The 56,462-nt window shown below is 67.2% G+C and carries 55 protein-coding genes (1 of these 55 running past the window's edge); 42 read left to right on the top strand and 13 right to left on the bottom strand.

The window, feature by feature from the left end; genetic code table 11:
• Positions 1-168 precede the first annotated feature (168 nt).
• Positions 169-3,180, top strand: coding sequence for an isoleucine--tRNA ligase (gene ileS, locus CYR75_RS01640; RefSeq protein WP_101498549.1), 3,012 nt, complete (start codon positions 169-171; stop codon positions 3,178-3,180).
• A 42-nt stretch (positions 3,181-3,222) separates the two neighbouring features.
• Here the strand turns inward: ileS and CYR75_RS01645 are convergent, their stop codons facing one another.
• Both CYR75_RS01645 and CYR75_RS01650 read right to left on the bottom strand, forming a co-directional pair.
• Positions 3,223-4,371 (bottom strand): hypothetical protein, encoded by a 1,149-nt coding sequence (locus tag CYR75_RS01645; protein ID WP_225972795.1) that lies wholly within the window; start codon positions 4,369-4,371, stop codon positions 3,223-3,225.
• Positions 4,368-4,655 carry a DUF6522 family protein gene (locus CYR75_RS01650; protein ID WP_101498550.1) on the bottom strand — a complete coding sequence of 96 codons (288 nt, stop codon included), beginning with the start codon at positions 4,653-4,655 and terminating at the stop codon, positions 4,368-4,370. Before CYR75_RS01650 ends, CYR75_RS01645 begins: the two co-directional genes overlap by 4 nt.
• A 90-nt stretch (positions 4,656-4,745) precedes the next feature.
• On the opposite strand from CYR75_RS01650, the gene CYR75_RS01655 reads away from it, so the two are divergent.
• A complete protein-coding gene (locus CYR75_RS01655; protein WP_101498551.1) occupies positions 4,746-5,360 on the top strand; it encodes a 5-formyltetrahydrofolate cyclo-ligase in 615 nt (204 codons plus the stop codon).
• A 51-nt stretch (positions 5,361-5,411) separates the two neighbouring features.
• On the opposite strand, the gene CYR75_RS01660 is transcribed toward CYR75_RS01655, so the two are convergent.
• From CYR75_RS01660 to tldD, 5 genes are all read right to left on the bottom strand, one after another.
• On the bottom strand, positions 5,412-6,050 hold the full coding sequence (locus tag CYR75_RS01660; RefSeq protein WP_101500808.1) for a CoA transferase subunit B: 639 nt from the start codon (positions 6,048-6,050) through the stop codon (positions 5,412-5,414).
• On the bottom strand, positions 6,050-6,754 hold the full coding sequence (locus tag CYR75_RS01665) for a CoA transferase subunit A (protein ID WP_101498552.1): 705 nt from the start codon (positions 6,752-6,754) through the stop codon (positions 6,050-6,052). The genes CYR75_RS01660 and CYR75_RS01665 overlap by 1 nt, the downstream gene beginning before the upstream one ends.
• A 106-nt stretch (positions 6,755-6,860) precedes the next feature.
• Positions 6,861-9,617: a type I DNA topoisomerase gene (gene topA / locus CYR75_RS01670; RefSeq protein WP_101498553.1), complete on the bottom strand. Its 2,757-nt coding sequence runs from the start codon at positions 9,615-9,617 to the stop codon at positions 6,861-6,863.
• A 304-nt stretch (positions 9,618-9,921) separates the two neighbouring features.
• Positions 9,922-11,175, bottom strand: coding sequence for a DNA-processing protein DprA (gene dprA / locus CYR75_RS01675; RefSeq protein ID WP_101498554.1), 1,254 nt, complete (start codon positions 11,173-11,175; stop codon positions 9,922-9,924).
• A gap of 89 nt (positions 11,176-11,264) precedes the next feature.
• Complete coding sequence (tldD, locus tag CYR75_RS01680) at positions 11,265-12,686, bottom strand: metalloprotease TldD (RefSeq protein WP_101498555.1); 1,422 nt, start codon at positions 12,684-12,686, stop codon at positions 11,265-11,267.
• A 214-nt stretch (positions 12,687-12,900) separates the two neighbouring features.
• Between tldD and coxB the strand changes: the two genes are divergently transcribed.
• The 15 genes from coxB (at position 12,901) to CYR75_RS01755 (ending at position 28,415) form a co-directional block, all read left to right on the top strand.
• A complete protein-coding gene (coxB, locus tag CYR75_RS01685; protein ID WP_225972796.1) occupies positions 12,901-13,755 on the top strand; it encodes a cytochrome c oxidase subunit II in 855 nt (284 codons plus the stop codon).
• A gap of 3 nt (positions 13,756-13,758) precedes the next feature.
• Positions 13,759-14,673 (top strand): heme o synthase, encoded by a 915-nt coding sequence (gene cyoE / locus CYR75_RS01690; protein WP_101498557.1) that lies wholly within the window; start codon positions 13,759-13,761, stop codon positions 14,671-14,673.
• Entirely contained in the window at positions 14,670-14,945 is a 276-nt protein-coding gene (locus CYR75_RS01695) for a hypothetical protein (RefSeq protein WP_225972797.1), read from the top strand. The genes cyoE and CYR75_RS01695 overlap by 4 nt, the downstream gene beginning before the upstream one ends.
• Positions 14,942-15,547 carry a cytochrome c oxidase assembly protein gene (locus CYR75_RS01700; RefSeq protein ID WP_101498558.1) on the top strand — a complete coding sequence of 202 codons (606 nt, stop codon included), beginning with the start codon at positions 14,942-14,944 and terminating at the stop codon, positions 15,545-15,547. Before CYR75_RS01695 ends, CYR75_RS01700 begins: the two co-directional genes overlap by 4 nt.
• A 20-nt stretch (positions 15,548-15,567) precedes the next feature.
• Positions 15,568-16,368, top strand: coding sequence for a cytochrome c oxidase subunit 3 (locus CYR75_RS01705; protein ID WP_101498559.1), 801 nt, complete (start codon positions 15,568-15,570; stop codon positions 16,366-16,368).
• 142 nt (positions 16,369-16,510) lie between these two features.
• Complete coding sequence (locus tag CYR75_RS01710; RefSeq protein ID WP_101498560.1) at positions 16,511-17,191, top strand: SURF1 family protein; 681 nt, start codon at positions 16,511-16,513, stop codon at positions 17,189-17,191.
• 9 nt (positions 17,192-17,200) lie between these two features.
• Positions 17,201-18,583 carry a threonine synthase gene (gene thrC, locus CYR75_RS01715; RefSeq protein ID WP_101498561.1) on the top strand — a complete coding sequence of 461 codons (1,383 nt, stop codon included), beginning with the start codon at positions 17,201-17,203 and terminating at the stop codon, positions 18,581-18,583.
• 53 nt (positions 18,584-18,636) lie between these two features.
• Positions 18,637-19,842 carry a M16 family metallopeptidase gene (locus tag CYR75_RS01720; RefSeq protein ID WP_264080915.1) on the top strand — a complete coding sequence of 402 codons (1,206 nt, stop codon included), beginning with the start codon at positions 18,637-18,639 and terminating at the stop codon, positions 19,840-19,842.
• Positions 19,842-20,426, top strand: a complete 585-nt coding sequence (locus tag CYR75_RS01725) for a GNAT family N-acetyltransferase (RefSeq protein WP_101498563.1) — start codon at positions 19,842-19,844, stop codon at positions 20,424-20,426. The genes CYR75_RS01720 and CYR75_RS01725 overlap by 1 nt, the downstream gene beginning before the upstream one ends.
• Positions 20,423-21,847, top strand: a complete 1,425-nt coding sequence (locus CYR75_RS01730) for an FAD-binding oxidoreductase (RefSeq protein WP_101498564.1) — start codon at positions 20,423-20,425, stop codon at positions 21,845-21,847. Before CYR75_RS01725 ends, CYR75_RS01730 begins: the two co-directional genes overlap by 4 nt.
• 54 nt (positions 21,848-21,901) lie before the next feature.
• Positions 21,902-22,843, top strand: coding sequence for an ABC transporter permease (locus CYR75_RS01735; protein ID WP_101498565.1), 942 nt, complete (start codon positions 21,902-21,904; stop codon positions 22,841-22,843).
• Complete coding sequence (locus CYR75_RS01740) at positions 22,840-23,655, top strand: ABC transporter permease (RefSeq protein ID WP_101498566.1); 816 nt, start codon at positions 22,840-22,842, stop codon at positions 23,653-23,655. The genes CYR75_RS01735 and CYR75_RS01740 overlap by 4 nt, the downstream gene beginning before the upstream one ends.
• Positions 23,652-25,235 (top strand): ABC transporter ATP-binding protein, encoded by a 1,584-nt coding sequence (locus CYR75_RS01745; protein ID WP_101498567.1) that lies wholly within the window; start codon positions 23,652-23,654, stop codon positions 25,233-25,235. Before CYR75_RS01740 ends, CYR75_RS01745 begins: the two co-directional genes overlap by 4 nt.
• The gene (locus CYR75_RS01750; RefSeq protein ID WP_101498568.1) at positions 25,220-26,671 is read left to right on the top strand and encodes an aldehyde dehydrogenase family protein; all 1,452 of its coding nucleotides are present in this window, start codon (positions 25,220-25,222) and stop codon (positions 26,669-26,671) included. The genes CYR75_RS01745 and CYR75_RS01750 overlap by 16 nt, the downstream gene beginning before the upstream one ends.
• A gap of 220 nt (positions 26,672-26,891) precedes the next feature.
• Entirely contained in the window at positions 26,892-28,415 is a 1,524-nt protein-coding gene (locus tag CYR75_RS01755; RefSeq protein ID WP_101498569.1) for an ATP-dependent DNA helicase, read from the top strand.
• Here CYR75_RS01755 and CYR75_RS01760 read toward each other — a convergent pair.
• Positions 28,412-29,227 carry an EcsC family protein gene (locus CYR75_RS01760; protein WP_101498570.1) on the bottom strand — a complete coding sequence of 272 codons (816 nt, stop codon included), beginning with the start codon at positions 29,225-29,227 and terminating at the stop codon, positions 28,412-28,414. The two genes, CYR75_RS01755 and CYR75_RS01760, sit on opposite strands and share 4 nt — an antisense overlap.
• Positions 29,214-29,795: a GNAT family N-acetyltransferase gene (locus tag CYR75_RS01765; protein WP_101498571.1), complete on the bottom strand. Its 582-nt coding sequence runs from the start codon at positions 29,793-29,795 to the stop codon at positions 29,214-29,216. The genes CYR75_RS01760 and CYR75_RS01765 overlap by 14 nt, the downstream gene beginning before the upstream one ends.
• A 124-nt stretch (positions 29,796-29,919) precedes the next feature.
• On the opposite strand from CYR75_RS01765, the gene CYR75_RS01770 reads away from it, so the two are divergent.
• Entirely contained in the window at positions 29,920-30,519 is a 600-nt protein-coding gene (locus tag CYR75_RS01770) for a flavin reductase family protein (protein WP_101498572.1), read from the top strand.
• On the top strand, positions 30,516-31,052 hold the full coding sequence (locus CYR75_RS01775) for an adenine phosphoribosyltransferase (protein WP_101498573.1): 537 nt from the start codon (positions 30,516-30,518) through the stop codon (positions 31,050-31,052). The genes CYR75_RS01770 and CYR75_RS01775 overlap by 4 nt, the downstream gene beginning before the upstream one ends.
• A gap of 113 nt (positions 31,053-31,165) precedes the next feature.
• Here the strand turns inward: CYR75_RS01775 and CYR75_RS01780 are convergent, their stop codons facing one another.
• The 3 genes from CYR75_RS01780 to CYR75_RS01790 all read right to left on the bottom strand — a co-directional run bounded on the left by CYR75_RS01780 (position 31,166) and on the right by CYR75_RS01790 (position 33,842).
• Positions 31,166-31,474, bottom strand: a complete 309-nt coding sequence (locus tag CYR75_RS01780) for an HNH endonuclease family protein (RefSeq protein WP_101500810.1) — start codon at positions 31,472-31,474, stop codon at positions 31,166-31,168.
• Positions 31,475-31,787: 313 nt separating this feature from the next.
• Entirely contained in the window at positions 31,788-33,458 is a 1,671-nt protein-coding gene (locus CYR75_RS01785) for an MFS transporter (RefSeq protein ID WP_101500811.1), read from the bottom strand.
• Positions 33,459-33,587: 129 nt separating this feature from the next.
• Positions 33,588-33,842 carry a GlsB/YeaQ/YmgE family stress response membrane protein gene (locus CYR75_RS01790; RefSeq protein ID WP_101498574.1) on the bottom strand — a complete coding sequence of 85 codons (255 nt, stop codon included), beginning with the start codon at positions 33,840-33,842 and terminating at the stop codon, positions 33,588-33,590.
• A 373-nt stretch (positions 33,843-34,215) separates the two neighbouring features.
• Between CYR75_RS01790 and ndhC the strand changes: the two genes are divergently transcribed.
• The 23 genes from ndhC to CYR75_RS01900 all read left to right on the top strand — a co-directional run bounded on the left by ndhC (position 34,216) and on the right by CYR75_RS01900 (position 55,497).
• On the top strand, positions 34,216-34,533 hold the full coding sequence (gene ndhC, locus CYR75_RS01795; RefSeq protein ID WP_376780380.1) for an NADH-quinone oxidoreductase subunit A: 318 nt from the start codon (positions 34,216-34,218) through the stop codon (positions 34,531-34,533).
• Positions 34,524-35,108: a NuoB/complex I 20 kDa subunit family protein gene (locus CYR75_RS01800; RefSeq protein ID WP_225972798.1), complete on the top strand. Its 585-nt coding sequence runs from the start codon at positions 34,524-34,526 to the stop codon at positions 35,106-35,108. Before ndhC ends, CYR75_RS01800 begins: the two co-directional genes overlap by 10 nt.
• A gap of 3 nt (positions 35,109-35,111) precedes the next feature.
• Entirely contained in the window at positions 35,112-35,738 is a 627-nt protein-coding gene (locus CYR75_RS01805; RefSeq protein WP_101498576.1) for an NADH-quinone oxidoreductase subunit C, read from the top strand.
• Between the two features lie 81 nt (positions 35,739-35,819).
• Entirely contained in the window at positions 35,820-37,055 is a 1,236-nt protein-coding gene (locus CYR75_RS01810; protein WP_101498577.1) for an NADH-quinone oxidoreductase subunit D, read from the top strand.
• A 76-nt stretch (positions 37,056-37,131) separates the two neighbouring features.
• Positions 37,132-38,190 (top strand): NADH-quinone oxidoreductase subunit NuoE, encoded by a 1,059-nt coding sequence (nuoE, locus tag CYR75_RS01815; RefSeq protein WP_101498578.1) that lies wholly within the window; start codon positions 37,132-37,134, stop codon positions 38,188-38,190.
• 30 nt (positions 38,191-38,220) lie between these two features.
• The gene (locus CYR75_RS01820; RefSeq protein WP_158644553.1) at positions 38,221-38,922 is read left to right on the top strand and encodes a hypothetical protein; all 702 of its coding nucleotides are present in this window, start codon (positions 38,221-38,223) and stop codon (positions 38,920-38,922) included.
• Positions 38,919-39,149: a DUF5337 domain-containing protein gene (locus CYR75_RS01825; protein ID WP_101498580.1), complete on the top strand. Its 231-nt coding sequence runs from the start codon at positions 38,919-38,921 to the stop codon at positions 39,147-39,149. Before CYR75_RS01820 ends, CYR75_RS01825 begins: the two co-directional genes overlap by 4 nt.
• Positions 39,150-39,159: 10 nt before the next feature.
• Positions 39,160-40,455, top strand: coding sequence for an NADH-quinone oxidoreductase subunit NuoF (gene nuoF / locus CYR75_RS01830; protein WP_101500813.1), 1,296 nt, complete (start codon positions 39,160-39,162; stop codon positions 40,453-40,455).
• 240 nt (positions 40,456-40,695) lie between these two features.
• On the top strand, positions 40,696-41,100 hold the full coding sequence (locus CYR75_RS01835) for a DUF5333 domain-containing protein (protein ID WP_101500814.1): 405 nt from the start codon (positions 40,696-40,698) through the stop codon (positions 41,098-41,100).
• Between the two features lie 11 nt (positions 41,101-41,111).
• Positions 41,112-43,136, top strand: coding sequence for an NADH-quinone oxidoreductase subunit NuoG (gene nuoG, locus CYR75_RS01840; protein ID WP_101498581.1), 2,025 nt, complete (start codon positions 41,112-41,114; stop codon positions 43,134-43,136).
• Positions 43,137-43,160: 24 nt separating this feature from the next.
• Complete coding sequence (locus CYR75_RS01845) at positions 43,161-43,988, top strand: hypothetical protein (protein ID WP_101498582.1); 828 nt, start codon at positions 43,161-43,163, stop codon at positions 43,986-43,988.
• Entirely contained in the window at positions 43,981-45,042 is a 1,062-nt protein-coding gene (gene nuoH, locus CYR75_RS01850) for an NADH-quinone oxidoreductase subunit NuoH (RefSeq protein WP_101498583.1), read from the top strand. Before CYR75_RS01845 ends, nuoH begins: the two co-directional genes overlap by 8 nt.
• A gap of 4 nt (positions 45,043-45,046) precedes the next feature.
• Positions 45,047-45,217, top strand: a complete 171-nt coding sequence (locus CYR75_RS16195) for a hypothetical protein (RefSeq protein WP_192876672.1) — start codon at positions 45,047-45,049, stop codon at positions 45,215-45,217.
• A gap of 2 nt (positions 45,218-45,219) precedes the next feature.
• The gene (gene nuoI / locus CYR75_RS01855; RefSeq protein ID WP_101498584.1) at positions 45,220-45,711 is read left to right on the top strand and encodes an NADH-quinone oxidoreductase subunit NuoI; all 492 of its coding nucleotides are present in this window, start codon (positions 45,220-45,222) and stop codon (positions 45,709-45,711) included.
• Complete coding sequence (locus CYR75_RS01860; RefSeq protein ID WP_101498585.1) at positions 45,708-46,112, top strand: carboxymuconolactone decarboxylase family protein; 405 nt, start codon at positions 45,708-45,710, stop codon at positions 46,110-46,112. The genes nuoI and CYR75_RS01860 overlap by 4 nt, the downstream gene beginning before the upstream one ends.
• Entirely contained in the window at positions 46,109-46,714 is a 606-nt protein-coding gene (locus tag CYR75_RS01865) for an NADH-quinone oxidoreductase subunit J (protein WP_101498586.1), read from the top strand. Before CYR75_RS01860 ends, CYR75_RS01865 begins: the two co-directional genes overlap by 4 nt.
• An 82-nt stretch (positions 46,715-46,796) precedes the next feature.
• Positions 46,797-47,102, top strand: a complete 306-nt coding sequence (gene nuoK / locus CYR75_RS01870) for an NADH-quinone oxidoreductase subunit NuoK (RefSeq protein ID WP_101498587.1) — start codon at positions 46,797-46,799, stop codon at positions 47,100-47,102.
• A 7-nt stretch (positions 47,103-47,109) separates the two neighbouring features.
• On the top strand, positions 47,110-49,161 hold the full coding sequence (gene nuoL / locus CYR75_RS01875; RefSeq protein ID WP_101498588.1) for an NADH-quinone oxidoreductase subunit L: 2,052 nt from the start codon (positions 47,110-47,112) through the stop codon (positions 49,159-49,161).
• Between the two features lies 1 nt (position 49,162).
• Positions 49,163-50,746 (top strand): NADH-quinone oxidoreductase subunit M, encoded by a 1,584-nt coding sequence (locus CYR75_RS01880; protein ID WP_101498589.1) that lies wholly within the window; start codon positions 49,163-49,165, stop codon positions 50,744-50,746.
• A gap of 10 nt (positions 50,747-50,756) precedes the next feature.
• On the top strand, positions 50,757-52,307 hold the full coding sequence (gene nuoN, locus CYR75_RS01885) for an NADH-quinone oxidoreductase subunit NuoN (RefSeq protein ID WP_101498590.1): 1,551 nt from the start codon (positions 50,757-50,759) through the stop codon (positions 52,305-52,307).
• Positions 52,300-53,052 (top strand): biotin--[acetyl-CoA-carboxylase] ligase, encoded by a 753-nt coding sequence (locus tag CYR75_RS01890; protein WP_101498591.1) that lies wholly within the window; start codon positions 52,300-52,302, stop codon positions 53,050-53,052. The genes nuoN and CYR75_RS01890 overlap by 8 nt, the downstream gene beginning before the upstream one ends.
• A complete protein-coding gene (locus CYR75_RS01895) occupies positions 53,052-53,831 on the top strand; it encodes a type III pantothenate kinase (RefSeq protein ID WP_101498592.1) in 780 nt (259 codons plus the stop codon). The genes CYR75_RS01890 and CYR75_RS01895 overlap by 1 nt, the downstream gene beginning before the upstream one ends.
• Positions 53,824-55,497, top strand: coding sequence for a ribonuclease J (locus CYR75_RS01900; RefSeq protein ID WP_101498593.1), 1,674 nt, complete (start codon positions 53,824-53,826; stop codon positions 55,495-55,497). Before CYR75_RS01895 ends, CYR75_RS01900 begins: the two co-directional genes overlap by 8 nt.
• A 45-nt stretch (positions 55,498-55,542) precedes the next feature.
• On the opposite strand, the gene CYR75_RS01905 is transcribed toward CYR75_RS01900, so the two are convergent.
• Positions 55,543-56,462 carry the 3' portion of an SLC13 family permease gene (locus CYR75_RS01905; RefSeq protein ID WP_318778992.1) on the bottom strand. Its footprint extends 889 nt past the window's final position, so only the last 920 of its 1,809 coding nucleotides appear in the window; its start codon lies beyond the right edge, outside the window; it ends in the stop codon at positions 55,543-55,545.

Genomic DNA, 56,462 nt, shown 5'->3' on the forward strand with positions numbered 1-56,462 from the left:
CGCCCCCGCCAAGCCCCGGATGCCGGCTTGCCCCCGGACGCCGCGCCTTTTAAACAGCGGGCACGATGTTCAGACCCGGCGGGATCATACGAATTATCCGCCCGGTGGCGCAGGGTTTGCGCCGCCGGGATTTCGCATGCCTGACCTGACCCTGAAGGAGTCCCGCCGATGACCGACGCGCCCACCAAGACCCAGACCGACACCCAGACCGCCCCCGACTACCGCGACACCGTCTTTCTGCCCAAGACCGATTTCCCCATGCGCGCCGGCCTGCCCGCGCGCGAACCGGAATGGCTGGACCGATGGGCGCGGCTGCGCGTCTATGACCGCCTGCGCGAAACCTCGGCCGGGCGCGAGCCCTTCATCCTGCATGATGGCCCGCCCTATGCGAACGGGCATCTGCATATCGGCCACGCGCTGAACAAGGTGCTCAAGGACTTCATCACCCGCAGCCAGCAGATGATGGGCAAGGATGCGCGCTATGTGCCGGGCTGGGACTGCCACGGCCTGCCAATCGAGTGGAAGATCGAAGAGCAGTATCGCCAGCAGGGGCTGGACAAGGACGCCGTCGACACCATCGAGTTCCGGCAGGAATGTCGCCGCTTTGCCGAGCACTGGGTCGATATCCAGCGCGACGAGTTCAAGCGCCTCGGCATCACCGGCAAATGGGACGACCCCTATCTGACGATGGATTTCCACGCCGAGTCGGTGATCGCGGCCGAGTTCATGAAGCTGCTGATGAATGGCAGCCTGTATCAGGGCTCGAAACCCGTGATGTGGTCGCCGGTCGAAAAGACCGCCCTGGCCGAGGCCGAGGTTGAATATCACGACCACACCAGCCACACGATCTGGGTGCGGTTTCCAGTCATTTGGGCGCCGTCTGGCAAGGCTACTTGGGTTTCAGACACATCTGCCGAAACTCTATCAGCCTTGAGTCAAGAACAACTGGAACGTAGAGCCGAAGTTACAGGTGCGTCAGTCGTTATCTGGACGACGACGCCCTGGACGATTCCCCAGAATCGGGCAGTCGCTTTCAACCCATCGATTTCCTACGGTCTGTACGAGGTGACTTCCGTCGCCGAAGGCTCCACCGCGCAAGTTGGTGAGCGATTGATGCTCGCAGACGCATTGGTAGAGGAAACATTTAATGCAGCAAAGGTTACCGGCTTTGAGCGGAGGTCAGAGCTGACTGCCAGCGAATTGGAGCAGATGACCCTCGCCCACCCCCTGCGCGGGGTCGAGGGGGCGAATGGCGAATGGGATTACGACGTCCCGATGCTGCCCGGCGATCACGTCACCGACGACGCCGGCACCGGTTTCGTCCACACCGCGCCCAGCCACGGCGATGACGACTATCAGCTCGGCCTGAAATACAAGCTGCCGATGACCTATAATGTCGAGCCGGACGGCAGCTATCGCGCCGATCTGCCGATCTTTGGCGGGCAGGCGATCATCCAGCCCGACGGCAAGGATGGACCGGCCAATGTCAGCGTCATCAAGAACCTCGCATGGGCCGGAAAGCTGCTGGCCAAGGGCAAGGTCAAGCACTCTTACCCGCATAGCTGGCGGTCCAAGGCGCCGCTGATCTATCGCAACACCCCGCAATGGTTTGCGGCCATCGACCGCGAGCTGGATGACGGGATGAACGAATATGGCCGCACGATCCGCTCGCGCGCGCTGACCAGCATCGACAAGCTGGTGAAATGGTGGCCGCAATCGGGGCGCAACCGCATCTTTTCCATGGTCGAAAGCCGCCCCGACTGGGTGCTGTCGCGGCAGCGCGCCTGGGGCGTGCCGCTGACCTGCTTTGTCCGCAAGGGTGGCCGCCCGACCGATCCGGATTTCCTGCTGCGCGACGAGCGTGTGAACGCCCGCATCGCCGAGGCGTTCGAGGCCGAAGGCGCCGATATCTGGTATCGCGACGGCTTCAAGGCGCAGATGCTGGACGGGATCGTCCCGCCCGAGGATTACGAGCAGGTGATGGACGTGCTCGACGTGTGGTTCGACAGCGGCTCGACCCATGCTTTCGTGCTGCGCGACCGGCCCGACGGATCGCCGGACGGCATCGCGGATCTGTATCTGGAAGGCACCGACCAGCATCGCGGCTGGTTCCATTCCTCGCTGCTGCAGGCGTCGGCCACGATGGGCCGCGCGCCCTATCGCGGGGTGCTGACCCATGGCTTCACGCTGGACGAAAAGGGCATGAAAATGTCCAAATCGCTGGGCAATACCATCGTCCCGGCCGAGGTGATCCAGCAATACGGCGCCGATATCCTGCGGCTCTGGGTGGCGCAGGTGGATTATACCGCCGATCAGCGCATCGGGCCCGAGATCCTCAAGGGCACCGCCGACAGCTATCGCCGCCTGCGCAACACGCTGCGCTTCATGCTGGGTTCGCTGGCCGGCTTTACCGAGGCCGAGCGGGTCGACCCGGCCCTGATGCCAGAGCTGGAGCAATGGGTGCTGCACCGCCTTGCCGCGCTGGATCATCAGGTGCGGCAGGCTTACGCCAGCTATGACTTCCAGGGCGTGTTCCAGGCGCTGTTCCAGTTCGCGACGGTGGACCTGTCGGCCTTCTATTTCGACATCCGCAAGGACGCGCTGTATTGCGATGCCCCGGACAGCCTGCGCCGCCGCGCCGCGCGCAGCGTGCTCGACCTGCTGTTCCACCGGCTGGTCACATGGCTGGCGCCGATCCTGCCCTTCACGATGGAGGATGTCTGGCTGTCGCGCTTCGATTCCGACGACGACAGCGTGCATCTGCACGACTTCCCCGCCACGCCGGCGGACTGGCTGAACGAGCCGCTGGCGCTGAAATGGGACGGCATCCGCAAGGCCCGCCGGGTGGTGACAGCCGCGCTTGAGGTCAAGCGCAGCGACAAGACCATCGGCGCCAGCCTCGAGGCCGCGCCGGTCGTCCATATCCGGGACGAGGACACGCTGAAGGCGCTGAAATCGGTGGATTTCGCGGATATCTGCATCACCTCGGACCTGTCGCTGACCGCCGATCCGATCCCGGCCGAAGCGTTCCGCCTGCCCGACATCGCCGGCATCGGCGTGGTGTTCGAGACTGCGGACGGGCAGAAATGCCAGCGCTGCTGGAAGATCCTGCCCGATGTCGGCAGCCATTCGCACCCCGCGACCTGCGCGCGCTGCGACGCGGTGCTGGACCGGCTGTGACCCTTGCGGCCCCGCTGACCGGCGGGGCCGGTTGCGCGGGCGTCAGACCAGCCACCACCCGGCGCGCTTGATCTGCTGGCGCAGCGGCTGCTCGCGCAGCGGCAGGTTCTTGCGGTCGATGCGCGGCCGCAACTCGCGCCGGCCGTTCTGGTCATAGATCAACGCCTGCGCGGGCTTCCAGCCCTCCAGGATCGGGCGCAGATCGGGTTCTGCCGCGGCCTGTTCGACGGCCCGAATGGCGGCCTCGGATTCGCGCGCATAAAGCAGCGGCAGCTTGCGCCAATGGCAGGTCAGCTTGCCGTCCAGCCCCGACAGCTCCGGCCCCGGCCGTCCGCCGCCCAGGCTGTGGATGACCAGCGGCAGCACGATCTGGTCGAGCCAGGGGAACAGCTCCTGCGTCGCCAGCGCCTCGCCCGGATCGTCCCGCAAGGCCCGCGCCCAGTCCAGATAGCGCGCGGCAAAGGGCTGCGGATCGGCGCCCAGAAACCAGCCGGCGTTGAAATAGACGTAACGCTCCCAATGATTTACCGGCTGTTCCTGATCCAGCGAACTGTCGAAATCGAGGCCGAAGCGATTATAGAGCGCGTGCCAGATCTCCCCCACCTCGGGCCCATAAAGCGGCGGCTTCGGCCATGTCCCCTCGCGCTGCATCGAGGCCGAGGGGCGCGTGAAATCCGCCGCCAGCCGGTCGAGGGGACCGGTCACGACGGTATCGCTGTCGAAAAAGATGAAGGGCTCGCCGGCAGGCAGCAGCGACAGCGCCTCGATCTTGTTGCCATTTGGCCAGTCGGCGCCGAAATGGCGGGCGGTAAAGGGCGCGATCTCGGCTCCGCGCGCGATCAGCGCCGCACGCCCGGCATCCGAAAGCGCCGTCGCGTGGCCCCTCCACGCCCCGTCCGAGCGCGGCTCGGCCACGATCAGCCGACCCCGCCAGTCGGGCGCGTTGCGGCGCAGGCTGTCGGCAAAGATCAGCGCCTCGTATTCAAGTCGCCCAGCCTGCGCGACGATCAGGATGTTGAAGCGGGTCGCAGCGCTGGTGTGCGGCACCGTTCCCGCCGCGCGTTCGGCCGCGCGCGCCTCGCGTCTGGCGCGGTTGGCGGCGTTGCGGGCGCGACGGGCGGCGCGTTCGACCTCCTTGGCCGCGTCCTGTTGCTTGCCCTTGCCCCGGGCCGGGTCGTCGGGCGGCGTCATTCCGGGGCCGCGCCGAAGCGGGCCTGGCTGATGATGCGCCCCTCGCCATCCACGGTCAGCCGAAAGGTGCGCCCGCGATAGAGGAAGTTCAGGCGGAACCGCCCCTCATCCTCGCCCTCGCCGCGTTCGTGCCGGGTGGTGATGGCGCCCGTCGACATGGCGCGCGCGATGGCGTGCAGCGGCAGGTCGAGCCCCTGCGCGATCAGCGTGGCATCGACGGTAAAGCCGCTTTCGTCGCGGGTCACCAGCGGCGCGGGGTCGTCGGGCGGGTTCTGGTCGGTCATGCGAATGGCCTTGCAAAGACGGGTGGCGGGTCGGCAACCAGCATGGCAACCTGTCGCCCGGGATACAACCATTTGCGATGAAAGCGAAACATGTCCAGCCAGAAGGCCGCAGCCGACCCCACCGATGACGACGCCCTCTGGCGCAAGACCACGCGCGCCGCGCTGCTGGCGGCGCGGGCGGCGATGCCGGATCAGGCGCGCGCGCAGGCCGAGGCGCGGATTGCGGCGCATCTGGACGCGCTGCTGCCGGCGCTGCTGGCCGGCGTGCAGGGCCGGGTGCTGGCCGGCTATTGGCCGATCCGGGCCGAGCCCGACCTGCGCGACTGGATGCACCGCGCCGCTGCCGCCTTCGGGTTGGAGCTTGCTTTGCCTGTGGTGGCCGCGCCCGATCAGCCGCTGATCTTTCGGCCCTACCGCGCGGGAGACCCCATGATCGCCGGCCGCTGGAACATCGCCGAGCCGGCGGGAGAGGCGGTGGTGACGCCCGACATCATCCTCGCACCCGTGGTCGGCTTCGATGGCCACGGCTACCGGATGGGCTATGGCGGGGGGTTCTATGACCGCACGCTGGAGGCGATGTCGCCGCCACCGCAGACCATCGGCGTCGGCTTCGAATCAGCGCGACTGGAGACGATCCACCCCCAGCCCCACGACCTGAGGCTGGACGTGATCGTGACCGAGCGCGGGCTGCACCACAGCCGCTGACGAAAAAAGGGGCCAAGCGGCCCCTTTTCCGTAATCAGACTGGCCGAAGCATCAGACGATGCGGGCCTCGGTCGCGGCACGCAGCTCGTCCTCGGTCACGCCATCGGCCAGTTCGACGATCTTCAGCCCGCCCTCGACCACGTCGAGCACGCCCAGATTGGTGATGATCCGGTGCACCACGCCCTTGCCGGTCAGCGGCAGGGTGCATTCCTTCAGCACCTTCGATTCGCCGTGCTTGTTGGTGTGGTCCATTACCACGATGACGCGGCCGACCCCGGCCACCAGATCCATCGCCCCGCCCATGCCCTTGACCAGCTTGCCGGGGATCATCCAGTTGGCGAGATCGCCATTCTCGGCCACCTCCATCGCGCCCAGGATCGCGGCGGCGATCTTGCCGCCCCGGATCATGCCGAAGCTGGTCGCGCTGTCGAAATACGAGGTGCGCGACAGTTCGGTGATGGTCTGCTTGCCGGCGTTGATCAGGTCGGGGTCTTCCTCGCCCTCATAGGGGAAGGGGCCCATGCCGAGCATGCCGTTTTCGGATTGCAGGGTGATGTCCTTGTCGCCGACATAATTGGCGACAAGCGTCGGGATGCCGATGCCGAGGTTGACATACATCCCGTCCTCGAGCTCTTGCGCGGCGCGCTCGGCCATCTGGTTGCGGTCCCAGCCCTTGGTTTCGGCGGCCATCATGCGGTCTCCTTCTTGCGGGTGGTCAGCTGCTCGATGCGCTTCTCATGCTCGCCCTGAATGACGCGATGCACATAGATGCCGGGCAGGTGGATCATGTCGGGGTCGAGGCTGCCGCGCGGGACGATCTCCTCGACCTCGGCCACGCAGACCTTGCCGCACATGGCGGCGGGCGGGTTGAAGTTGCGCGCGGTCTTGCGGAACACCAGATTGCCGGTGTCGTCGGCCTTCCACGCCTTGACGATGGACAGGTCGGCCACGATCCCGCGTTCCAGGATGTATTCCTGCCCGTCGAAGACCTTGACCTCCTTGCCCTCGGCGATCACGGTCCCGACGCCGGTGCGGGTGTAGAAGCCGGGGATGCCCGAGCCGCCGGCCCGCATCCGTTCGGCCAGCGTGCCTTGCGGGTTGAATTCCAGCTCGAGCTCGCCCGAGAGATATTGCCGCATGAATTCAGCATTTTCGCCGACATAGGACGACTGCATCTTGCGGATCTGGCGGGTGTCGAGCAGCTTGCCCAGACCAAACCCATCGACGCCGCAATTGTTGCTGGCGATGGTCAGATCCTTGACGCCGCTTCTGACCAGCCCGTCGATCAGCAGTTCCGGGATGCCGCAAAGGCCAAAGCCGCCGGCGGCAATATGCATGCCGTCGAACAGCAGCCCGTCAAGGGCGGCATCGGCGTCGGGATAGACTTTTTTCATATCTTCCTCCGAATACGTTGCGGAACTTGTCGCAAGGGGGCCGCGCGCTGTCAACGTGGCGGCGTGATGCGGCGCGCTTTCCACGGGGTCGCGGGACGCGGCAGGATCACTCTGCCGCGCCCCCATCCTCGGTATCCGAGGCTTTCTTGGCCTTGGCGGCAGGCTTCTTCGCCGCCGTCTTCTTGGCCGCCGTCTTCTTGGCGGCAGGTTCCTTGGCAGCGGGCTTCTTCGCCGCCGGCTTCTTCTCGGCCGTGGCCTTCTTGGCGGCAGGCTTTTTCGCCGCCTTCTTGGCCGGCGATTTCGCCCGCTTCGCGGCGATCAGCTCCAATGCCCGTTCGAGCGTGATGTCAGCCGGGTCGAGATCGCGCGGCAGCGTCGCATTGACCTTTTCCCATTTGACATAAGGCCCATAGCGGCCATTCATCACCGAAATCGCGCCGCCCTCGGGATGCTCGCCCAGCTCTTTCAGGGGCGCGGCGGCAGCGGCGCGGCCACGCATCTGCTTCTGCGCCAGCACCTCGACGGCGCGGTTCATGCCGATGGTAAAGACCTCGTCCACATCGGGCAGGTTGGCGTATTTCGAGCCATGCTTGACATAGGGGCCATAGCGCCCGATCGAAGCCTCGACCATCTCGCCATCCTCGGGGTGCGGGCCGATGGGGCGGGGCAGGGCCAGCAATTGCAGCGCCCGGTCCAGATCCAGCGAACCCGCGTCCCAGCCCTTGGGGATCGAGGCGCGGGGCGGTTTCGGCACCTCCTCCGTCGCCTCGCCGCGCTGCACATAGGGGCCGAAGCGGCCGACCTTCAGGCTGATATCGTCGCCGCCATCCTGTCCCAGCACCCGGTCGCCCACGGCCTCCTCGCCATCGGGGGCCGACAGCGGGCGGGTAAACCGACATTCCGGATAGTTCCCGCAGCCGATGAAGGCGCCGCCGGAACGCGCCGTCTTCAGATGCAGCCGCCCCTTGCCGCAAAGCGGACATTCGCGCGGATCGCCGCCATCCTCGCGCGGCGGATAAAGATGCGGGGCCAGCGCCTCGTCGATGGCGGTCAGCACCTCGGAGATGCGCAGTTCCGACGTGCCGTCGAGCGCGGCCGAGAAGTCGCGCCAGAACCGCCGCAGCACTTCGCGATAGGCGCGGTTGCCCGAGCTGATATCGTCCAGCTCGGATTCCAGATTCGCGGTGAAATCATACGAGACGTAGCGTGGGAAATAGCGGGTCAGGAAGGCGGTCACCAGCCGGCCCTTATCCTCGGGCAGCAGGCGGTTCTTGTCCTTGCGGACATATTCGCGGTCCTGGATCGTGGTCACGATCGAGGCATAGGTCGAGGGCCGGCCGATGCCGAGCTCTTCCATCTTCTTGACCAGCGTCGCCTCGGTATAACGGGGCGGCGGCTGGGTGTGGTGCTGGCGCGCGGCGGCGGCGAAATCGGCCGCACTCAGCAGGCTGTCGGTTTCCTTGGGCAGGTCGGCGGGGGCGCCGTCGGCATCGCTTGCCACGGTCTTTTCCATCTCGGCCCGGAAGGCGCCGGGGACCAGCCGCGCCGCCTCGCCCTGCGCGATCTGCGGCAGGCGGGCGCTGTCCTCGGCGTCGTCATCGTCGCGGCCCTGGTCATAGATCGCGAGGAAGCCGTCGAACAGCATCACCTGCCCCGTCGCGCGCAGCCCGACCTGCCCGTCCGGGCTTTCGATCTCGACCGCGGTGCGTTCCAGCCGCGCGGCCTCCATCTGGCTGGCGAGGGTGCGCTTCCAGATCAGCCCATACAGCGCCCGCTGATCCTTTTCCGAGATCTTCAGCTGGTCCGGCGACAGCGACATCTCGGTCGGTCGGATACATTCATGCGCTTCCTGCGCGTTCTTGGCCTTGTTCTTGTACATGCGCGGCGATTTCGGGACGTAATTCGCGCCGAAACGGTCGCGGATCGCGTCGCGGGCGGCCATCACCGCCTCGGGCGCCATGTCGATGCCGTCGGTCCGCATATAGGTGATCAGCCCGGCCTCATACAGGCGCTGCGCGGTGGACATGCAGGCCTTGGCGCCCATGCCCAGCTTGCGGCTGGCCTCTTGCTGCAGGGTCGAGGTCATGAAGGGCGGCCAGGGGTTTCGCGTCGCGGGCTTGGCGGTGACGCTGGCGACCGACAGATCGCGGCTGGCGATCGCCGACAGCGCGAGCCGGGCCTTTTCGGCGTCGGCCAGATCGAAGCGGTCCAGCTTGCTGCCGGCGAGGCTGACCAGCGTCGCGTCATATTCATCGCCCGCAGGCGTCGCCAGCCGGGCGTGGACCGACCAGTATTCGCGGGCCCGGAAGGCCTCGATCTCCATCTCGCGCTCGACGATGAGGCGCAGCGTCACCGACTGCACCCGGCCGGCGGATTTCGCGCCGGGCAGCTTGCGCCACAGCACCGGCGAGAGGTTGAAGCCGACCAGATAATCCAGCGCCCGGCGGGCGAGATAGGCGTCGACCAGGTCGCGGTCGATCTCGCGCGGGTGGGCCATGGCCTCGGTCACGGCGGCCTTGGTGATGGCGTTGAAGGTCACCCGGCTGACCGATTTGCCCTTTTTCAGCGCCGGGGCCAGGGCCTCGAGCAGATGCCAGGAAATCGCCTCGCCCTCGCGGTCGGGGTCCGTGGCGAGGATCAGCGCGTCATCGGTGGCCAGCGCGTCGCGGATCGCCTTGAGGTGCTTCTTGCTGTCCGAAGCGACCTCCCAGCGCATGTCGAAATCGGCGTCGGGATCGACCGAGCCGTCCTTGGGCGGCAGGTCGCGGACATGACCGAAGGATGCGAGAACGGTGAAGTCGTCGCCCAGATATTTGTTGATCGTCTTGGCTTTGGCCGGCGATTCGACGACGACGACGGGCATGGCGGACCTCATGGCGGATTCGGGCCGGCAAGATGGGGCTGCGGACCCTGGGTGTCAACGGCTGACGGCGGGAGGGGCTGATGGGGCAGGCAGCGGCGGCGTGGTGGCAGGGCAGTCGTGGCCGGGGCGGGGGTGGCGGAGCAGCATCGGCGGGAGTGACGCCGGAAACCGTCAAGATGACGATATGCAATCTCTCCTTCGCCGCCTTTGATCCCTCAACCGCACCTTCGCGTCCTACAGGCCTGCATCAACGGAAACTCACGCTTGCTGAACGGCCCCACCTCTGAACCTCATGCGCTCCGCCTCATCCGCTCAACGCCACGCGCCCCCCTGCCATGCGGGCAATCTTGCCTGACAGTTCCAGCCGCAGCAGCACCGGGGCGAGGGCGGCCGCGCCGAGGCCGCAGTCGCGGATCAGCACGTCCTCATCCAGCGGTGCGGGCGAGAGGCGGTCGAGGACTGTGGCCTCGATCTGCGCCGGGGTGGCTCGCAAAGGGGCGCCGGTTCGGTCCGGTGGAGTTGCAGGGCCGTCGCGATCAATTGCCGCGGGTGCCGAGGTTTCGGGGTTGGTCCGCGACTGCGTTACGCCCGCCTCGGGCGTCGCATCTGACCCAGAAGTCAGCCCCTGCGGCGGATCACCGGCGCCTGTCACGCGCGCCAGCGACTGTTGCAGATCGGGGAGGGCGGCGATGACGTCCTCGGCGCTGCGGACCAGCACTGCGCCGTCGCGGATCAGCTGATTGCAGCCGCCGGCGCGGCCGTCGACGGGGTGGCCGGGGACGGCCATCACCTCTCGCCCCTGATCGAGCGCGTCGCGGGCGGTGATGAGGCTGCCGGATTTCAGCGCCGCCTCGACCACCACCACGCCATGGGCGAGACCCGAGATGATGCGGTTGCGGGCGGGGAAATGCCGCGCCACGGGCACGGTGCCGGGCGGTTGTTCGGTAATCAGGCAGCCCCGGTCGCAGATCATGCTGGCCAGAACGCGGTTCTCTTGCGGATAGATGACGTCGATGCCGCCGGCCATGACCGCGACGGTGCCCGACCGAAGGCTGGCCTCGTGTGCGGCGGTGTCGATGCCGCGGGCCAGACCCGCGATGACGGTGATTCCCTCCGCGGCCAGCGCCCCCGCCATGCCCCGCGCCATCCGCAGCCCCAGCGATGAGGCATTCCGCGCCCCGATCACCGCGAGGCCGGGCCGGCGCAAGGCGTCCGCGCAGCCCTTGAGCCAGATCACCGGCGGCGCGTCGGGGATGTCGCGCAGGAGCGCCGGATAGTCGGGCGAATCGCAGCGGATCAGTCGGGCGCCGGCCTTGTGGCCGGCCTTCAGTTCGGCCACGGCCACCGCTTCGGGGCAGGGCGCATAGTCCTGAACCCCTGCCTGACGGGCGATGTCGGGCAGGGCCTGCAGGGCGGCGCGGGCGCTGCCATGTTCGGCCACAAGCCGGTGGAACGTCGCCGGCCCGACCCGGCGCGAGCGGATCAGGCGCAGCACGCTGAGGTCGTCATCGCCCGCATCCGGCGCCGCCGGGCTGGTCTTGAAGGAAAACAACCGCATCGCCCCTCTGCCTGTCCTGAGTCGGGACGGTTATGGCCGGAAGGGGGTTAAGATTCGGTTAGCGTCCGTGGCCGGCCCCTCCGCCAGCCTCAGGCGGCCGAGCCACCGACCGTCAGCCCGCCGATCATCAGCGTCGGCAGCCCGACCCCGACCGGCACCCATTGCCCCTGCTTGCCGCAGGTCCCCATGCCGGGATCAAGGCCCATGTCGTCGCCGATGGCGCGGATCTGCTGCAGCGCCGTCGCGCCATCGCCGATCAGGGTTGCGCCGCGGATGGGCGCGCCGACGACGCCGTTGCGGACGCGGTAGGCCTCGGTGCAGGAAAACACGAACTTGCCATTGGTGATGTCGACCTGACCGCCGCCGAAGCCCACGGCATAGATCCCGTCCTTCAGATCCGACAGGATCGCGTCGGGGGCGGTGTCGCCGCCCAGCATGAAGGTGTTGGTCATGCGCGGCATCGGCGCGTGGGCATAGCTTTCGCGCCGGCCGTTGCCGGTGGGCGCGACGCCCATCAGGCGGGCGTTCTGGCGGTCCTGCAGATAGCCGGTCAGGATGCCGTCCTCGATCAGCACGTTGCGGGCGGGGGGCGTGCCTTCGTCATCAACGCTGATCGAGCCGCGGCGGTCGGGAATGGTGCCGTCGTCGATGACGGTGACGCCGGGGGCCGCGACCCGCTGACCCAGAAGCCCGGCGAAGGCCGAGTGGCCCTTGCGGTTGAAATCGCCCTCGAGCCCGTGGCCCACCGCCTCGTGCAGCAGGATGCCGGGCCAGCCGGGGCCGAGCACCACGTCCATGACCCCGGCCGGGGCGGGTTCGGCGCGCAGGTTCACCAGCGCGATGCGCAGCGCCTCGCGGACCTGCGCCTGCCAATGCGCGGGCTGGACCAGCCCGGCCAGCGACACGCGCCCGCCGCCGCCGGTGCCGCCGCTTTCGCGCCGGGCGTTATCCTCGACAATGACTGCGACATTAAGTCGCGCCATGGGCCGGGTGTCGGTCACCAGCCCGCCCTCGGGGCGCAGGATCGCCACCTGTTGCAGGCTGGTCTGGATCGAGACCGTCGCCTGCACCACCCGCGGATCGAGGCTGCGGGCAAAGGCGTCGATCTGGCGCAGAAGCTCGATCCGCGTGGCGATATCCAGCCCCTCGGCCGGGTCGATCGGCTGATAAAGCGGCCCCGGCCCGGCAGCCGGCGGCAAGGCGAGGCTGCCGCCGCCATTGCCGACCGCGAGCCGCACGGTTTCGGCCGCGCGGGTCAGCGCGGGCAGCGTCAGTTCGGTCGAATGGGCATAGCCCGTCACCTCGCCCGAAACCGCGCGCAGGCCAAAGCCCTGGCTGGCCGTATAGCTGGAGCCGCGCAGCCGGCCATCGTCGAAGACCAGCGATTCCGAGTGGGCGCGTTCGACGAACAACTCGCCATCCTCGGCACCGTCGGTCGCCGCGCGCAGCACCTTCAGCGCGTCCTCGCGGTCGAATCCTTCCTTGAAGGGGGTGAAATCGGCTATGCTCATCGCTAAGGTCCCGGATCAGAGGTCAGGTCGCGCCGCGCCGCGTCTTTGCCGGCATGTGCTGACTTGTCGCAGGGCGGGTTTTGTGGTTGTAAACGGAAAAGGTTTGACTCGGAAGGGCGGCGGACCAGCGGCGGCCGCCTGACGCGACAGGAACATGGCAAGGGATACTCGGATGGCAGCTCCAGCGACGATGCGCCGCGTTATGGCGGCAGGAATGGGTGCAACGGCAATGCTGTGGGCAGGCTTGGCCCGCGCGCAGGATGCCGCGGCCGATGTGCTGGGCGATCTGCCGCTGATCGGCGTGCCCCATAATGGCGGCATGGGCTTCCAGCCCGCCTCCAGCCCCGAGGCCATCGACCAGCAGTGGCTGGATTACTACGTCCTGGTCATCATCGCCGCCGTGACCCTGTTCGTCTGCGCGCTGCTGCTGTGGTGCATTGTGCGCTATAACCGCCGCATGAACCCGGTGCCGGCGCGGTTCAGCCACAACACGCCCATCGAGATCACGTGGACGCTGGTGCCGATCCTGCTGCTGATCTCGATCGGGGTGTTCTCGCTGCCGATCCTGTTCCGCCAGTTGTCCATCCCGGAAAACCCCGAGGTGGTGATCAAGGCCACCGGCCACCAGTGGTACTGGTCCTATGAATATGTCGAGGACGGGGTCGAGTTCGACTCGCTGATGCTCGCGCGTGAGGATCTGGAGGCCAACGGCTATAGCCAGAACGAATATCTGCTGGCCACCGACACCGCCGTCGTCGTCCCGGTGGGTCAGGAGGTGCTGATGCAGTTCACCGCCACCGACGTCATCCATTCCTGGACGATCCCCGCTTTCGCGGTCAAGCAGGACGCCGTCCCCGGCCGCATCGCGCAGCTGTCCTTCACCGCGCTGGAAGAGGGCGTCTATTTCGGCCAGTGCTCGGAGCTGTGCGGGATCAACCACGCCTATATGCCGATCGTGGTCAAGGCCGTCGCGCCCGAAGTCTATGCCCAGTGGCTGGAAGGTGCCAAGGTCGAGTTCGCAGCCGCCGATCTGCGCGACGCGCAGCCGCTGCGGCTGGCGGAAAGGTAAGGCGTGACGGACGCAACCGCATATCAGGGTCCGGCCGAGGCCGAGTTCAGCGATTACATCGCGCTGCTCAAGCCTCGCGTCATGTCGCTGGTCGTCTTCACGGCGTTCGTGGGGCTGATCGTCGCGCCCGGCACGCTGCATCCGCTGGTCGCCTTTTGCGCGGTGCTGTTCATCGCCATCGGCGGCGGGGCGTCCGGTGCGCTGAACATGTGGTATGACGCCGATATCGACGCGGTGATGAAGCGGACCCGCAACCGCCCCATCCCCGCCGGCCGCATCGAGGGCCGCGAGGCGCTGGCGATGGGACTGGCGCTGTCGGGGCTGGCGGTGATGATGCTGGGGCTGGCGACCAACTGGTTCGCGGCCGGATTCCTGGCCTTTACGATCTTCTTCTATGGCGTGGTCTACACCATCTGGCTCAAGCGCTCGACGCCGCAGAACATCGTCATCGGCGGCGCGGCCGGGGCCTTCCCGCCCATGATCGGCTGGGCCTGCGTCACCGGCGGGATCTCGGTCGAATCGCTGCTGATGTTCGCGCTGGTCTTCTTCTGGACCCCGCCGCATTTCTGGGCGCTGGCGCTGTTCATGAAGGAAGATTACCACAAGGCCGGCGTGCCGATGCTGACCGTCACCCATGGCCGGCAGGTCACGCGGCGCCATATCTTCGGCTATACGCTGGTGCTGGCGCCGTTTGCGCTGTGGCTGGGCCTGACCAGCATCGGCGGGCCGGTCTATCTGGCCGTGGCGCTGGTGCTGAACGCGCTGTTCATCTGGCGCGGCTGGCAGGTCATGCAGCGCAGCGATGCCGAATCCTACGCAGATAATCACAAGGCCGAAAAAGCGTTCTTCAAGCTATCGCTCTATTACCTGTTCGCGCATTTCATGGCGCTGCTGGTTCAGCATTGGGTGGTGGCATGATGGCACTTCGGACCGAACATGAACTGCACAGCCGCCGCCGCTCGCGCAATGTCGGGCTGCTGGTCGTGCTGCTGTGCTTTGCGGCGCTGATCTTCGGGTTGTCGGTGGTCAAGGTCAGCAACGGCAACGCGGATGCGTTGAAAGGATACGACCACCAGGTGCGACCCGCGCTGCTTCCGCGCGACGAGGGTGTGCGCATCGCCCCCAGCGACTCTCCTGTGGCTGCGCCCGGCACCCCCGCCGCCGAACAAGGGGCGAGGACGACGCCATGAGACTGCTTCCGACAGACAAGAACCAGCGGGTCGTGGTGCAACTGGTCGGCGTGGTGCTGACGATGGGCGCGCTGGCCTGGGCGGCGGTGCCCTTCTATGACTGGTTCTGCCGCGTGACCGGCTATGCCGGCACGACGCAGGTGGCGACCGCGCCCTATGCTGACAGCGAGATCCTGGACGAGACGATCACCGTCCGCTTCGACGCCAACACCGACACCAACCTGCCCTGGACCTTCCGCCCGCTGCAGACCCATATGACCTTGCGCATCGGCGAGACCGGGCTGGCCTATTACGAGGCGATCAACAATTCCGACCATCCGATCATCGGCCGCGCCAGCTATAACGTCGCGCCGCCGGTCGCGGGGTCGTTCTTCTACAAGATCGAGTGCTTCTGCTTTACCGAGCAGCTGCTCGAACCCGGCGAGCGGATGGAGATGCCGGTCACCTTCGAGGTCGACCCCGCCATCGCCACCGATCGCGATGCCAGCAAGGTCCGCGACATCACGCTGAGCTACACCTTCCACCAATACGGGACGCCCGAACCGGCACCGGCTGCACAGGCCGCGCTGGACAGCGCCCCGGCCACCACAAGAACGAACTGACGCATTAGCGGGGACAGCCAATGGCGCAAGCAAAGAATCACGATTATCACATCCTGCCGCCCTCGCTCTGGCCGCTGCTTGGGGCCATCGCGGCGTTTGTCATGTTCACCGGCGGCGTCGCCTGGATGAAGGGCGGGGGGCCGTGGGTCTTCCTGATGGGCGTCGTCGGCGTCTTCTATGTCATGTTCGGCTGGTGGGCGGATGTCGTCCGCGAGGGCGAGACCGGCGATCACACCCCGGTGGTGCGGATCGGCCTGCAATACGGCATCATCCTGTTCATCACCTCCGAGGTGATGTTCTTCGTCGCCTGGTTCTGGGCCTTCTTCAAGAACGCGCTGTATCCGATGGGGCCGGAAAGCCCGCTCAAGGACGGGCCGTGGCCGCCGGAAGGCATCACCACCTTTGACCCCTGGCACCTGCCGCTGATCAACACGCTGATCCTGCTGCTGTCGGGCGTGGCCGTGACCTGGGCGCACCACGCGCTGGTCCATGAAAACGACCGCCGCACGACCATCAACGGCGTCGCCATCGCCGTCTTCCTGGGCGTCTGCTTCACCATCCTGCAGGCCTATGAATACAGCCACGCGGCGTTCGGCCTGTCCGACACCGTCTATGGCGGCGTGTTCTTCATGGCGACCGGCTTTCACGGCTTTCACGTCATCATCGGCACGATCTTCCTGTTCGTCTGCCTGGTCCGCCTGATGCGCGGCCAGATGAGCGACAAGCAGCATGTCGGTTTCGAGGCTGCCGCCTGGTACTGGCACTTTGTCGACGTGGTCTGGCTGTTCCTGTTCTTTGCGATCTATGTCTGGGGCCGCTGAGCGAGAACCGACCACCGGTTGACGACCTGCAAACGGCGCGGCATCTGGCCGCGCCGTTTTGCCATTGCGGGGCCGGTGATCGCCCCTTCAATCCCGCGCCCGGACGCGCTATCGCCGGCAGGTGCAACAGGCGAATCCCAAGATGACCAGCAGACCCTCGATCCTTGCGCCGCTGATCTTTGGCGTCGTCGTGACGGCGGTGCTGATCTGGCTGGGGTTCTGGCAATTGGACCGCATGAGCGAGAAATCCGCGCAACTGGCCGAGATTCAGGCCGGGATCGAGGGCGCCCCCGTGGCGCTGCCGGCGCGCGTCGATCCGTCGATGAAATACCTGCCGGTGATCCTGTCGGGCCGCACCACCGGCGACGAGATTCTGGTGCTGTCCGGCACCCATGACGCCGGCGGCGGCTATAACGTCATCTCGGCCTTCGAGACCGAGGACGGCCGCCGGGTGATGCTGGATCGCGGCTTTGTCGATCAGGACCACCGCCGCACGCCGCGCCCGCCGGTCGAGCTGCTGGTGTCGGGCAATCTGCACTGGCCCGACGACAGGACCAGCGCCACGCCCGAACCCGATCCGGCCACCGGCATCTGGTTTGCCCGCGACGTGCCCGCCATGGCGCAGAAGCTGGGGACCGAGCCGGTGCTGGTCGTGGTGTCGGGCGTCACCGGCGACGCGCAGGGGGTGATGCCGATCCCGGTCTCGATCACCGGCATCCCCAACAATCACCTGTCCTATGCCGTGCAGTGGTTCCTGTTCGCGGCGACCTGTGCGGGGATGACAGCATGGCTGATCTGGCGTATCAGGCGCCGGACCTATTAGGGGCGGAAGATGCGCTATATCTCGACGCGGGGGCAGGCCCCGGTGCTGAATTTCGAACAGGCGATGCTGACCGGGCTGGCCCGCGATGGCGGCCTGTACCTGCCCGAGACGATCCCGCAGATGGACGACATCGCCGCGCTGGAAAGCCTGCCTTACGAGCAGGCCGCCTTGCGCGTCATCCGCCCGTTTCTGGGCGACAGCTTTACCGAGGCCGAGTTGGTGCAGGCGCTCGACGCCGCCTATCGCGGCTTTGGCCATGCCGCCCGCGCGCCGCTGCGCCAGCTTGCGCCCGGCCATCACCTGCTCGAGCTGTTTCACGGCCCGACGCTGGCCTTCAAGGATTTCGCCATGCAGCTGATCGGTCAGCTGTTCCAGATCGCGCTGCAGCGGTCCGGGCAGCGGATCACCATTGTCGGCGCGACCTCGGGCGATACCGGCTCGGCCGCGATCGAGGCGTTTCGCGGGCTGCCGAATGTCGATGTCTTCATCCTGTTCCCGCATGGCCGCGTCAGCGAGGTGCAGCGCCGCCAGATGACCACGCCCGCCGACGCCAATGTGCATGCGCTGGCGATGGACGGGCATTTCGACGATTGCCAGGCGCGGCTGAAGGATCTGTTCAACGATCACGACTTCCGCGACCGGGTCGGGCTGGCCGGGGTCAACAGTATCAACTGGGCGCGGGTGCTGGCGCAGGTGGTCTATTACTTCACCGCCGCCGTGTCGCTGGGGGCGCCGCATCGGGCGGTCGATTTCTCGGTGCCGACGGGCAATTTCGGCGATGTGCTGGCCGGGCTGGTGGCCAAGCGGATGGGTCTGCCGGTGGGGCAGCTTGTGGTGGCGACGAACCAGAACGACATCCTGCACCGCGCGCTGACGACAGGCGATTACCGCGTCGGTCAGGTCGAGCCGTCGATCTCGCCCTCGATGGACATTCAGGTCAGCAGCAATTTCGAACGTGCGCTGTTCTGGGCCTATGACGGCGATGCCGGCGCGATCCGGCAGTTGATGGCGGATCTGAAGACCGGGGGCTTTTCGATCAGCCAGGGCGCGCTGCAGGCGCTGCGCGAGGATTTCGTCAGCGGCCGCCTGTCCGAGGACGAGACGCTGGAAGCGATCCGCCGCTTCCGCGACGAGACGGGCGAGATCCTGTGCCCCCATTCCGCGATCGGCGCCGCCGTGGCGACCCGGCATCTGCGCCCCGGCGTGCCGATGGTGACGCTGGCCACTGCCCATCCCGCCAAGTTCCCCGACGCCGTCGAGCGCGCCATCGGCATCCGCCCGGCGCTGCCGCCCCATATGGCGGGCCTGTTCGACCTGCCCGAGCGGCAGACCCGTATTGAAAACGACGCCGCAGCGCTTAAGTCGCTGATCCTTGAACGGAGGACGGCTTGACCGAAACCAACATCACAACGCTGCCCAACGGGCTGCGCATCGTCTCGCGCCGGATGCCGGGGCTGCACTCGGCCACGATCGGGCTATGGGTGAATGCCGGCGGCCGCGACGAGCGGGCCGAGCAGAACGGCATCGCGCATTTTCTGGAACACATGGCCTTCAAGGGCACGGCCCGGCGCAGCGCCCTGCAGATCGCCGAGGAAATCGAGGATGTGGGCGGCTATATCAACGCCTATACCTCGCGCGAGACGACGGCCTATTACGCCCGCGTATTGCAGGCCGATACCGCGCTGGCGCTGGATGTGGTCGCCGATATCGTGCTGAACCCGGCCTTCGACGCGCGCGAGATCGAGGTCGAGCGCGGCGTGATCCTGCAAGAGATCGGGCAGGCGCTGGACACGCCCGACGACATCATCTTCGACTGGCTGCAAGAGGCCGCCTATCCCGATCAGGCGATGGGCCGCACCATCCTCGGCCCGGCCGAGCGGGTGTCGCGTTTCGGGCGCGGCGATCTGTCGGGCTTTGTGGCCGAGCAATACGGGCCGGGCAAGATGATCCTGGCGGCGGCAGGCGCGGTCGATCACGACAGCCTCGTGCGTCAGGCCGAGACGCTGTTTGGGCATCTGCCGGCCAGCGAGATCCGGCCCCGCGACACTGCCCATTGGCAGGGGGCCGAGGTGCGGCGCGTCAAGGATCTGGAACAGGCGCATTTCACCCTCGCCTTCGAGGGGCCGGGGTTTCTCTCGCCGGATTATCACGCGGCGCAGATCTGGACGACGGCGGTGGGCGGCGGCATGTCCTCGCGCCTGTTCCAGAAGATCCGCGAGGAACGCGGGCTGTGCTACAGCATCTTTGCGCAATCGGGTTTCCATGACGACACCGGCATGATGACCATCTATGCCGGCACCGCGGCCGAGGATGTGGCCGATCTGGCGCAGCTGACCGTGGACGAGCTGAAACGCTCGGTCGAGGATCTGAGCGATGCCGAGATCGCGCGTGCCAAGGCCCAGATCCGGGCCGGGGCGCTGATGGGGCTGGAAAGCAGCTCGGGTCAGGCGGAACGCATCGCGCGGTCGCTGGCGATCTGGGGCCGCGTGCCCGAACCCGCCGAGACCGCCGAGCGGCTGGCGGCCGTCACCCGCGCCGATCTGTCGCGCTATGCCGAGGGGCTGCTGTCGCGGCGTCCGGCGATGGCGCTGTATGGCCCGGTCGAAAAGGCACCGGCGCTGGACCGGCTGGTCGAAAGGCTGGCTGCCTGATGTTCTCTCGGCGCCGGACGCTCCGCCTGGAAACGGAACGGATGGCGCTGCGATTACCGCAGCACGCGGATTTCAACGGCTGGACCTCGCTGCGGCAGGAAAGCCGCGATTTCCTGACCCCGTGGGAGCCGGTCTGGGCGCCCGACCACCTGACCCGCAAGGCCTTCACCACGCGGGTCTATTGGGCGCAACGCGCCAGCCGCGCCGGCACCGCGATCCCGTTGTTCATGGAGCGCAGCGTCGATGGCGCGTTGTTGGGCGCGATCACGCTGGACAATATCAGGCGCGGCCCGGCGCAGATGGCGACCGTGGGCTATTGGATCGGCGCCCGCTTTGCCCGCCAAGGCTATATGTCCGAGGCACTGGCGGCGGTCGTCCGCCACGCCTTCGGCAAGCTGGACCTGTCGCGGATCGAGGCCGCCTGCCTGCCTGACAACGCCGCCTCTCGCGGCGTGCTGGAACGGTCGGGGTTCAAGTATGAGGGCGTCGCGCAGGGGTTTCTGCAGATCAACGGGCGGTGGCGGACGCATGTTCTGTATGCCAATCTGCGCCACGACCGGCGGGGCAGGACCGATGTGGCATGAATGAGTATTTGGGCAAAGAAGAAGCGCTGAACCCGGCCGGGCCGGAACTCGCCGCCCGCCTGCCCGACGGGGTGCTGCGCGAGGTGGCGCCCCGGCATCTGGACGAGCCGCGCGGACGCTATCAGGGACAGGCTGGGTTGCTGGCCGCGCCGCGGACTGTCGAGGAGGTCGCGGCCATTGTCCGCGCCTGTGCCGAGGCGCGGGTCGGGATCGTACCGCGCGGCGGCGGGACCGGGCTGGTTGGCGGGCAGGTGATGCCCGTAGGCCCCGCGCCGCTGATCCTGTCGCTGGAGCGGATGGCGGCGATCCGGCAGGTATATCCGGCGGAAAACGTGCTGATCGCCGAGGCCGGAGCCAGCCTGCAATCGGTGCGCGAGGCGGCGGTCGGGGCCGGGCGGATGTTTCCGCTGTCGCTGGCCTCGCAAGGCTCGGCGCAGATCGGGGGCGTGCTGGCGACCAATGCGGGCGGGGTCAATGCGCTGCGCTGGGGGACGGCGCGGGCGCTGTGTCTGGGGATCGAGGCGGTGCTGCCCGATGGCTCGATCATGCGCGACCTGAAGCGGCTGCGCAAAGACAACACCGGCTATGATCTGCGCGACCTGCTGATCGGGGCCGAAGGGACGCTGGGGATCATCACCGCCGCCAGCCTGCGTCTGGTGCCGCCGCCGGTGGGGACCGGCGTCGCGCTGATGGTGGTGCCGGACCCGCAGGCGGCGCTGTCGCTGCTGGCGCTGGCGGGGGCGCAGTTGGGCGACAGCGTCTCGGCCTTTGAGCTGATCTCGGGGCAGGGGCTGCGGTTTCTGTCCGAGACGATGCCCGAGCTGCGTCAGTCCTTTGCTGCGCCGCCCGACTGGATGGTGCTGATCGAGATCGGCCTGCCCGCCGGTCTGAGCCCCGATCTGGCGCTGGAGCGTCTGTTCAGCGATGCGGCCGAGGCCGGGCTGGTGCTGGACGGGCTGATCGCGCAGTCGGGCCAGCAGGCGGCCGAGTTCTGGCGCCTGCGCGAGGAGATCCCCGAGGGCAATCGCCGGGTGGGGTCCATTTCCAGCCATGACATCTCGCTGCCGCTATCCGAGGTGCCGGGATTCATTGCCGAGGCGGGCGGAATGCTGGCCGCGATCGGTGACATGCGGATCAACTGCTTCGGGCATCTGGGCGACGGCAATTTGCATTACAACGTCTTTCCCGCCCCCGGCCGCACCCGCGCCGAATATGAGGGGCTGCGCGCGGATATCCAGCGGCTGGTGCATCAGCTTGCGGTTTCGCGCGGCGGGTCGTTTTCGGCCGAGCATGGGATCGGGCGGCTCAAGGTCGCGGATCTGGCGCGTTGGGCCGATCCGGCGCGGCTGGCGGCGATGCGGGCGGTCAAGGCGGCGCTCGACCCTCTTGGCATCATGAACCCCGGCGCGGTTCTGGGGTGAGGGCGCGATTCAGCCCCCTTGCCCCCGCCGCCCGCGCCGCCTAGCGTCCGGATCATGCTGCGTTTTGCCGTCCGTCGCCTGTTTTCCCTGCTGGTCAGCCTGGGCGTCGCCTCGGTCGCGATCTTTCTGCTGGTCGAGATGGTGCCGGGTGATCCCGCGACCTTCATGCTGGGCACCGGCGCGCAGCCCGAAACGCTGGCCGCGCTGCGTCAGCAGCTTGGGCTGGATCAGTCGCTGCCCTGGCGTTACGCGCATTGGCTGGGCGGGGTGCTGACCGGCGACCTGGGCCACAGCTTTACCTACAAGACCCCCGTCACGGCGATGATCGTCGACCGGATGCGGGTCTCGCTGCCGCTGGCGGGGCTGGCGCTGGCGCTGGCGGTGGTGATCGCGCTGCCGGTCGGCATGTTCGCGGCCTCGCGGCGCGGGCGGCCGGGCGACGGGGTGGTGATGGGGCTGACGCAGATCGGCATTGCCCTGCCGAATTTCTGGTTCGCCATGCTGCTGGTCCTGCTGTTCGCGGTCCGGCTGCGCTGGCTGCCGGCGGGCGGCTTTGGCGGCTGGGACGATCCGGTGGCGGCGCTGCGGGCGCTGGCCCTGCCGGCGATTGCGCTGGCCCTGCCGCAGGCGGCGATTCTGGCGCGGGTCTTGCGCTCGGCCCTGATCGAGACGCTGGATCAGGACTATATCCGCACCGCGCGGGCCAAGGGGCTGAGCCGGGGCCAGACCCTGCGCCGCCACGCGCTGCGCAACGCGCTGATCCCGGTTCTGACAATCCTGGGGATGCAGTTTTCCTTTCTCATGGCCGGGGCGATCATCATCGAGAACGTGTTCTACCTGCCGGGGCTGGGGCGGATGATCTTTCAGGCGATCACGCAGCGCGACCTGATCGTGGTGCAGTCAGCGGTGCTGGTGCTGGTGGCGGCGGTGATCCTAGTCACCTTTCTGGTCGATCTGGCCTATGCGCTGGTCGATCCAAGGCTGCGCCGCGCATGAGGTGGACGCTGATCCTCGGGGCGGTTCTGGCCGGAACCGCGCTGACAGCGGCGGTGCTGTCCTTCCTGTGGACGCCCTATGACACCGGGCAGATGGCGATTGCCAGCAAGCTGCAACCGCCCTCGGTCCGCCATTGGCTGGGGACGGATCATTTCGGCCGCGACATCCTGTCGATGGTCATGGTCGGCGCGCGGACCTCGCTGGCGGTGGCGCTGGTCGCGGTGGGGATCGGCATGGGCGCCGGGGTGCCGCTGGGGCTGACCGCGGCGGCCGCACGCGGCGGCTGGCTGGACGAGGTCATCATGCGCGGCAATGACGTCATCTTTGCCTTTCCGGCGCTGGTCATCGCGATCCTGATCACCGCCGCCTTCGGGCCGGGCGCGATCAACGCGATCATCGCCATCGGCATTTTCAACATCCCGGTCTTTGCCCGCGTCACGCGGGGCGGTGCGCTGCCGATCTGGACGCTCGATTACATCCGCGCCGCGCAGGTGGCCGGCAAGTCCCGCGCCCGGATCAGTGTCGAGCATGTGCTGCCCAACATCGCCAACCTGCTGATCGTGCAGGGCACCATCCAGTTCAGCCTCGGCATCTTGGCCGAAGCGGGGCTGAGCTATGTGGGTCTCGGCGCGCAGCCGCCGCTGCCGAGCTGGGGGCGGATGCTGGCCGAGGCGCAGACCTTTGTCACCCTCGCCCCCCATGTCGCCATCATTCCGGGGCTGTGCATCCTGGCCACCGTGCTGGGGCTGAACCTGCTGGGGGATGGTTTGCGCGATCTGCTGGACCCGCGGCTGAAGGTGATGCGGGCATGATTAGCATCAGCGATCTGACCGTCCGCATCCACGACCGGCCGGTGCTGCGCGACGTCGCCATGACGCTGGCGCCGGGGCGGATCATGGGGCTGGTGGGCGAATCCGGCTCGGGCAAGTCGATGACGGCGCTGGCGATCATGGGGCTGCTGCCGCAGGGTGGGCAGGCCGATGGGCAGGTCATGCTGGACGGGCAGAACCTGCTGACGATGACCGAGGATCAGCTTTGCGCCATTCGCGGGCGGCGGATCGGGATGATCTTTCAGGAACCGATGACCGCGCTGAACCCGCTGATGAATATCGGCGATCAGGTGGCCGAGGTGCTGCGCATCCATCAGCGCCTGCCGCGCCAGCAGGCGCTGGCCCGTGCCCGTGCGCGGCTGGACCGGGTCGGGCTGCCCGCGCCGCGCTTTCCGCTGACGCTTTATCCGCACCAGCTCTCGGGCGGGCAGCGGCAGCGGGTGGCGATCGCGCTGGCCATCGCCGAGGCGCCGGATCTGCTGATCGCGGATGAACCCACGACCGCGCTGGACGTGACCACGCAGGCGCAGATCCTGGACCTGCTGCGCGATCTGGTCCGGGATGAGGGCATGTCCCTGCTGCTGATCACCCATGATCTGGCCGTCGTCGCCGGCACCGCCGATGACGTCGCGGTGATGAAGCATGGCGAGATTGTCGAGGAAGGCCCGACCGAGGCGCTGTTTCGCCGCCAGAGCCACCCCTATACCCGCGCGCTGTTCGCCGCCTCGCGTCACGCGCCCGACCCGGTGCCGGTCGCGGCCGGGCCGCAGCCGATCCTGTCGGTGCAGGACGCGGTGCGCGACTATGCGCTGGCCCGGCCCAGCTTCTTTGCGCCCTATCCGCTGCTGCGTGCGGTGGACCATGTCAGCCTGCAGATCGGCGCGGGCGAGTCGGTCGGTCTGGTCGGTGAATCCGGCTGCGGAAAGTCGACGCTGACCCGCGCGATCCTGGGGCTGGAAGGTTTGCAGCATGGTCAGATCCTGCTGGACGGCCAGCCGGTCCTGCCCGGGCGAGCGATGAACGGGGCGCTGCGGGCCAAGGTTCAGGTGGTGTTTCAGGACCCCTTTGGCAGTTTCGATCCGCGCTGGCGTGTCGACCGCCTGCTGGCCGAGCCGTTTCACCTGACCGGCCGTCCGCCCGACTGGCGCGACCGCGTCGCGCAGGCCCTGACCGAGGTGGGGATCGAAGCCGATGCCGGGCGCCGCTTCATCCACGAGTTTTCCGGCGGCCAGCGCCAGCGCCTCGCCATCGCCCGTGCGCTGATCATCCGGCCCCGGCTGATCGTGCTGGACGAGGCGGTCAGCGCGCTGGATGTCCGCGTCCGCGCGCAGGTTCTGGACCTGCTGGCCGGACTGCGGCGCAGTCACGGCATGGCCTATCTGTTCATCAGCCACGATCTGGGCGTGGTCCGTGGCGTCACCGACCGGGTGCTGGTCATGGATCGCGGCCGCATCGTCGAGACCGGCCCGACCGCGCAGGTGATGGACGCGCCCCAGCACCCGACGACGCAGCGATTGATGCAGGCAATGCCCGAAATCCCCGAGGAATGGAGCGTGACGTGAGCGAATTGTGGTTCGACCCCAGCGAGATCCTGATTGGCGGCACCTGGCGTCCGGCGGCCGAGCGGCTGGCGGTCAGCGACCCCTCGACCGGCGAGAGCTTCGCCGAGATCGCGCGTGGCACGCCCGCGGATATCGACGAGGCGGTGGCGGCGGCGCAGGCCGCGCGGGATGGCGAATGGGGCCGGCTGACCGCGACCGAGCGCGGGCGCATCCTGACCCGCATCGGTCAGCAGGTCGCGGCGCGGGCGGATGACCTCGCCCGCATCGAGGCGCGCGATGTCGGCAAGCCGCTGTCGCAGGCCCGCGCCGATGCGCTGGCGCTGGCGCGCTATCTGGAATTCTACGGCGGTGCCGCCGACAAGATCATGGGCGAGACCATCCCCTATCAGCAGGGCTACAGCGTCTGGACCCTGCGCGAGCCGCATGGCGTGACCGGCCATATCGTGCCCTGGAACTATCCGATGCAGATCATCGGCCGCTCGGTCGGGGCGGCGCTGGCGATGGGAAATGCCTGCGTCCTGAAACCGGCCGAGGATGCCAGTCTGACCGCGCTCGCCTTCGCGCGGATCGCGAACGACGCCGGGCTGCCGGCGGGGGCGCTGAACGTGGTGCCGGGTCTCGGCGCCGAGGCCGGGGCCGCGCTGGCGGGCCATCCCGGCGTGCAGCATGTCAGCTTTACCGGCTCGGTCGGGGTCGGGGCGCTGATCCAGCAGGCGGCGGGGCGCAACGTGGTGCCCGTGACGCTGGAACTGGGCGGGAAATCCCCGCAGATCGTCTTTGATGACGCCGATCTGGACCGGGCGCTGCCGTTTCTGGTCAATGCGGGTATCCAGAACGCCGGGCAGACCTGTTCGGCCGCGTCGCGGATCCTGGTGCAGGCAAGCTGCCTTGACCGGGTGCTGGCGCGCATGGCCGAGGCCTATCGCGGGCTGCGCGCCGGTCCGGCGCTGCGCGACCTGTCGCTGGGGCCGCTGATCTCGGCTCGGCAGAAGCAGGTGGTGACGGGGTATCTGGACCTTGCCCGCGACCTGCAGATCGCCGCCACGGGCGAGATCGTCCCCGACGCGCCCGAGGGCGGGCATTACGTGGCGCCGCATCTGCTGGTCGGTCCCGCCGATCACCGGCTGGCGCAAGAAGAGATCTTCGGCCCCGTGCAGATCGTCATCCCCTTCGAGGATGAGGCCGATGCCCTTCGCATCGCCAACGGTACGGATTACGGGCTGGTCGCGGGGGTGTGGACGCAGGACGGGCCCCGCGCGTTGCGGCTGTCGCGCGGGCTGCGGGCGGGGCAGGTGTTTCTGAACAATTACGGCGCCGGCGGCGGGGTCGAGCTGCCCTTCGGCGGCACCGGCAAATCCGGGCATGGCCGCGAAAAGGGGTTCGAGGCGCTGTATGGCTTCTCGACCCTGAAGACGGTGGCGGCGTGGCATGGGTAGGGCGCCGCAGCGCGGCTGGCGCTGACGTCGCGGATGGGGCGTCGTCCGGTTCAGGGTCGCATCATGCGCGGCAGCGATTGAACCTTTGGCGACTAGCCTAAGCCCCCCACAGCCCGAAGCCGCGCCAGATCGCCGCTTTACCACCCCGACACTCGCGCACGCGACCCCGCACCCGCTCGCGCCGCTTCCCTTTCGGCGCGTCAGGCGCTAGGCATCCGCCATGACCCTGCCCATGCTTTCCCCGGATCAGGCCGACGCCTGGGACTCCCTGTCGGCGCTGCTGTCCGAGGCGGGGGTCGATCTGCTGTCCGAGGAAATTGCCCCGCCCAAGCCCGGCAAGGGTCGCGTCATGGCGGTGATCGGCAAGGCCGGGTCGGGCAAGACCATGATTCTGGCCGAACTGACCAAGGCCATTCGCGCGGCTGGCGTCGATCTGATCAGCGGCGATTACGAGGGCCGCAAGCGCAAGGACCGGCGCACGGTCGCGGTGCTGGCGCCGACCAACAAGGCCGCCTTCGTGCTGCGGATGCGGGGCGTGCCGGCGACGACGATCCACCGCATCCTCTATACGCCGATGTATGACCCGGAATATGAACGCATCGCCGATTGGCTGACCGGCGCGGGCGAGCGTCCCAGCATCGAGGGGCTAAGCGATGCCGCCCTCGACCGGGCGCGGGCCTTCTATGACCTGCACGCCTCGATCCCCGGCGCGCTGGCGGCGGCGGGGCTGCGCGGCTCGGACTTCATCCGCGGCTGGAAGCGGCGCGAGGATGGGCTGGATATCGGGCTGATCGACGAATCCTCGATGCTGGACGAGCGTCAGTTCGAGGACCTGCGTGAGATCTTTCCGGTGCTGATCCTGTTCGGCGACCCGGCCCAGCTTGCCCCGGTCGGGCTGTCGGGAGAGATGGTCTTCGACCGCCTTGCCGCCCCGCAAAAGCTGGTGCTGAGCCGCGTCCACCGGCAGGCCGGCGACAGCCCGATTCTGGACCTCGCCCACGCCCTTGGCGACGACGCGCTGGATTTCGCCGGGTTCGAACGGATGGTCCGGCAGGCGGCCGAGGCCGATCCCCGCGTCATCTGGGCCGAGCGGGTGGAATCCGACCTGATGGCGCGCAGCCCGGTGCTGGTCTGGCGCAACGCCACCCGCATCCGCCTGATCACCGCCTTTCGCGCCGCCTTCGGCGCCCCCGCCGACCAGCTTTTGCCGGGTGAGCCGCTGATCTGCGACGGGCTGGAACTGCCGCTGAAGCACCGCAACAAGCGCATCGACCTCGAGGCGCGGGGGCTGATCAAGGGCGCGCAGGTGGTCTATCTGGGGCCGGGGAAAAAGCCCGGCTTCTCGCGCCTGCATGTCATCGGCGCCGAAGAGCCGCGCCTGTCCGCCGCCTCGATCGTCAAGATCGAGACCCCGGACGAGGAAGAGCCCTTTATCCCCTTCGCCGCCAATATGGGCGCGAGTTTCCTGCACGGCGCCGCCGTCACCATCCACAAGGCGCAGGGCAGCCAGTGGCCGGATGTGCAGGTCTTTGCGCCCGACATCTCGGCCGCCGCGTGGTCGGGGCGGAGCGAATCCGGCATCGCGCTGTGGAAGCGGCTGACCTATGTCGCCATCACCCGCGCGCAAGAGCGGCTGCATTGGGTCACGCGGCCCCGGCTGGCCCGTCCGGCGGGGCCGCTGGCCATCGACGACCTGACCGTGCCCTCGCCGGTGCTGCGGCTGGACGCGCAGGCCGAAGGCTAGGCGCCGCTGCGGTCGCGGGCTTTCTGTTCCAGACTGCGGATGCGGGTGATCAGCCGCTCGGTCAGCGCCTCGCGCGGCAGGCCTGTTTCGTGCGCCAGCCGGATCATGCCGAACTGGACGCGGGCGAGTTCCTGATAATAGCGCGCGAAGGTGTAGTTGATCGAGGCGCCCGCCACCGCGCCCAGCACCGGCACCGATTGCGCGCCGACCTTGGCCAGCATCCGCGACGCTACCTGCGGCGCAAAGCGCGAGATCAGCGTCTGCAGCGCGCGCCCGCCCACCGCCAGCCGCGCCGCGACAAAGGCGGTGTCGGTGCCGTCGTCATCGGTCAGCGGCCCGCCGCTGGCAAAGATGCGCAGCGCCTCGGTCTGGATTTCCTCGCTGTTGGTGTCCAGCCCGTGTTCCTCGGCGATTTCGAGGATGGCGCGCAGCAGGATCGTGACCGTCAGCGGCAGTTCGATCAGCGCGCCGGTCAGCCCGGCCGCACCGCCCACCGCACCGACCGCCGTCGTGCCCAGCCGGTTGAACCAGTCGCCCCGGTCGCGCACCGCCCCGCGCGAGGCCGAGGCGAGCTTGAACGTCCGCCGCATGGCGCCCGCCACCGCGCGCTCGATCGGCTTGCGCAGGTATGAGGGCAGCTTTTGCACCAGCTGCTCGCCGCCGCCGCCGATCCGGTCCAGAATCTCCATCCCCAGGCCGCGGGCCTCGACATAGCGCCGGGCGAGGCGGTCGATCTCGCGCAGGATCGAGTCGTCGGTGATCGGGGGCAGGACGATCTGGGACTGTGTCTCGGTGCCGTCAGGCTTGGCCATGGGGCGTTTCCTTTGCTGAACCCTCGCCGGGGTCTATTTCCGTGCAGGCCGGTCCGGGCTCGGGGTCCGCAGGGGGCGCTGTCGCAATGCCCGGCGCCCGCGTCACCTGACCTGTCACGTCAACCCATGCCCCCGGCACAAGTTCCAGCCCCAGCACCCGGTCAGGGTTGGTCGGCGGCGGCATCTCGACCCCGTCCAGCCGGGCAAAGCCAAAGCGCGAGTAATAGGGCGCATCGCCCACCAGCATCACCCGCTGCCAGCCAAGCGCGCGCGCCCGCGCCAGGCTTTCGCGCATCAGCAAGCCGCCCAGCCCCTCGCCCTGCGCGGTCGGGTGGACCGCCACCGGCCCCAGCAGCAGCGCTGGCCGCCCGCCCACCCGCACCGGCCAATAGCGGATCGCGGCGCGCAGCGTGCCGCCCTGCCGCAGCAGCAGGCACAGATCGGCCACCGGCTCGACATCCTCGCGCAGGCGATAGGACGACAGCGCGGTGCGGCCGGGGGCAAAGCACAGGTCCATCAGCGCTTCGACCTCGTGCCAGTCGCTGGGCCGTTCCTCGCAAAGCTCCATCCGCGGTTCCTGCCCTGTTGACTGCCGGTTCGCGCCGCTGCCTAGCATGTCGGGCGCAGGTTGCAAGAATCCGGTGGACGCCGGCGGCGCAGGATTGCACGATGCAGCCCCGACAGGAGGCCCCATGTTCTACCGACCCGAAGCCGGCCACGGCCTGCCGCATAACCCGCTGAACGCCATCATCGCCCCGCGCCCCATCGGCTGGATCTCGAGCCGGGGCGAGGCGGGCGACAATCTTGGCCCCTACAGCTTCTTCAACGCCATCGCCTATGCACCGCCGCAGGTGATGTTCTCGTCCGTCTCGGCCAAGCCCGACCGCAACGGCACCAAGGACAGCGTCGCCCAGATCGCGCAAAGCGGGGTGTTCTGCGTCAACATCCCCTCTGCCGCGCAGGCCGAGGCGGTCAACGCCTCGAGCGCGCCGATGCCCGCAGGCGTCAGCGAGTTCGAGGCCTGCGGCATCGCCATGGCCGAGTGTCGGACCATCGACTGCCCGCGCGTGGCCGAAGCGCCCGCCGCGCTGGAATGTCGGATGACGCGCATCCTGCGGCTGGCGGGGCCGTCGAACTGGCTGGTGCTGGGCGTCGTGGTCGGCGTTCACCTGCGCGACGATTGCGTGCTGGACGGGCGGTTCGATCTGCGCGCGGCGGGCTGGCTTGCGCGGATGGGCTATCGCGATTACGCCGCCGTCCATGAGCTGTTCGAAATGGAGCGTCCCGAATGACCGCCCGCACTGTCCGCGACTATATCCGCACCATCCACGACTTCCCGCATGAGGGCATCCTGTTCCGCGACGTGACCACGCTGTTCGCCGATGCGCGCGGCTTTCGCATGGCGGTCGACCAGATCCTGCACGACCATACCGGGCAGCGCATCGACAAGGTGGTGGGTCTCGAGGCGCGGGGGTTCATTCTGGGCGGCGCGGTGGCGCACCAGCTCTCGACCGGGTTCGTGCCGATCCGCAAAAAGGGCAAGCTGCCCGGCGCGGTGATCTCCGAGGCGTATACGCTGGAATATGGCGAGGCGGTGATGGAGATCCATGACGACGCGCTGAAGCCCGGCGACAAGGTGCTGATCGTCGACGACCTGCTGGCCACCGGCGGCACCGCCGAGGCCAGCGTCAAGCTGTGCCGCCGATTGGGGGCCGAGGTGGTGGGCTGCGCCTTCGTCATCGATCTGCCTGAACTGGGCGGCCGCAAGCGGCTGGAGCGGACGGGCATCCCGGTGACGGCGCTGTGCGAGTTCGACGGGGCGTGAGGGTCTGATCTTTAGGGCGCTGTGCGACCCCAACGGCGGGTGCGGGTTCGCGCGGCCCGCGCGACGCCTGCGATGGCTTCTGCTTCCTCACTGGCGACAGGTCACGTCCTCGATCAACGGGCACGCCCGTTCCATTCAGGCGGGCGCTTGCCGACCCAGGCGAAGAAGCGCGCCAGCGTCGGATGGGCGCGCAGGGCGGCGGGGGTGTTGTAGTGGCGGGCGAGTTCGGTCTCGCTCAGCGCCTTGTGGATCGCCTTGTGGCAGGCGTGGTGGATCAGGATCACCGGCCCGCCCTTGCCGCCCCGCAGCTTGGGTATCAGGTGATGCCGGCTTTGCGGCACGCCGTGCGGGATCGGCCGGTCGCATAAGGGGCAGAGCGGGATGGTGGGGTCCGCGTCGCCGGCATCCGTGTGAGGCTGGATTGCATCGTCAGGGTTGGGCGGCGCGGCATTGGATTGGAGCGACTTCGTTCGAGTCCAGTGGGGAAGCGCCGCATCTGTGCCATCGCGGGATTCGGCGTCGGCGGGCGTGGATCGCGGTGAGGCCGAGCGGCGAGGGACCGGATCGGACGTGTAAGCGCCGGACCGAGCAATTGCTTCTGGCTCTGACCATGGCAGAGCGGGCGGCGCTACCTCCCCCGCCCGCGCATCGTCAGGCCCCATGTCCGACCGCGCATCCATCGCCCGGTTGCCAGACCGGCGACGATTGCGGCTGCGGCGCGAGTGGGCCATCAGTTTACACGTCGAGCTTGCCGCGCAGGGGCACGTCGGCATGGGCCGAGGCGTTGTGCCGCTCGATCATGCGGTGGACGGTCGGCTCGCCCGGTCCCTTGTGCAGCGCGTGCAGCGCCTGCGTCACATCGGTATCGACCACCGTCCGCCTTGTGTTGTGGCGGATATAGTCGTCCCAGGTGGCGATGTGATAGCTTTCCGACCAGTGATCCGGCATCTCGAGATCGCGCAGCAGCACCCAGGCCCGCGCGCCGTCGCGGCGGCGGATGTCGCGGCGTTGGACCATCAGGGACAGGAACTCTTCGGTGTCCTCGGGGGCGATGTGATAATCGACCATGACCATGATCGGCCCCGACCGCCCGCGCAGGTCGAGACCCAGAACCGGCTCTCGGAAGCGGTTGGCGGGTGACAGGTCGGACTGGCTGAACTCTGGCATGCGCAGGGGAATCCCCAGTGCTGCGGCCGCCAGCAACCCGACCGCGGCCATGATCAGCGCATCCTCGAACCCGTAGGCCTGCGCCAGTGCGCCCCACAGCCACGCCCCGGCCGCCATGCCGCCGAAGGCGACCGTCTGATACAGCGCCAGTGCCCGCGCCACGACCCAGCGCGGCGTCGAAAGCTGCACGGCGACGTTGAACAGCGACAGCACGATGACCCAGGACATCCCCGCCGGAAACAGCGCCAGCGCCTGAACCCAGACCGTGTCGCTGTAACCCAGCACGGCGGTCGCCACGGCGAACTGGATCATCCCGAGGCGCAGGATCGCCTCGTTCGACAGCCGCGCCCGGATGCGGGCATTGGTCAACGCACCCAGAATCGCACCCAGCCCGAAGAAGCCCAGCAGCAGGCCGAACAGCAGCGACCCGCCCTCGGGGTGGGATTTCGCCACCAGCGGCAGCAGCGCCATGACAGCGGTGCCGGACACGCCGAAAGCCCCCGCCCGGACCAGGACCCGCACCAGATGGGGCGACAGCGCGACATAGCGCAGCCCGGCGCCCACGGCCGAGACGAAGGGCTCTCGCGCGGCGGTGCGGGGGGGATAGTCGGGCCGCCACCGCGCCATGGCGAAGACCAGCGGGATATAGCTGACCGCGTTGACGAGAAAACCCACCGCCGCGCCGGCCGCGGCCACGATCAGACCGCCCGCCGCCGGCCCGACCGAGCGCATCAGGTTGAACCCGACCGAATTCAGCGTCACCGCCTGCGGCAGATCTTCACGCGGCACCAGATCGCCCATGCTGGCCTGCCAGGGCGGATTGTACAGCGCCTGACCCATTCCGATCAGGAAGGTCATCGCCAGCAGCGACCAGGGCGTGATCGCGCCGAAATACGCCATCCCGGCCAGAACCGCAGACATGGCGGCCATGAACAGGATCGCCGCCATCATGATCTGGCGCCGGTCGAAGATGTCGGCCAGGGCCCCCGACACCAGCGCGAACAGCATGATCGGCAGGGTGTTCGACGCCTGCACCAGCGCGATCAGCGTCGCGTTGGTGGTCAGCTGCGTCATCAGCCAAGCCGCCGCCACCGCCTGCACCAGCCCGCCGAAATTGCTGACGATGGTCGCGCTCCACAACACTCGAAAGGCCGAGTGGCGGAAGGGCGCGAATGTCGAGGGCGTGGCGCCGTTCAGGGTCGCGGCGGGCTTGGCGGACGAGGGGGCGGGTCTGGGCATGGCAGGCAGGATGTCCCGAAAAAATGCCTCCCGCAAGCGGTGTTGCGGGAGGCATGGTGTTGATCGTTCACTTGTTTGCGCGGATCAGACGCGGCCCGTCGGGCGGCAGCCGGATCAGCGGCGGGCGGGTCAGCGCGACCGGGTGACCAGCCCCAGAAGCACCAGCAGGATCACCGCGCCGATGGTGGCGTACAGGATCGAGCCGATGATGTTCGTGCCCTGGCCGCCGCCCATCCCCAACGCGGGAAACAGAAGCGACGCGATCAGCGCGCCGACGATGCCGACGACGATGTTGACCAGCAGGCCCTGACCGTGACCCTTGACGATCTGGCCCGCCAGCCAGCCGGCAATGGCGCCGATGATGATTGCGATGATGATTCCCATGGAATGCCCCTTCAGATTTTGCAACGCGACGGCGTGGCCCGGCCTTGGGTCGGTCGTGACCGTCGGGGCGCGGGCCGATCATGGCGGTGGAACGCGGCATTCTGACGCAAGGTTCCGCGCGCGTTCGCTTTTTCCCGGTTCGGTGCAGTGCTGCACCGGCCCCCGGACCGGCCCCGGCTTGCCGCTGGCGGGTGCGGTGCCGCATACTGGCCTGCGCCCGAATCGCGCCAGCCCGAGTTGACCCTATCCAGAGGCAGGGATAAACGGGCCGTAGCCCAACCCAAACGCGACCGCCGGTCGGTCGCGGAACAAGGGAGCCTCATCTGTGGACCATGTTCTGTCCGAATATCTGCCGATCCTGGTGTTCATTGCCATGGCCTCGGCGCTTGCGCTGATCCTGATGGCCGCCGCAGCGGTGATCGCGATCCGCAACCCAGACCCCGAAAAGGTCTCGGCCTATGAATGCGGGTTCGAACCCTTTGACGATGCGCGCGCCAAGTTCGACGTCCGCTTCTATCTGGTGGCGATCCTGTTCATCATCTTCGACCTCGAGGTGGCGTTCCTGTTCCCTTGGGCGGTCAGCTTTCAAGGGCTGTCGGATGTGGCCTTCTGGGGGATGATCGTGTTCCTCGGCGTGCTGACCGTGGGCTTTGCCTATGAATGGAAGAAGGGGGCGCTGGAATGGGCGTGATCCGTCAACCCGGTCCCACCAGCGACCTGCCCGGCGCCGCGCCGCGAACGCCTGCGCTGTCGACCACGGCCGGCGCCGATGGCGACGTGCAGGTGCGCGAGCTGTCGAACACGCTGCAGGACAAGGGCTTTCTGCTGACCACGACCGAGGACATCATCAACTGGGCGCGCAACGGCTCGATGCACTGGATGACCTTCGGTCTGGCCTGCTGCGCGATCGAGATGATGCAGACCTCGATGCCGCGCTACGATCTGGAACGCTTCGGCACCGCGCCGCGCGCCTCGCCGCGCCAGTCGGACCTGATGATCGTGGCCGGCACCGTGACCAACAAGATGGCCCCGGCGCTGCGCAAGGTCTATGACCAGATGCCCGAGCCGCGCTATGTCATCAGCATGGGGTCCTGCGCCAATGGCGGCGGGTATTACCATTACAGCTATTCCGTGGTGCGCGGCTGCGACCGGCTGATCCCGGTCGATATCTATGTCCCCGGCTGCCCGCCCACCGCCGAGGCGCTGCTATACGGCATCCTGCAATTGCAGCGTCGCATCCGGCGCACCGGCACGTTGGTGAGGTAACACATGGCCCTGTATCCCGACATCGACGCGCTGGCCGACCTTGCCGACCTGATCCCGCTGCGCTTCGAGGATGACGTGCAGGAAACCTCGCTGGCCCATGGCGAGCTGACGGTGACGGTCTCGCTGTCCGGGCTGGTGCGACTGATCGAGTTCCTGCAGTCGGACATGAACTGCCGCTTCTCGACCCTGATCGACATCACGGCGGTCGATTATCCCGACCGCCCGGCGCGGTTCGATCTCGTTTATCACCTGCTGTCGATGTATCGCAATCAGCGCATCCGGGTGAAGGCCGCGATCCGCGAGGATGAACTCGCGCCTTCGATCACCGGGCTTTTCCCCGGCGCGAACTGGTATGAACGCGAGGTCTTCGACATGTTCGGGATCCTGTTCTCGGGCCATCCCGACCTGCGCCGCATCCTGACCGATTACGGCTTTCGCGGCCATCCGCTGCGCAAGGATTTCCCGACCACCGGCTATGTCGAGGTGCGCTATGACGAGGTGCTGAAGCGGGTCGTCTATGAGCCCGTCCGGCTGACGCAGGAATATCGCCAGTTCGACTTTCTCTCGCCGTGGGAGGGCGCGAAATACGTGCTGCCCGGTGACGAAAAGACCGACGAGGCCGGCAAGTGACGGCCCGCGACGACATGCGCGGCGGGCAGGCAATTCGGGACCGGGCGTGTCTGCGCCGCGGTCCGGCAAAGGGGTAGGCCAATGGACGGCGATATTCGCATCAACAGCTATGATGACGGATCGGTGGACGCCCAGACGGGCGAACAGGACATCCGCAACTTCAACCTGAACTTCGGCCCCCAGCACCCGGCGGCGCATGGCGTGCTGCGGCTGGTGCTGGAACTGGACGGCGAGATCGTCGAACGCGCGGACCCGCATATCGGCCTGCTGCATCGCGGCACCGAAAAGCTGATGGAAAGCCGCACCTATCTGCAGAACCTGCCCTATTTCGACCGGCTCGACTATTCCTCGCCGCAGAACCAGGAACATGCGTGGTGTCTGGCGATCGAGAAGCTGACCGGGGTGGCGCCGCCGCCCCGCGCGCAGATCATCCGGGTGCTCTATGCCGAGATCGGGCGGTTGCTGAACCACCTGCTGGGCGTGACCACGGGGATGCTGGACATCGGCGCGCTGACGCCGCCGGTCTGGGGCTTTACCGCCCGCGAAGAGCTGATGGTGTTCTGCGAGCGCGCCTCGGGTGCGCGTCTGCACATGGCCTATTTCCGCCCCGGCGGGGTGCATCAGGATCTGCCGCCCGAGCTGATCGACGATATCGAGGAATGGTGCGAGACCTTCCCCCGCATGATCGACGACCTGCACACGCTGCTGACCGAGAACCGCATCGTCAAGCAGCGGCTGGTCGATATCGGCATCGTGCATGAACAGGACGCGCTGAACTGGGGCTATAGCGGCGTCATGCTGCGCGGCTCGGGGCTGGCCTGGGACCTGCGCAAGTCGCAGCCCTATGACGGCTATGAAGACTATGACTTCAAGATCCCGGTCGGCAAGAATGGCGACTGCTATGACCGCTATCTGGTCCGCATGGAAGAGATGCGTGAATCGGTCAAGATCATGCAGCAGGCCTGCCAGAAGCTGCGGCAGACGCCCGGCGACATCCTGGCGCGGGGCAAGCTGACCCCGCCCAAGCGGATGGCGATGAAGACTGACATGGAAAGCCTGATCCACCACTTCAAGCTGTATACCGAGGGCTTCAAGGTGCCCGCCGGCGAGGTCTATGCCGCGGTCGAGGCCCCCAAGGGCGAGTTCGGCGTCTATCTGGTCGGCGACGGCACCAACAAGCCGTATCGCGCCAAGCTGCGCGCGCCCGGCTTTGCACATCTGCAGTCGATGGACTGGATGGCCAAGGGGCACATGCTGTCCGACGTGCCGGCCTTCATCGCGACGCTGGACATCGTCTTCGGCGAGGTCGACCGCTGATGCCCGCTGCCGCGAAATCCGACCTGGCTGCGGCGACGCAGCGGGTTTCTGCCTTTCTTTCTGCCGGAGTCGCCTGATGCTGCGCCGCCTGTCCCCCATCCAGCCCGACTCGTTCGAGTTCACGCCCGCCAACCTCGACTGGGCGCGGGCGCAGATGACCAAGTTCCCCGAGGGCCGCCAGCAATCGGCGATCATCCCGATCCTGTGGCGCGCCCATGAACAGGAAGGCTGGCTCAGCCGTCCGGCCCTTGAATACTGCGCCGATCTGCTGGGCATGCCCTATATCCGCGTGCTCGAGGTCGCGACCTTCTATTTCATGTTCAAGCTGGCCCCGGTCGGCAGCGTCGCCAATATCCAGATCTGCGGCACCACCACCTGCATGATCTGCGGCGCCGAGGATCTGATCCGGGTCTGCCGCGAAAAGATCGCGCCGACGCCGCTGACGCTGTCCTCCGACGGCAAGTTTTCCTGGGAAGAGGTCGAATGTCTGGGCGCCTGCGCCAACGCGCCCATGGCCCAGATCGGCAAGGATTACTACGAGGATCTGACGGCCGAGAGACTGGCCGCGCTGATCGACGAGATGGCCGCCGGTCAGGTGCCGCAGCCCGGCCCGCAGAATGGCCGCTTTTCGTCCGAGGCGATGGGCGGGCCCACGGCGCTGACCGACCTCGTCGGCACCGGGCCCGCGCATAACGCCTCGGTCACGCTGGCGCTGGAACTGGGCGACACGCTGAAGCGCATCGACGGGACCGAGGCGCCGATCCTGACGCCCTGGCGCCGCAGCCCGGAAAAGAACCCCGATGATGGCGAGGACACCGGCCCCGACGACGTGCCCGCCGACGCGCAGAACGACGATCCGGGCGAGATCCTGAAGGCGCGGCCTCCGCGCGCGCTGGACGCGCCGCGTGACGGCGCGGGCGACGACCTGACCCGCATCAAGGGTCTGGACGCCACCGCGCAAGAGCTGCTGAACGGGCTGGGGGTCCATCACTTCGACCAGATCGCCCATTGGGACGCGGCCGAGGTCGCCTGGGTCGATGGCCATCTGGAAGGCTATGTCGGCCGCGTGACGCAGGATGAATGGGTCCGGCAGGCGCGCGAGATGCTCGAGGCGCGGGAAGGAACAAGCAACTAGGTTAGCCACGGAAAACGGCGGGGAAGACAGATGCTCAAGACGGAATGCTCTCGGAATTGCTGGGTGGCGGCGGCCGTCGCCGGGGTGCTGGTGTGGCTGTTCAACGCCTTTGCCGGGTTGTTTCTGGGCGGCATCCTGCTGGGGCTGCTGGTGTTCTGGATCCTGGGCAGCTTGCTGGTCTGGCTGGCCTGCGACGGGCGCGGCGGCCCGGCCGAAAGCATCGAGGTGCTGGGGCCGGAACGTGCGCTGGCCCGGCCGACGCCCGACAGCGGCCCGCTGTTCCAGACCGAGAACGCGCTTGCCAATGCAGGCTCGCTCTTTGCCGCGCGCTCGGTCGAGGTGGCGAACCGGGGCCGCGACCGGCTGCGGCAGTTCCGTGGCGCCAAGGCGGGCGAGCAGGACAACCTCGCCACCGCCGCCGTGCCGCAGCATCCCGATGTCGTGACCCCGCCGCCCGAAGCTGACGATGACCACGCGACCCCGGCCGCCGACGCGCGGCGGGCTGTGGTGGATGAACACGATCTCAAGCAGATCAGGGGCATCGGCCCGCAACTTGAGAAGACGCTGAACGACCACGGCGTCACCAGCCTGTGGCAGATCGCCGGCTGGGACGAGGACGCGATCGAGCGTCACGCCGCGCTGATCGGTCGCATGGGCGGACGCATCCGCAGCGATGAATGGGTGGCGCAGGCCCGCGCGCTGCTGGCCACCGGCCGTGGCCCCGCGTCATGACCGACGACCGCGCCGCCCGCGACGCGCGCCAATTGCGGCTGGTGTCGCTGGTCATGGTCGGCACCGCGGTGCTGTGGCTGGGCGCGAACTGGGCTGGCCGCCGCTTTGGCTGGCCCGCGGAATACGCCTTTCTCGCGGATCTGGCCGCGATGGGTGGATTTGTCTGGTCGCTGCTGGTGACCTGGCGTATCTGGCGGCGCAAGGCGCCTGCTGGCAAAAAAGGATGATGACGCAATGCTGCTGAAGGATCAGGACCGCATTTTCACGAACCTTTACGGGATGGGCGACCGTTCCCTGAAGGGTGCGATGGCGCGCGGCTGCTGGGATGGCACCGGCGATCTGATCGCGCGCGGCCGCGACAAGATCATCGAGCAGGTCAAGGCCTCGGGCCTGCGCGGGCGGGGCGGCGCGGGCTTTCCGACCGGGCTGAAATGGTCCTTCATGCCAAAGGAGTCCGACGGCCGGCCGTCTTATCTGGTCATCAACGCCGACGAATCCGAACCCGCGACCTGCAAGGACCGCGAGATCATGCGCCACGATCCGCACACGCTGATCGAAGGCGCGCTGATCGCCGGCTTCGCGATGAACGCCCACACCTGCTACATCTACCTGCGCGGCGAATATGTGCGCGAGCGGGAATCCCTGCAGGCCGCCATCGACGCCTGCTATGACGCCGGGCTGCTGGGCCGCAATGCCGCCAAGTCGGGCTGGGATTTCGACCTGTTCCTCAGCCACGGGGCCGGGGCCTATATCTGCGGCGAGGAAACCGCGCTGCTGGAATCGCTGGAAGGCAAGAAGGGCATGCCCCGGATGAAGCCGCCCTTCCCGGCGGGCGCGGGCCTCTATGGCTGCCCGACCACCGTCAACAACGTCGAATCCATCGCCGTGGTGCCGGAGATCCTGCGCCGCGGGGCCGAGTGGTTCGCCAGCTTCGGCCGCCCCAACAATGCCGGCACCAAGCTGTTCGGCCTGACCGGCCACATCAACAACCCTTGCGTGGTCGAGGAAGGCATGTCGATCACCATGCGCGAGTTGATCGAGCATCACGGCGGCGGCGTGCGCGGAGGCTGGGACAACCTCAAGGCCGTGATCCCCGGCGGCGCATCCTGCCCGGTTCTGACCGCCGAGCAATGCGAAACCGCGATCATGGATTACGACGGCATGCGAGAGCTGAAATCCAGCTTCGGCACCGGCTGCATGATCGTGATGGATCAGTCCACCGACATCATCAAGGCGATCTGGCGGCTGTCGGCCTTCTTCAAGCATGAAAGCTGCGGCCAGTGCACGCCCTGCCGCGAAGGCACCGGCTGGATGATGCGGGTCATGGAACGACTGGTCACCGGCGATGCCGAGGTCGAGGAAATCGACATGCTGCTGGACGTCACCAAGCAGGTCGAGGGCCACACCATCTGCGCGCTGGGCGACGCGGCCGCATGGCCGATCCAGGGGTTGATCCGCAACTTCCGGGGCGAGATCGAGGATCGGCTGAAGGCGAAAAAGACCGGGCGTCTGGGCGCCCTGGCGGCGGAATAACCCGCGACGGCGGAACAGGAAGGAACGCGTTCGATGCAGCAGGACCGGGCAAATCAGGGGGACAGGCCGCTGGCCATGTCGCCGCTGGCGCTGCCCGCGCGTAAGGCCGCGCCGGCCAATGGACGCAGATGTCGCATGGCGCAGGGGCCTGTCGATCACCTATCCATGACGCATCCGTGTCATGCGGTCGGCGGCCGTTCCGACTATCCTGCCGGGTCACCCGCCCGAAAGGACCGCCAGATGCCGAAACTGCTTGCCGCCGCGCTGACCCTTGCGCTGACCCTCGCCTCGCCTGCCGCCGCGCTCGAACCGCTGGCGCAGGAACGCTATATCAACGACCGGCTGGTGGCCGCCCGCGTGGCCGACCGCATCCGGCGCGAATGCCCCTCGATCGAGGCGCGGCTGGTCGCGGCGTGGAGCGCGGCGCGTGCGCTCAAGCGCTATGCCGAGCAGAAGGGCTATCCCGCGGCCGAGATCGAGGCCTTTCTGGACAGCAAGCCGGACCGCGCCCGCATCTATGCCGTCGCGGAAGACTACCTGACCCGCAACGGGGCGCGTGCGGGGGATGCCGAATCCTTCTGCCGCATCGGGCGGAATGAAATTGCAAGCAAGTCGGTCGCCGGATCTCTGCTGGTGGCCAGGTAAGGACGTTGAACATGGCAGATCTGCGCACAATCAAGATCGACGGCACGGCAATCGAGGTCGATCCGAACCTGACCCTGATCCAGGCCTGCGAACTGGCCGGGATCGAGATCCCGCGGTTCTGCTATCACGAGCGTCTGTCGATCGCCGGGAACTGCCGCATGTGTCTGGTCGAGGTCGTCGGCGGCCCGCCCAAACCCGCGGCGTCCTGCGCCATGCAGGTCAAGGATCTGCGGCCCGGTCCCGATGGTGCGCCGTCCGAGATCCTGACGAACTCGCCCATGGTCAAGAAGGCCCGGGAGGGGGTGATGGAGTTTCTGCTGATCAACCACCCGCTCGATTGCCCGATCTGCGATCAGGGCGGCGAGTGCGACCTGCAGGATCAGGCGGTGGCCTACGGCGTCGATTTCAGCCGCTACCGCGAGCCCAAGCGCGCGGCGATGGAGCTGGACCTCGGCCCGCTGGTCGAGACGCACATGACGCGCTGCATCTCGTGCACGCGCTGCGTCCGCTTCACCACCGAGGTCGCCGGCATCACGCAGATGGGCCAGACCGGGCGCGGCGAGGATAGCGAGATCACCGCCTATCTGAACCAGACGCTCGATTCGAACCTGCAGGGCAACATCATCGACCTGTGCCCGGTGGGCGCGTTGGTCAGCCGCCCCTACAGCTTTACCGCCCGCCCGTGGGAACTGACCAAGACCGAATCCATCGACGTGATGGACGCGCTGGGCAGCAGCATCCGCATCGACACCAAGGGCCGCGAGGTCATGCGGATCCTGCCCCGCAACCATGACGGCGTGAACGAGGAATGGATCAGCGACAAGACCCGCTTCATCTGGGACGGGCTGCGCCGCCAGCGCCTCGACAAGCCCTATATCCGCGAAAACGGCAAGCTGCGCCCGGCGGTCTGGGGCGAGGCGCTGGCCGCCGCCGCCGCCGCCATGCAGGGCCGCAAGGTCGTGGGTCTGGTCGGCGATCTGGCCCCGGCCGAGGCGGCCTTCAGCCTCAAGCAGCTGATCGAGGGCATGGGCGGGCAGGTCGAGTGCCGCACCGACAACGCCCGCCTGCCGGCCGGCAACCGCTCGGGCTATGTCGGGACGGCGCGGATCGAGGAAATCGACGGCGCCGCCATGATCCACCTGATCGGCACCAACCCCCGGACCGAGGCGCCGGTGCTGAACGCCCGCATCCGCAAGGCGTGGACCCACGGCGCCAAGATCAGCCTGATCGGCGAGGCGGTCGATCTGACCTATGACTACACCCATCTCGGCACCGACCGCGCGGCGCTGGAAACGCTGTCCTCACAGGACATGACCGACGACATCCGCGCCCGCCCGACCATCGTGATCGTGGGGCAGGGCGCGCTGCGCGAGGCCGATGGCGCGGCGGTTCTGGCCCATGCCATGCGCCTGTGCGAAAACAGCAACTCCAAGCTGCTGGTCCTGCACACCGCCGCCTCGCGGGTGGGGGCGATGGATCTGGGCTGCGTCACCGAAGGCGGGCTGGACGCCGCCATCGACGGGGCCGAGGTGGTCTATAACCTCGGCGCGGACGAGGTCGACATCGCGCCGGGTGCCTTCGTGATCTATCAGGGCAGCCATGGCGACCGGGGCGCGCATCGCGCCGATCTGATCCTGCCTGCCGCCTGCTATACCGAGGAAAACGGGCTGTTCGTGAACACCGAGGGCCGGCCGCAACTGGCCATGCGCGCGAACTTTGCCCCCGGCGTCGCCAAGGAGAACTGGGCGATCCTGCGGGCGCTGTCGGCCGAGCTGGGCCAGACGCTGCCTTGGGACAGCCTGGCCGCGCTGCGCCGCGCCATGGTCGAGGTCGTGCCGCATTTCGCGCGCATCGATCAGGTGCCGGAGAACGAATGGCAGCCGCTGGAACGCTTCGATCTGGGCCGCGCCGATTTCCGCAATCCGATCAAGGATTTCTACCTGACGAACCCGATCGCGCGGGCCTCGGCCCTGATGGGCGAGTTGTCGGCGCTGGCGGCGGCACGGGCGCAGGCCCGGCCCGTGGCGGCGGAATAGCGGCAGGCAAGGCAGGGACAGTCCATGCAGCGCTCGCCTCATCTCGGCAGGACCGCAGCAACGGCGCTGGCCGTGCTGGCCGGCTGCGCCGGTCCGGGCGATGGCGGGCTGCACCAGCCGCCGCCGACCAAGCCCGCGACCCTGCCGCTGCAACTGGAAGGCCCGACGGCTGACACCTCGGTCCTTGCCGGGCTGTCGACCAAAAGCGGCGAGTTGATGATCCTGGAAAGCGACGGCTCGGTGACACGAACCCGACTTGATTCCGCGCGCGGCCGCGAGGTGCTGGGCGATGAGGGCGGGGCCATGCTGGCGCTTTCCGATGTCATCGTCGAGGACAGCTCGGTCATGCCCGAGAACCTGCCCCGCCCGAAGCGCGCGCAGGAAACGGCGCTGGAAGAATTTGCCGGCCGCAGCCGCCCCGCCTTGCCCTCGCGCATCGTCCCGACCCCGCCCCAGGCGTTTCTGGGCGGCAGCGTCGTCCTGCTGCGCGAACCCGTGCGCCGCGGCGGCACGCAGCCCGCGACGCGGTCGGGGATGGCGGCGGGCGATCTGGTCGCGGTGCGGGTCAGCTTGACGCGGGGGGTGGACGACAGCGCCGCCTTTGCCTATGCCACCTGCACATTGGCTGCGTGGTCGCAGGGCAGCAAGACGCCGTATGCCCGCCATATCCGCACGACCACGACCGAATCGGCGGGGAAACGGCAGGTGGAGTCGATCTTCACCTTGTCGCGCACCGCGCCCCCTGGCCTGCTGGTCATGGAACGAGAACAGACCCTGCGCGACTGCAGGGCGCACGGAATTCCCGCTCGCGTGACAGCAGGTGGGCCTGTGAAAGGGACAGAGAATGGCTGAATTCTGGGCATCCGGTTGGGGGCACGCCATCATCCTGCTGGCGCAGGGCTTGGCGGTCATCGCCTTCGTGATGATCTCGCTGGTGTTCATGGTCTATGGCGACCGCAAGATCTGGGCTGCGGTCCAGATGCGGCGCGGCCCGAACGTGGTCGGTCCCTGGGGGCTGCTGCAGACCTTCGCCGATGCGCTGAAATATGTGCTGAAAGAAGTCGTCGTGCCTGCGGGCGCCGACAAGTTCGTCTTCTTCCTCGCCCCATTCCTGTCGATGACGCTGGCGCTGATCGCCTTTGTCGCGGTGCCGTTTGCGCCGGGCTGGGTGATGGCGGATGTGAACGTGGCGATCCTGTTCATCTTCGCGGTCTCCTCGCTCGAGGTGTATGGCACGATCATGGGCGGGTGGGCGTCGAACTCAAAATACCCGTTCCTCGCGTCGCTGCGGTCGGCCTCGCAGATGATCTCGTATGAGGTGTCGATGGGGCTGATCATCATCGGCATCATCCTGTCCACCGGTTCGATGAACCTCAGCGCGATCGTCTATGCGCAGTCGGGGGCAGGGCTTCTCAGCTGGTATTGGCTGCCGCATCTGCCGATGCTGGTCTTGTTCTTCGTCTCGGCGCTGGCGGAAACCAACCGTCCGCCCTTCGACCTGGCCGAGGCGGAATCGGAACTGGTCGCGGGTCACATGGTCGAATACGGCTCGACCCCGTATCTGCTGTTCATGGCCGGCGAATATATCGCCATCTACCTGATGTGCGCGCTGATCTCGCTGCTGTTCTTCGGCGGCTGGCTGTCGCCGATCCCGGGCCTGCCCGACGGCGCGCTGTGGATGGTGCTGAAGATGTGGTTCTGGTTCTGGATGTTCTCGATGGTGAAGGCCCTGGTGCCGCGCTATCGCTACGACCAGTTGATGCGGATCGGCTGGAAGGTTTTCCTGCCTCTCTCTCTGGGCTGGGTGGTGCTGGTCGCGATCCTCGCCCGCTATGATGTCCTTGGCGGCTTCTGGGTGCGCTGGGACCAACTGGCGCCCGCAAGCGCCGCCGTGATCGGAGGTTGAAACGATGTCTGAACAGACCATTGCCACCGCACTGACCCGCGCCAGCGAGACCGACAAGGCCGAGTTCGCCCATTTCCTGGCCGACCACGCGCTGGCGACCAGCGACGAGGCCCAGATCCGGGCCCTGGTCGCCGCTTTCGACCGCTTTGTCGCGGAACGTCTGCAGGAGCGCTGATCATGGCTTTCGATCTTGCGCGGGCGACGAAGTATTTCTTCCTGTGGGACTTCATCAAGGGGTTCGGGCTGGGCGTGCGCTATTTCTTCGGCGCCAAGGAAACCATCAACTACCCGCATGAAAAGGGCCCGCTATCGCCGCGTTTCCGGGGTGAACACGCGCTGCGCCGCTACCCCTCGGGCGAGGAGCGCTGCATCGCCTGCAAGCTGTGCGAGGCGATCTGCCCCGCGCAGGCCATCACCATCGACGCCGAACCGCGCGAGGACGGCTCGCGCCGGACCACGCGCTATGACATCGACATGACCAAATGCATCTATTGCGGCTTCTGCGAGGAAGCCTGCCCGGTCGATGCCATCGTCGAAGGTCCGAACTTCGAATTCGCCACCGAGACCCGCGAAGAGCTTTTCTATGACAAGGAAAAGCTGCTGGAAAACGGCGCCCGCTGGGAGGCGGAGATCGCCCGCAACCTCGCGCTGGACGCGCCCTACAGATGACCGATCAATTTCAGAAGATGTTCGCGCAGATGATGCAGTCGGGTCAGGAAATGGCCCGCGCCTTCAACCCTGCGCTGGAACATGTCGACTCGCGCGCATTCGAAAAGCTGATCCCGACCATGCCGGCCGATGTGCTGGAAATGTGGTTCGGGCGCACCTTCAACCGAGACGGGCTGGACGCCAAGACCCGCCTGCTGCTGACCATCGGCGCGATCACCGTGCAGGGCGCGCTGGCCGAGCCGCAGCTGCGGCTGAGCATCCGTCACGCGCTGGAAGCCGGCGCGACGCGGCGCGAGATCGCCGAGACGATCTATCAGATGAGCATGTTCGCGGGCCTGCCCGCCATGCAGAAGGCGCTGGACATCGCGGCCCGCGTTTATGAGGAGGAGGACGAGGCGTGATCGTCTTTGCATTCTACCTGTTCGCCATCACCGCCTGCCTCGGCGGGGTCATGGTCGTGCTGTCCCGCAACCCGGTCCACTCGGTCCTGTGGCTGATCCTGACCTTCTTCTGCGCCGCGGGTCTGTTCGTGCTGCAGGGGGCGGAATTCGTCGCCATGCTGCTGATCATCGTCTATGTCGGCGCCGTCGCGGTGCTGTTCCTGTTCGTGGTCATGATGCTCGACATCGACTTCGCCAAGTTCCGGGGCGAACTGGCGCGCTTCCTGCCCCTGGGGCTGGTCGTGGCGCTGGTCCTGCTGACCGTGCTGGGCATGGCGTTTTCGGGGTGGGAGCCCGCCGCCGGTGCCGCCGATCTGCGCGCCGCACCGATCGCGCAGAACAGCTATAACACCGCGTCCATCGGGCTGGTGCTTTATGACCGCTATTTCCTGCCCTTCCAGTTGGCCGGTCTGGTGCTGCTGGTTGCCATGATCGGGGCGATCCTGCTGACCATGCGCCACCGCCGCGACATCAAGCGGCAGAACGTGATGAAACAGATGCTGACCGACCCTGCCAAGCAGCTTGAACTGCGCGACGTGAAACCGGGGCAGGGGCTGTCATGAAGACGGGCCAGCGGAACGCCAGCCTAGTCGCGGCATGTGCGGGTCAGTCCCGCCCCAGCCGCGATGCCAAGAGGGACGATAAATGATCGGATTGACGCATTTTCTGGTGGTGGGGGCGATCCTGTTCGTGACCGGCATCTTCGGTATCTTCGTGAACCGCAAGAACGTCATCATCATCCTCATGTCGATCGAGCTGATGCTGCTGGCGGTCAACATGAACTTTGTCGCGTTCTCGGCGCATCTGGGCGATCTGGGCGGACAGGTCTTTACCATGTTCGTGCTGACCGTGGCCGCGGCCGAGGCCGCCGTCGGTCTGGCGATCCTGGTCGTCTTCTATCGCAACCGCGGCACCATTGCCGTGGAAGATGTCAACGTGATGAAGGGGTGAACCGGATATGGAACAGATCATCCTGTTTGCGCCCCTGATTGCGGCGCTGATCGCCGGCTTCGGCTGGCGCCTGATCGGCGAGACCGCCGCGCAATATCTGACCACCGGCGTGCTTTTCCTGTGCTGCGCGCTGAGCTGGGTCGTGTTTCTGGGCTTTGACGGCCAGGTCCGCCACATCCCGGTGATGGACTGGATCGTGACCGGCGATTTCGTCGCCGAATGGTCGATCCGGCTGGACCGGCTGACCGCGATCATGCTGATCGTCGTCACGACCGTCTCGGCGCTGGTCCACCTCTACTCGATCGGCTACATGGCCCATGACGAGAACTGGACCGCGAACGAGCGCTACAAGGCGCGGTTCTTCGCCTATCTGTCCTTCTTCACCTTCGCCATGCTGATGCTGGTGACGGCCGACAACCTGCTGCAGATGTTCTTCGGCTGGGAAGGGGTGGGCGTCGCCTCCTATCTGCTGATCGGCTTCTATTACAAGAAACCCTCGGCCAATGCCGCCGCGATGAAGGCGTTCATCGTCAACCGGGTCGGCGATTTCGCCTTCCTGCTGGGCATCTTCGGGCTGTGGTGGCTGACCGGCACCGTCGTCTTCGACGAAATCTTTGCGCAGGTGCCGGCCATTGCCGAGACCCGCGTGCAGTTCCTGTGGACCGACTGGAACGCCGCCAACCTGCTGGGCGTGCTGCTGTTCATCGGTGCGATGGGCAAATCCGCGCAGCTTTTCCTGCACACCTGGCTGCCCGACGCGATGGAAGGCCCGACCCCGGTCTCGGCGCTGATCCACGCCGCGACCATGGTCACGGCGGGCGTATTCCTGGTCTGCCGGATGTCGCCGCTGTATGAATTCGCGCCCGAGGCGACGCTGTTCATCACCATCATCGGCGGCGCGACCGCGTTCTTTGCCGCGACCGTGGGTCTGGTCCAGAACGACATCAAGCGCGTCATCGCCTATTCGACCTGTTCGCAGCTTGGCTATATGTTCGTGGCGGCGGGTGTGGGCGTCTATTCGGCGGCGATGTTCCACCTGCTGACCCACGCCTTCTTCAAGGCAATGCTGTTCCTCGGCGCCGGCTCGGTCATCCATGCCATGCATCACGAGCAGGACATGCGGAATTACGGCGGTCTGCGCCACAAGGTGCCGCTGACCTTCTGGGCCATGCTGATCGGCACCCTGGCGATCACCGGCGTCGGCATCCCGCTGACCACCATCGGTTTCGCCGGCTTCCTGTCCAAGGACGCGATCATCGAAAGCGCCTATGTCGGCAACAGCTTCGCCTTCTGGGCGCTGGTGATCTCGGCCGGGTTTACCAGCTTCTATTCCTGGCGGCTGATGTTCATGACCTTCTGGGGCACGCCGCGCGGCGACCGCCACACGCATGAGCACGCGCATGAATCGCCCCATGTCATGACCATTCCGCTGGGCGTGCTGGCCATCGGCGCGATCTTTTCAGGGATGGTCTGGTATCAGGACTTCTTCGGCGACCGGGTCGAAAGCTTCTTCCACCTGCAACCGGTTGAGGCGCACGCCGTGATCGAGGGCGAGCCGGCCGAGAACCATCAGGAAGACGGCGTGCTGCGCACCGATGTCGCGGCGCCGCAGGGCGGGGCGATCTATCTGCACCCCGACAACCACATGATCCACGAGGCGCATGAGGCGCCGGTCTGGGTCAAGGTGTCGCCCTTTGTCGCCATGCTGCTGGGGCTGTTCACCTCGTGGATGATGTATGTCCGCTATCCCGCCGCGCCGGCCAAGCTGGCCGCGACGCAGCGGCCCCTCTATGAGTTCCTGCTGAACAAATGGTATTTCGACGAGATCTACGACTATGTCTTCGTGCGGCCGGCCCGCTGGATCGGCAGGGCGCTGTGGCGGGGTGGCGATGGGCGGACCATCGACGGCCTGATCAACGGCGTCGCCATGGGGCTGATCCCGCGTCTGACCCGCGCCTCGTCGCGGCTGCAATCGGGCTATCTGTTCCACTATGCCTTCGCGATGGTGGTCGGGATCGTGGCGCTGCTGATCTGGGTGATGGCGCGGGGGAGCATGTAAGATGACCAATATCCTCTCGATCGTGACCTTCCTGCCGCTGGTCGCGGCGCTGATCCTGGCGCTGTTCCTGCGCGGCGGTGACGAGGCGTCGAACCGCAATGCGAAATGGCTGGCGCTGATCGCCACCACCGCCACCTTCGCGCTGTCGCTCTATGTGCTGTTCAACTTCGATTCCGCCAATACGGGCTTCCAATTCGTCGAGGATCGCAGCTGGATCATCGGGCTGCGCTACAAGCTGGGCGTGGACGGGATCTCGGTCCTGTTCGTGATGCTGACCACCTTCCTGATGCCGCTGACGGTGCTGTCCACCTGGGACACCAAGACCCGCGTCAAGGAATACATGATCGCATTCCTGGTGCTGGAAGGGCTGATGATCGGCGTCTTCGTCGCGCTTGATCTGATGCTGTTCTACCTGTTCTTCGAGGCCGGGCTGATCCCGATGTTCCTGATCATCGGGATCTGGGGCGGCGCCAACCGGATCTATGCGGCGTTCAAGTTCTTCCTGTATACCTTCCTCGGCTCGGTGCTGATGCTGGTCGCCATGGTCGTGATGTATCGCGCCGCCGGCACCACCGATATCGAGCAGTTGCTGGCCTTCGACTTCTCGTCCGAACCGATGCGCCTGCTGGGGTTGACCGTGGTCGGCGGCGTGCAGACGCTGCTGTTCCTGGCCTTCTTTGCCAGCTTCGCGGTCAAGATGCCGATGTGGCCGGTCCATACCTGGCTGCCCGACGCGCACGTTCAGGCGCCGACCGCGGGATCGGTCGTGCTGGCCGCGGTGCTGCTGAAAATGGGCGGCTACGGCTTCCTGCGCTTCAGCCTGCCGATGTTCCCGGTCGCCTCGGACCTGTTCCAGCCCTTCGTGTTCTGGCTGTCGGCCATTGCCATCGTCTATACCTCGCTGGTGGCGCTGGCGCAGTCGGACATGAAGAAGCTGATCGCCTATTCCTCGGTCGCGCATATGGGTTACGTGACCATGGGCATCTTTGCGGCCAACCAGGTCGGCGTCGACGGGGCGATCTTCCAGATGCTGTCGCATGGCTTCGTCTCGGGCGCGCTGTTCCTGCTGGTCGGCGTGATCTATGACCGCATGCACACGCGCGAGATCGACGCCTATGGCGGGCTGGTCAACCGGATGCCGAAATACGCGCTGGTCTTCATGTTCTTCACCATGGCCAATGTCGGCCTGCCCGGCACCTCGGGTTTCGTGGGCGAGTTCCTGACCCTGCTGGGCGTCTTCCGCGAGAATACCTGGGTCGGTCTGGTGGCCACGACCGGCGTGATCCTGTCGGCCGGCTATGCGCTGTGGCTGTATCGCCGGGTGACGCTGGGGGCGCTGCTGAAAGAGAGCCTGAAGTCGATCACCGACATGACCGCGCGCGAGCGCTGGATCTTCGTGCCGCTGATCGCCATGACGCTGTGGCTGGGGGTCTATCCGCGCGTCGTCACCGACATCACCGGCCCCAGCGTCAACGCGCTTGTTACCCATGTCGCCACCGCGACCGAAAGCCAGCCCTCGGACCCCGCCGCCTATCGCGTGGTCGAGGCCACGACCGGGGCCGATCCGGCCACCGCCGAGCAGTAAGAGGACCGTCATGACTTCGCTCGATTTCACGATCATCATGCCGGAAACCGTGCTGGCGGGCTTTGCCCTGCTGGCGCTTCTGGTCGGGGCCTATATGGGCAAGGACCGCATCGCGGGCACCTTGCTGTGGGTCACCGTCGCGGTGTTTCTGGCGCTGGCCGCCTTCATCGGTCTGGGCCGTCCCGCGCAGGGGCTCGCCTTCTACGACATGTTCATCGCAGACGGCTTCGCGCTGTTCTGCAAGATCGTGATCCTGACCTCGGCCGCCGCCATCCTCGCCATGAGCGCCGAATACATGGAGCGTCGCAACATGCTGCGCTTCGAGTTTCCGATCCTGATCGCGCTGGCGGTCATCGGGATGATGGTCATGGTCTCGGCCGGCGACCTGCTGACGCTGTATATGGGGCTCGAGCTGCAGTCGCTGTCGCTCTATGTCATCGCCGCCATGCGCCGGGATTCGGTCAAATCCTCGGAAGCGGGGCTGAAATATTTCGTGCTCGGCTCGCTCAGCTCGGGGCTGCTGCTGTATGGCGTGACGCTGATCTACGGCTTTTCCGGAACCACGGATTTCCGCGGCATCATCGAGGTGGTGCAGGGCGGGCCGCAGCCGGTCGGGCTGATGTTCGGCATGGTCTTCGTCATTGTGGGCCTCGCCTTCAAGGTCAGCGCGGTGCCGTTCCACATGTGGACCCCCGACGTCTATGAGGGCGCACCGACGCCCGTCACCGCCTTCTTTGCCACCGCGCCCAAGGTCGCCGCCATGGCGCTGCTGGCCCGCGTGCTGACCGATGCCTTTGGCCGCGTGCCCGAGGACTGGGGGCAGATCCTTGCGGTGCTGGCGCTGCTGTCGATGTTCCTCGGCTCGATCGCGGGTATCGCGCAGACCAACATCAAGCGGCTGATGGCCTATAGCTCGATCGCGCATATGGGTTTCGCGCTGGTCGGTCTGGCGGCGGGGACGGCGCTTGGCGTGCAGTCCATGCTGCTTTACATGGCGATCTATGCGGTGATGAATGTGGGCGTCTTCGCCTGGATCATGTCGCTGGAACGCGACGGGGTGCCGGTCACCGATCTGGCCGGGCTGCACCAGTTCGCGCGGGACGAGCCGATCAAGGCGCTGGCGGTGCTGATCCTGTTCTTCAGCCTCGCCGGCGTGCCGCCGATGCTGGGTTTCTTCGCCAAGTTCGGGGTGCTGAACGCCGCCGTCGATGCCGACATGACGTGGCTGGCGGTGTCGGGCGTGGTCGCCTCGGTCATCGGGGCGTTCTATTACCTTAGGATCGTCTACTACATGTATTTCGGGGCCGAGATCGAACCCTTGGGCAGCCGGATGAGCCCGGCCTCGATGGGTCTGCTGGTCGCCTCGGCGGCGGTGATGCTGCTGGGTTCGATCAGCATGCTGGGCGTTGACCGCGCCGCTGGCCGCGCGGCCGAGGCGCTGCTGACCGTGGACGACAGCCCGATCCGCGGCGCGGCCGTGGTCGCCGCCGCCGATGCCGATCCTGCCACCCCTGCCGTGATCGTGGCGACGCCGCCCGCCACCCCGGCACGCGTTGAGTGATCTGAGCCCCTGGCCCGAGGGCGTGGCGCGGCATGTCCTGCCGCGCTGCGCCTCGACCAATGCCGAGGCGCTGAGCCATGCCGCAAGGCATCCCGGCCCGGCCTGGATCGTCACCCATGACCAGTATCAGGGCCGGGGCCGCCGTGGCCGTGATTGGGCCATGCCGGCGGGCAATTTCGCCGGCTCGCTGGCGCTGAGGCCGGCGGGCGACCCGGCGCAGGCGGCGCTCTATTCCTTTGTCGCGGCGCTGGCCGTGGCCGATGCGATTGCCGCGGTCGCCGGGCCGGCGGCGCGGCTGGCGTTGAAATGGCCCAATGACGTGTTGCTGAACGGCGGCAAGGTGGCCGGCATCCTGCTGGAAAGCGCCGGACATGGCGGCGCGGTGTCCGCGCTGGCCGTGGGCATCGGTGTGAATCTGGCCGCCACCCCGCCAGCCGACCCGGACGCGCCCTTTGCCCCCGTCAGCGTCGCCGCCGAGACCGGCATCACCATCACGCCCGAGGATTTTCTGGACCTGCTCGCCCCCGCCTTCGCCGCGTGGGAGGGTCGGCTGCTGACCGAAGGCTTCGCCCCCATCCGCCGCGCCTTTCTGGCCCGCGCCGCGCGGCTGGGCGAGACCATCACCGCCCGCACCGGGCGCGTCGCGTTGGTCGGGCGTTTCGACGGCATCGACGAGGGCGGCGCCCTGCTTCTGACCACCCCGGCCGGACGCCAATCGGTGCCGGCCGCAGATGTGTATTTCTGATGCTGCTTTGTATCGACACCGGCAACACCAACACCATCTTCTCGATCTGGAACGGGACGAAATTCGTGTCCCATTGGCGCATCGCCACCGATCACCGGCGCACGGCGGACGAATATTTCGTCTGGCTTGAAACGCTGATCACCCTGCGCCATTTCGAGATGGACATCACCGCCTGCATCATCTCGTCCACGGTGCCGCGCGTCGTCTTCAACCTGCGGGTGCTGTGCAACCGCTATTTCAACACCCGGCCGCTGGTCGTGGGACGGCCCGACTGCCTGCTGCCCGCCTATCCCCGCGTCGATGCCGGGGTGACGGTGGGGCCGGACCGGATCGTCAACACCTGGGCCGCCCATGCCCGTCATGGCGGCGAGCTGATCGTCGTCGATTTCGGCACCGCGACCACCTTCGACGTCTCGGACGAGGACGGCGCCTATGTCGGCGGCGTCATCGCGCCCGGGGTCAACCTCTCGCTCGAGGCGCTGCATGCGGGCGCGGCCTCGCTGCCGCATGTCGATGTGACCAAGCCCGATCAGGTGATCGGCGGCAACACCATCGCCTGCATCCAGTCGGGGATCTTCTGGGGCTATATCGGCCTTGTGGAAGGCGTGATCGAGAAAATCAGGGCCGAGCGTGACCGGCCAATGAAAGTCATCGCAACCGGCGGCCTCGCGCCGCTGTTCGAGCAGGGCACCGACGTCTTCGACAGTGTCGAGGACGATCTGACGGTTCAAGGCCTGCGTCTTATTTATGAATTCAACAAGGAGGCGGGGAATGTCTGACCGTCTGATTTACATGCCGCTTGGCGGCGCCGGTGAGATCGGCATGAATGCCTATGTGTATGGCTATGGCCCGGCCGGCAAGGAACGGCTGATCGTGGTCGATCTGGGGGTGACTTTCGGCGACATGGACAGCTCGCCCGGCATCGACCTGATCATGGCCGATATCGCCTGGCTCGAGGCCAATCGCAAACGCATCGACGCGATCTTCATCACCCACGGGCACGAGGATCACGTCGGCGCCATCGGCCTGCTGTGGGACCGGATCGGCGCGCCGATCTATTGCCGCAAGTTCACCGGCACGCTGGCGCGGCTCAAGCTCGAGGAACGCGGCGTCCAGACCGATGCGCTGCGGATCGTCGAGGCGCGGCCCGAAACCGTCACGGCCGGGCCGTTCAAGGTGCAGTTCGTGCCGATCAGCCACTCGATCCCGGAAAGCTCGGCGATGATCATCGACAGCCCGGCGGGCCGGGTCGTCCACAGCGGCGATTTCAAGCTGGACGGCACGCCGGTCGTGGGCGAGGCCTTCGACCCGCAATTGTGGCACGAGATCGCGCGCGAGGGCGATGGGGTCAAGGTTCTGACCTGCGATTCGACCAACGTGTTTTCCACCCATCCGGGCCGGTCCGAGTCGGTTCTGGCCAATCCGATCATGGAGTTCGTGGTCGCGCAGCCGCAGATGGTGATCGCCACGACCTTTGCCTCGAACGTGGCGCGGCTGAAGACGCTGGCGGATGCCGCCGTCGCCTCGGGGCGCAAGGTCTGTCTGCTGGGCCGCGCGATGCGCAAGATGGTGCAGGCGGCGACCGAAACCGGCATCCTGACGCAGTTTCCGGCCACCATCAGCCCGGAAGAGGCCGCCGAGCTGCCGCGTCACAAGGTCATGCTGATCGTCACCGGCAGCCAGGGCGAGCGCCGGGCCGCCACCGCGCAACTGTCGCGCGGCAGCTATCTGGGCCTGCGTCTGGCCGAAGGGGACAGCTTCCTCTTCAGCTCGCGCACCATCCCCGGCAATGAAAGCGGCGTGATCCGCATCATGAACCAGCTGTCCGAAATGGGCGTGGACGTGTTCGACGCCGATGACGGGATCTATCACGTCTCGGGCCACGCCAACCGGCCGGATCTCGAGGCGGTGCATGATCTCCTCAAGCCGCAGATCCTGATCCCGATGCATGGCGAGCACATGCATCTGCGCGCACATGCCAAGCTGGGCACGGAAAAGGGCATCGCCTCGGTCGTGGCGACCAATGGCACGATGCTGGACCTGACCGGCAGCAAGCCGCGCGTGGTTGACCGGATCGAGACCGGGCGGCTTTATCTGGATGGCTCGGTGCTGATTGGGGCGATGGACGGCGTCGTCCGCGACCGCATCCGCATGGCGCTGAACGGGCACGCCATGGTCAGCGTGCTGGTCGATGAGCATGACACCCCGTTCCCCGATGCCTGGGTCGAGACGATGGGCCTGCCCGAGCAGGGCCGGTCGTCCGCGCCCTTGGCCCAGCAGGTCGAGAACGAGCTGGCCGAGTTTCTGGAACGCGCCGACGCCAAGACCGTCGCCGACGACAAGAAGCTGGAGGACGCGGTCCGCAAGATCACCCGTCAGGTGACGATGGAAGAGATCGGCAAGAAGCCCGAGGTCACCGTCATCATCAGCCGTCTGGCACCCTGACCCGGCGCCCCGCCCCGCGCGCCGGCCGGCGCGGGGGCGGGGGGGCTATAGCGGAAAGACGATCAGCAGCAGCGGAACCGAGCTTGCGATCACGAGGATCTCGAGCGGCAGGCCCATGCGCCAGTAATCGGCAAAGCGATAGCCGCCCGGCCCCATGATCAGCGTGTTGTTCTGGTGCCCGATGGGGGTCAGGAAGGCGCAGGACGCCGCCACCGCCACGCCCATCAGGAACGCGTCCGGGTTCACCCCGATCTGTGCCGCCAGCTGGATCGAGACCGGCGCCGCCAGCACCGTCGTCGCGTTGTTGTTCAGCACGTCCGACATGGTCATCGTCGCCACCATCAGCAGCGTCAGCGCGACCCAGGGCGGATAGCCCTCGGTCAGCGATTGCAGGCCGCGGGCGATCAGCGTCGAGCCGCCGGTGGTTTCCAGCGCCATGCCCAGCGGGATCATCGCGCCCAGCAGCACGATGATCGACCAGTCGACATGGTCATAGATATCCTCGACCGACAGGATGCCGCCGACGACATACAGGACCAGCACCGCACCCAGCGCGATGGGCATGGAAATCAGCCCGAAGCTGGTCGCGGCGATGGCGGCGACAAAGATCAGCAGCGCCGCCCACAGCCGCGAATCCTTGGCGACCTGCGTGCCGCTGCCTTCCAGCGGCATCAGGTCGCGCGGGTCCAGCGCCTTGGCCATGTTGTTTTCCGACAGCAGCAGCAGCAGCACGTCGCCATGCCGGATGCGCTTGGTGTTCAGCTTTTCGCGCAGGGTCTGACCCTCGCGCAGGATGCCCAGCAGGATGCCGTCGACCTCGATCCCGTGATACAGCGCGTCGCCGCGCCGCCCGATCAGGCGCGAGCGCAGCGGCACCACCGCCTCGACCAGCATCCGCCCGGCGGTATCCAGCGCGACGCTGCGGGCCTCGGCCTCGCGATCGGATTTCTGGCCGTCGCCGGGGC

It is taken from the genome of Paracoccus jeotgali, from assembly GCF_002865605.1.
GTDB lineage: Bacteria > Pseudomonadota > Alphaproteobacteria > Rhodobacterales > Rhodobacteraceae > Paracoccus > Paracoccus jeotgali.

Bases quoted from the DNA above. Each gene is read 5' to 3' on its own strand.
- CYR75_RS01845 (WP_101498582.1), top strand. From the start codon at position 43,161: ATGCAGCGCTCGCCTCATCTCGGCAGGACCGCAGCAACGGCGCTGGCC.
- CYR75_RS01695 (WP_225972797.1), top strand. From the start codon at position 14,670: ATGATGGCACTTCGGACCGAACATGAACTGCACAGCCGCCGCCGCTCG.
- CYR75_RS01900 (WP_101498593.1), top strand. From the start codon at position 53,824: ATGTCTGACCGTCTGATTTACATGCCGCTTGGCGGCGCCGGTGAGATC.
- CYR75_RS01880 (WP_101498589.1), top strand. From the start codon at position 49,163: ATGACCAATATCCTCTCGATCGTGACCTTCCTGCCGCTGGTCGCGGCG.
- ileS (WP_101498549.1), top strand. From the start codon at position 169: ATGACCGACGCGCCCACCAAGACCCAGACCGACACCCAGACCGCCCCC.
- CYR75_RS01770 (WP_101498572.1), top strand. From the start codon at position 29,920: ATGTTCTACCGACCCGAAGCCGGCCACGGCCTGCCGCATAACCCGCTG.
- CYR75_RS01765 (WP_101498571.1), bottom strand. From the start codon at position 29,795: ATGGAGCTTTGCGAGGAACGGCCCAGCGACTGGCACGAGGTCGAAGCG.
- dprA (WP_101498554.1), bottom strand. From the start codon at position 11,175: ATGCGGTTGTTTTCCTTCAAGACCAGCCCGGCGGCGCCGGATGCGGGC.
- CYR75_RS01730 (WP_101498564.1), top strand. From the start codon at position 20,423: ATGAATGAGTATTTGGGCAAAGAAGAAGCGCTGAACCCGGCCGGGCCG.
- nuoK (WP_101498587.1), top strand. From the start codon at position 46,797: ATGATCGGATTGACGCATTTTCTGGTGGTGGGGGCGATCCTGTTCGTG.
- nuoH (WP_101498583.1), top strand. From the start codon at position 43,981: ATGGCTGAATTCTGGGCATCCGGTTGGGGGCACGCCATCATCCTGCTG.
- CYR75_RS01650 (WP_101498550.1), bottom strand. From the start codon at position 4,655: ATGACCGACCAGAACCCGCCCGACGACCCCGCGCCGCTGGTGACCCGC.
- CYR75_RS01825 (WP_101498580.1), top strand. From the start codon at position 38,919: ATGACCGACGACCGCGCCGCCCGCGACGCGCGCCAATTGCGGCTGGTG.
- CYR75_RS01660 (WP_101500808.1), bottom strand. From the start codon at position 6,050: ATGGCCGCCGAAACCAAGGGCTGGGACCGCAACCAGATGGCCGAGCGC.
- CYR75_RS01750 (WP_101498568.1), top strand. From the start codon at position 25,220: ATGGAGCGTGACGTGAGCGAATTGTGGTTCGACCCCAGCGAGATCCTG.
- CYR75_RS01810 (WP_101498577.1), top strand. From the start codon at position 35,820: ATGGACGGCGATATTCGCATCAACAGCTATGATGACGGATCGGTGGAC.
- CYR75_RS01805 (WP_101498576.1), top strand. From the start codon at position 35,112: ATGGCCCTGTATCCCGACATCGACGCGCTGGCCGACCTTGCCGACCTG.
- nuoI (WP_101498584.1), top strand. From the start codon at position 45,220: ATGGCTTTCGATCTTGCGCGGGCGACGAAGTATTTCTTCCTGTGGGAC.
- ndhC (WP_376780380.1), top strand. From the start codon at position 34,216: ATGGCCTCGGCGCTTGCGCTGATCCTGATGGCCGCCGCAGCGGTGATC.
- CYR75_RS01820 (WP_158644553.1), top strand. From the start codon at position 38,221: ATGCTCAAGACGGAATGCTCTCGGAATTGCTGGGTGGCGGCGGCCGTC.
- nuoL (WP_101498588.1), top strand. From the start codon at position 47,110: ATGGAACAGATCATCCTGTTTGCGCCCCTGATTGCGGCGCTGATCGCC.
- CYR75_RS01700 (WP_101498558.1), top strand. From the start codon at position 14,942: ATGAGACTGCTTCCGACAGACAAGAACCAGCGGGTCGTGGTGCAACTG.
- CYR75_RS01705 (WP_101498559.1), top strand. From the start codon at position 15,568: ATGGCGCAAGCAAAGAATCACGATTATCACATCCTGCCGCCCTCGCTC.
- CYR75_RS01735 (WP_101498565.1), top strand. From the start codon at position 21,902: ATGCTGCGTTTTGCCGTCCGTCGCCTGTTTTCCCTGCTGGTCAGCCTG.
- CYR75_RS01665 (WP_101498552.1), bottom strand. From the start codon at position 6,754: ATGAAAAAAGTCTATCCCGACGCCGATGCCGCCCTTGACGGGCTGCTG.
- nuoN (WP_101498590.1), top strand. From the start codon at position 50,757: ATGACTTCGCTCGATTTCACGATCATCATGCCGGAAACCGTGCTGGCG.
- CYR75_RS01790 (WP_101498574.1), bottom strand. From the start codon at position 33,842: ATGGGAATCATCATCGCAATCATCATCGGCGCCATTGCCGGCTGGCTG.
- CYR75_RS01755 (WP_101498569.1), top strand. From the start codon at position 26,892: ATGACCCTGCCCATGCTTTCCCCGGATCAGGCCGACGCCTGGGACTCC.
- CYR75_RS16195 (WP_192876672.1), top strand. From the start codon at position 45,047: ATGTCTGAACAGACCATTGCCACCGCACTGACCCGCGCCAGCGAGACC.
- CYR75_RS01720 (WP_264080915.1), top strand. From the start codon at position 18,637: ATGCCGGGGCTGCACTCGGCCACGATCGGGCTATGGGTGAATGCCGGC.
- CYR75_RS01800 (WP_225972798.1), top strand. From the start codon at position 34,524: ATGGGCGTGATCCGTCAACCCGGTCCCACCAGCGACCTGCCCGGCGCC.
- nuoG (WP_101498581.1), top strand. From the start codon at position 41,112: ATGGCAGATCTGCGCACAATCAAGATCGACGGCACGGCAATCGAGGTC.
- coxB (WP_225972796.1), top strand. From the start codon at position 12,901: ATGGGTGCAACGGCAATGCTGTGGGCAGGCTTGGCCCGCGCGCAGGAT.
- CYR75_RS01745 (WP_101498567.1), top strand. From the start codon at position 23,652: ATGATTAGCATCAGCGATCTGACCGTCCGCATCCACGACCGGCCGGTG.
- CYR75_RS01710 (WP_101498560.1), top strand. From the start codon at position 16,511: ATGACCAGCAGACCCTCGATCCTTGCGCCGCTGATCTTTGGCGTCGTC.
- CYR75_RS01725 (WP_101498563.1), top strand. From the start codon at position 19,842: ATGTTCTCTCGGCGCCGGACGCTCCGCCTGGAAACGGAACGGATGGCG.
- nuoE (WP_101498578.1), top strand. From the start codon at position 37,132: ATGCTGCGCCGCCTGTCCCCCATCCAGCCCGACTCGTTCGAGTTCACG.
- CYR75_RS01775 (WP_101498573.1), top strand. From the start codon at position 30,516: ATGACCGCCCGCACTGTCCGCGACTATATCCGCACCATCCACGACTTC.
- topA (WP_101498553.1), bottom strand. From the start codon at position 9,617: ATGCCCGTCGTCGTCGTCGAATCGCCGGCCAAAGCCAAGACGATCAAC.
- CYR75_RS01835 (WP_101500814.1), top strand. From the start codon at position 40,696: ATGCCGAAACTGCTTGCCGCCGCGCTGACCCTTGCGCTGACCCTCGCC.
- CYR75_RS01740 (WP_101498566.1), top strand. From the start codon at position 22,840: ATGAGGTGGACGCTGATCCTCGGGGCGGTTCTGGCCGGAACCGCGCTG.
- CYR75_RS01760 (WP_101498570.1), bottom strand. From the start codon at position 29,227: ATGGCCAAGCCTGACGGCACCGAGACACAGTCCCAGATCGTCCTGCCC.
- thrC (WP_101498561.1), top strand. From the start codon at position 17,201: ATGCGCTATATCTCGACGCGGGGGCAGGCCCCGGTGCTGAATTTCGAA.
- CYR75_RS01645 (WP_225972795.1), bottom strand. From the start codon at position 4,371: ATGACGCCGCCCGACGACCCGGCCCGGGGCAAGGGCAAGCAACAGGAC.
- CYR75_RS01785 (WP_101500811.1), bottom strand. From the start codon at position 33,458: ATGCCCAGACCCGCCCCCTCGTCCGCCAAGCCCGCCGCGACCCTGAAC.
- tldD (WP_101498555.1), bottom strand. From the start codon at position 12,686: ATGAGCATAGCCGATTTCACCCCCTTCAAGGAAGGATTCGACCGCGAG.
- CYR75_RS01655 (WP_101498551.1), top strand. From the start codon at position 4,746: ATGTCCAGCCAGAAGGCCGCAGCCGACCCCACCGATGACGACGCCCTC.
- CYR75_RS01895 (WP_101498592.1), top strand. From the start codon at position 53,052: ATGCTGCTTTGTATCGACACCGGCAACACCAACACCATCTTCTCGATC.
- CYR75_RS01860 (WP_101498585.1), top strand. From the start codon at position 45,708: ATGACCGATCAATTTCAGAAGATGTTCGCGCAGATGATGCAGTCGGGT.